We start from the raw sequence: 53,885 nt of genomic DNA, 5'->3' as shown, positions 1-53,885 counted from the left end.
TCGACCCCGAGCTCCCGGCATTCCACGGCCGTGGCCTCCAGCGGTTCGGCGCGCCGAGCCACCAGCAGCAGCCCGATCCCCGCTCGCGCTAGCTCTATCGCGAACGACCGCCCGACCCCCTCCGATCCCCCGGTGATGACCGCCCACGGCCCATAATGCTGCGGGTCCACACCGCTCATTGCGACTCCCTCGCCTGTGAGATCGAACTCGGTACCCTCCAGTTCTACAAACTTCCGCCCAGAAAAACTAGAGTGAATTCTAGTTATCGGACAGAAGGTGGTTCCATGCCGCGCATCCAGGACTCCCGCGCCCCCGGCCGCGTCTCGACGGCCCGGCAGCTGGAACGCCAGCGGGCCATCCTCCGCTCCGCCGCCCGCCTGGGCGCCGAGCACGGCTTGGAACGCGTCCAGATGTCCGAGGTAGCCCAGTCCGCCGGAGTAGCCCTCGGCACCCTGTACCGCTACTACCCCTCCAAACACCACCTCTTCGCAGGCGTCCTCGACGGCGCTGTCCGCGAACTACCCCACCCCACCCCGGTTCCCGGCGACCCGATCACGGGCTCGTCCGAATTCCTGGCCGCCGCGGTCGACGAACTCCTCCGCCATCCCCACCTGGCCCGCGCCATGATCGTCTCGATGAACGCGGTCCGCGCCGAAGGCCACGCACTGCGCGCCGAACCCCCCGCCGCGGCTTCCTCCGCAGCGGCAGCCGCCCTCGAAACCGACCACGTCATGCCCGAGCGCATCCTCTCCTCCGCCGGCATCACCACCCCCACCGACGAGGACCGCCGTCTGGCCCGCCTCCTCGAACAGTGCGTCTACGGCATCCTCACCTGGACCATCGCCGGCCGCCTGACCACCCCCCAAGCCGTCTCCGATGTCCACCGAGCCTGCACCCTCCTCCTGGCCCCTTGGCGCGAACCCCACTGACCCCCAACCGTTTCGCCCCGGAAACTCGAGGCACACCCAACGACTGAAATCCCCACGTTTCAGTCTTTCCGGACGGTAGCGTTCCCCAACCCCTCGCCCAGCGATCCAGGAGACGATGACCGTACATACCCGCCCCAGCCGCCGAATCGGCTGGGGCATAACAGGACTGGCCGCCACCACGGCTGTCGTCGCCATCGCTCCCACGGCGTCCGCCGATGTCCAGAGACTCTCGATCCACCCGGCCGATCAGACCATCGTCGCCGGCACCAGCTACCAGCTGCACGCATCGACCGGTTGGGGATCGCACTGGATCACCTTCTACGACAACGGCCAGTGCGTCGGAGGCACGAGAACGACGTTCAGTTCGGAAACCGAACTGGACCCCTACGCCTATGTGAGCTGGACCCCCTCGACAGCGGGCACCCACGTCATCACCGCCGATGACGGCACGGCCGCCAAAACGCTCTCCGTGACCGTCCAGCCGGCCCCCGCCGGAAGCACCCCCGCGCCCCGAGCGCCAAGCCCGCCGGCTGCAGCACGCTGGAGCGCCTCCTCGGCACAGGCAGCGCCGCGGCCGGAAACTGAGCGCCCCACCCGCCGGGCGCCCACTGCGCCCGGCTTTCCCCGCCCAGGTCGCGTTATGCCTGTCGGCGTGTCAGAGATCGTGGTTATCGTTCGCCTGAGTGCCGACCGAGCGCTCCGGAGGAACGGGGAAGAATGAGTTCGACACCATCGCCGAACTTTGGCGGCGACCAACTGCTCGTCTTCCAGTGCCCCCTGGAAAGCGACGCGTACTTCTCCCCAGCCGATCCCCGACTGCCGGAGCGATTCTGGGATAAACCACCCGCGAACCTGCATGCTTTTGGCGAATCCTGCTACAGCGCAACGGCGTCCCCACGCAAACCCCGGACCCCTTCCTTCGTCCGAGTCGCCTGACCTTGCACCGCCATGAAGATGTCGACCACCACAACGAGGATTCCCCCGCGTGCTGCCCTCGGCGACTCCATCGTTCGGCTGGGTCGCGACTTCGACAACGACCCGGCTCCGGCGGTCGTACGACGCTCTGCCCGTTGATCTTCGGCCCTGGCCGGTGCGGTCAGCGCGGCTGGGTTTGGTATCGGCCGTCGGCGGCCGCGGTGAGTCGGCCGGCCAGGGCGCGTACGGCGTCGTTGAGTGCGTCGGGGTGCTCGATGATGAACGGGCGGTTCAGGCCGGCGAGCAGGGCGGGAATCCAGTCGAGTTGTTCGGCGCGGATTCGGATCCGGACCCACGGGCTGGTGTCAGCGGGCTGCGAGTCGATCTCATGCACGGTCGCGATCGTCGCAGGGAGCAGCGGGCGGACCTGGGTGAGTGTGCCCTGGACTCGGACCGATACCTCGTACCGATAGGGCGCGTTGGCCAATGCGGACAGCAGATGAGCGGCTGGTTCGAATCCGGTAGGCGGAGCGAAGGTTCCGGGCTGTGTGGTCACCGCGGTGATGCGGTCCAGCCGGAACTGGCGTAGTTCGTCGCTGTCGCTGTCCATCCCTGTCAGATACCACCGGCCGGAGTGGTCGACGAGCCCGTAGGGGTGCACGGTCCGCTGGCTGGACCGCCCGTTTCGGTCGGTGTACCCGATTGCGACCGGTCGGTGCTCGCGGGTGGCCTCGGCGAGCCGGAGCAGGACGGCGGTCTCGGCAGCCACTTCCGGGCGCGCGCCGGCGGTGAATTCGACGGTGTCGATCAGTGCGTCCAGGCGGGCCGTCAGACGTGGGGGTAGGACGCGGCGGAGTTTGGCCGTCGCGCTGTCGGCTGCGCGGGCGGCCGCTGTCGGCCGGTCGGCTCCGCGGCTGGTGAGGAGCCCGAGCAACACGGCCACCGCCTCGTCGTCGGTCAGCATCAGCGGTGGCATTCGGTATCCGGGAGCGAGCCGGTATCCCCCGTAGCGGCCCCGCACCGATCGGACCGGGATATCCAGGTCGGTGAGATGTGTGACGTATCGCCTGACGGTGCGTTCATCGACGCCGAGCCGTCCGGCGAGTTCGCCGACGGTATGAGTACCGCCGGTCTGCAACAGCTCCAGCAGGGCCAGCACTCGGGCGGTGGGGCGCGTCATCGGGAAATTCTCGCATCCATACCGGGCGGAAACTGTCCGGTATCGGCTCTACCGTGGCGTGCGGCGGTGGAACCTCCGCCTCATTCGACAGCAGGAGCACACCATGAAGCTCGTCTCGATCCGTCTGATCACTGACGACATCCAGCGGCTGGCCAGTTTCTATCAGCACGTGACCGGCATCGAAGCGAACTGGGCTACACCGGATTTCGCCGAAATCGTCACACCGGCCGGCACCCTCGCGATCGGAAGCACCCGCACCGTGGCACTGTTCGCCGCGGGCAGCGCGCACCCAGCCGACAATCACACGGCGATCATCGAATTCCTGGTCCCCGACGTCGATGCCGATTACCGGCGGTTGCGAGATACGGTCGAGGATTTCGTCAACGAGCCCACGACGATGCCGTGGGGGAACCGGTCGTTGCTGTTTCGCGATCCCGACGGCAACCTGATCAACCTCTTCACCCCGGTCACCGCGCAGGCCGCCGCGAAGTTCGCCGGTTGATATCCGACGGCCCCGAGATGACCCGCCGTTGATCTTCAGCTAGCTGGCTCGGATCGCCGCGGATCGCGCGGGTTGCGGCCATTATGGTGCGCCTGGTGGCGGGAATCGCGCGATGTAGGCACGGGCGCGCGGCCGGGGTCGTGAGCGAACTCCGCTGGGCTGCGGTGCCGGTGACAAGCACAGAACTCGTCGAGATCCATGCGCACGAGCGGACGCTCCGATGCGGTCAGGCGGGCGCTGCGAGCAGACCCGCAACCAGGGTGCGCAGGCCCCGCTCGTAGGTGTCCCTGGCGGCGAGTGCGACGTAGCGTTCACCGAGCGCGGCCAGGCGCGGCAGGTCCTCGGGGTCGAGTTCTGGAATTCTCGCCACGCGGCACGGAGGTGCTCTCCGCCCACCAGCCCCTCGAAAACCGCTGGCGACCCGTAGCGCTCTGGACGCGGCGGGCGGCGGGAAGCCGGAGGGCATCGTGCTCCGCACACCGGACCGCTCGGTGATCACCAAGGCTCGCTTCGAGGATTACGACCGCACGCTGCGCCGCAAAGGCTGAATGCCGAGGGCAACCCCCGGCAATTCGGGGCAGACCCAGATACCGAAATCACCACGTTTCACTCATTGCGAACGGTAGCGTTCGGCGACCCCGGAGCTCGGGACCCGAACCAGGAGAACGATGACCACGCGTACCCGCCTCGGCCACAGAATCGGCTGGGCCACAACAGGACTGGCCGCCACCATGGCCGTCGTCGCAGTCGGCGCGCCCACCGCGTCCGCCGATGTCCACACCCTCGCTATCTATCCCACCGGTCAAACGTATTACGTCGGAGGCTCCTACCAACTGGTCTCCACGACCGCGCCGACGGAAGGGCCGCGATGGGTGACCTTGTCCGACAACGGCCAGTGCCTCGGCGGCATGTGGTCGAAGCCGGTCAACAATGTCGATTCCGTCAATATGGTCGCAAAACTGAACTGGGTCCCGGCGACGGTGGGCCACCACGTCCTCACCGCCGCCGACAGCCGGACCAGCAAGACGTTCGAGGTCGACGTCCTGGCCACACCCGTGGGAACCGTTCCCGCAACCCCCGCCCAACCCAGCGGTTGCAGTCCGCTGGAACGCTTCCTCAACTCCGGCAGCGGCTAAACCGCCGAACGAGCACGCCGCCCGGGCCCCATGCCAGGAGAACAATGACAACACAAACCAACTACGGCCGCCGAATCGGTTGGGGCACAGCCGGACTGGCCATGAGTCTGGCGGCTCTCACCTTCGGCGCCCCCACCGCGTCTGCCGATGTTGAGACATTCTGGGTCGGTACCGCGAATTACCCCCGCTATGCGGGTACCGATTACCTCCTGTACGCGACCACCGTGAAGGGGGCCGGAGCGCGCTGGGTGATCTTCTCCGACAACGGTGTGTGCATCGGAGGCACCCGCACGGACTCGGTGCCCGGCTACACCCCGATGGCGGGAATAACCTGGATCCCGACCACCGCGGGCCGCCACGTCCTGACCGCCGACGACGGCCAGACGACGAAGTCCATCACCGTGGACATGGAGCCCCCGCAAGCCGGCACCACACCGAAGACCCCGCCCACCCCGACCGGATGCGACAAGCTGTCGCAGTTGCTCACCACGGGCAGCGGCACCGGCAGCGCCGCCATCGGCCTCTGAGACACCGCGGGCCGGACACGACAGCGTGTCCGGCCCGCGGCTTGTCTCGGGTCAGAGCTCGAATTCGGCCCGGACCTGGTCTTCGGTGAGGCCGTAGTCGGCGAGGGAGTACTTGTGGACCGGCTTGCGGTCGCCGGACTTGCTCTCCTCGTCGAGCGTGGTCATGGAGGACCGCGCCGAGTCGGTGTAGTCCAACCCGAACTTCGAGTAGATCTTCTCGACGGTGGCGAACGGGTCCGCACGCAGTTCGTCGAATTCGATGTCCAGGAACTGATCCGGGTTGTAGCGAGCACGCGCGGCGTTGAACTCGCGCAGGCCGCGCGACCACAGCTCCAGCTGGGACGAACCGATCTTCTCGCCCACGAACGTGGTGGACCAGCCCGCGGTCGCCTGCTCGGACAGGCTGCACGACGAGCCCACGATGGTGACCGGGTCGCGGTGGGTCTGAATGATCAGCGCGTCCGGGTACACCTTCATCAGCGCGTCCAGCGCGAACAAGTGGCTGGGGTTCTTGAGAACCCAGCGCCGTTCGTCGCCGAGCCCGATCAGCTGCAGGTTCTGCTTGTGCCGGGTATAGGCGTCGGTCCAGTCCTGCTTGCGCAGCCACTCCGAATACGTCGGCAGGTAGGCCAGCGATTCGTAGGAGATGGATTTCACCGTCTGGCGCAGCAGCTGCCAGCACTCCTCCACCTCGGCGGCGGTCATGTAGTGCACGCCCATGAATTCCGGATTCTCGATCCGGTGCTGGGCGAAGCCCTTGTCGACGGCCTGGTAGACGGGGTTGTCGGCCCAGGTGTCGCGGGGCGGCCGCGGCTGCGGGAAGTCGGCGAGCCACATTTCCAGGGCCTGGTGCTGCGGGTCGGCGGCGAGCAGGCGGTGCAGGGCGGTGGTGCCGGTGCGGGGCAGGCCGGTGACGAAAATCGGCCGGGTGACCTTGGTTTCGGCGTACGCCGGGTTCGCCTTCCAGCTGGCTTCACTCAGCGCGCGGGCGACGAGCGCGCCGCGCAGGAAGTAGCGACTCATCTTGGAGCCGATCTCGGTGAGTCCCGCGTCGCGCTGGTAGGAGTCCAGCAGCACGCCGAGTGCCTCGTGGTGGTCGTCGGACCCGAAGTCGGTGAGCCCGCAGACCTTGGTGGCCGAGGCGTGCAGATCCTCGACGGTGCCGACGTTGGTACGTCCGGTCATGGTGATGAAACTCCTTGCTCAGACGTGGTATTCGCCGCAGTTGACGTCGATGGTCTGCCCGGTGACGGCGTTCGCGAACGGCGAGGTCAGGTAGACGATGGTCTGCGCGATCTCGTCGGGCAGCGGCAGCCGCTTCAGGTCGGACTTGGAGGCGGTCTGCTGGTAGACCTGCTCCTCGGTGATGCCGTACTTCTTGGCGATCTCCGCGAAGTACCACTTCAGCTGGTCGGTCCAGATGTAGCCGGGCAGCACGCTGTTGACGCGAATGCCCTTCTCCCCCAGCTCGGTCGCCAGGGTCTGGGACATGGCCAGCAGCGCCGCCTTCGCGATCTTGTAGCTGCCGTAGCGAGGTTCGCTGTGCCGCAGCACCATGGAGTTGACCATGACGATCGACCCCTTGGTCTCGGCCAGCCCGGGCGTGAACGCCTGCGTCATCCGCAGATTGCCGAGCACGGTCAGGTCCACGCTCTCGCGGATCTGCTCGAAGTCGGTGCGCGCCAGCGGCTTCATCGACGGCACCTTGAACGCGTTGTTCACCAGCGCGTCGACCCGGCCGAACGTCTCGATGGTCTGCTTGGCGAGGTTCTCGACGGTCGCCTCATCGGTGATATCGGTGGGCACGCACAGGGTTTCCGCGCCGCCCTCGGCCGCGATCTCGTCGGCGACCTCCTTCAACCGCGATTCGGTGCGCGCCGCCAGCACCACCTTGGCGCCGGCCGCGGCGGCCTCCAACGCGATGGAACGGCCCAGTCCGGGGCCGATTCCGCTGACCACGACGACCTTGCCGTCCAGCAGTCCGGTCTTCAGACGGCTCATCCCAGCATCCTTTCCGCGAAGGCGCGCTGGCGTGCGGCGATCCGCTCACGCCAGCCGGCCTCGTCGATTCGATTGAGTTCATGGTGCGGCAGGCTCTCCGCCACCTTGTCGAAGGGCACCAGTTCGATGGTCGGCCCGTCCTCGGGCGTCATCGTCCGCGAGACCCGCTGCCAGCGGAACTGGAGAATTCCCAGCTTGCGCCCGGTGGTCTCGATCCAGTTGGCGACGCCCGGATTCCGCGCCGACACGACCATGCGGATCATCCCGTCCGGATCCACCTGCGCCTGCCGGTGATTCAGCGAGGTCTGGTGGTTGACGTAGTCGAGGGAGATGTACCAGCGGCTGCCCAGCTGGAATCCTTGATACGGCGCATCGGATTTCGGCACGGTGATGATCAGCGCCTGATCGTCCTCGAGCTCGAAGTGCCCGACCGAGGAGTACTGGGTGCTCAGCCCGCCCGGCGTGAGTCGCGGTTCAGTCAGCGTGTTGACCGGCAGGTTCAGGTAGAACCACTTCGGGAAATTGAACCAGGTGTGCACCCGGGTCAGCAGCATGCGCCCGGCCGCCCGGTACCGCTTGCGCAGCTGTTCCACGCCCGCTTCGACCGGCGCGGTGCCGATGGTGTCCACCCGTTCGATGCGGATGGTGCCCTTGCGCTCGGCGTTCCAGTCGCCGTATACCTCGCGCACGGCCAGCATGGACGCGCCCTCGGCGAGCACGAAGTAGTTCGGCTCCGGGTTCTCCTTGGGCGGCCCGAAACGCAACTGGTAGCTGCCGTCCGCATTGATCTCGAGCCGCCGGTCGTCGAACGCGTCGTCGCCGTTGGGCACATCGGAGGCGGTGTAATCGCCCTTGAGTACCTGGAAACTCAGGTCGACGGTGCTGCCGCGCACGCCGGTGAGCAGGTATTCCGCACCCGGCTCGATATTGGCGCTGTAGTACAGCGTGTCCGGATTATCCAGGCCCATCTTGGTGTAGGGCCCGGTCGCGGTGACCAGGTACGGGTGCGAGGTGCCGTGCGCCCGGGACAATTGCAGCACCGCGGCGATACCGGCCTGCAAATAGTCGTATCCCTCGGCCAGGTCGTGCGGGTCACGGATGAAATCCGCACCGGCGATGAGCTTCTCGGCCTCCGCGACGGCCGCCAGGAACGGTTCCGTGAGCGGCGTGTCGGCCTTGTCGATGTCTGTCATCAGCTGTCAGCGATCCCTAGTGTCTCTCGAATTCGATGGGCGATCTCGGCCGGCGTCCCGTCCGAGGGGGTGATGGTGAGGTCGGCGAACTCCGGCCGCTCGTAGGGCGAGCTGACACCGGTGAATTCGGGCAGTTCCCCGGCGCGAGCCTTCCGGTACAGGCCCTTCGGGTCCCGCAGTTCGCATTCGTCCAGCGGAGTATCGACGAAGATCTCCCGGAACGGGAGGTTCTTGTCGTCGTGCAGTTTTCGAGCCTCGCGGCGTTCGGCCCGGAACGGGCTGATCAGCGAGACGATGGCGACCACGCCCGCGTCCGCGAACAACGCCGCCACCTCGGAGACGCGGCGGATGTTCTCGCGCCGGTCCTCGTCGGTGAAGCCCAGGTTCTTGTTCAGCCCGTGCCGCAGATTGTCGCCGTCAAGCAGATAGGCGGGCTGCCCGGACGCGATGAGCTGGCGCTCCAGTTCGACTGCGATGGTGGACTTCCCGGAGCCCGACAGCCCGGTCAGCCACACGGTCGCGCCGGTGCTGAGCCGCTGCCCGCGCTCCACCGCGGAGCTGTGCCACACCACGTTCGAGGCCTTGTGCCCGATCTTCGGCGCACCGGTGGAGCGTCCGGTGATCATGCCCGCGGCCACCGTCTGGTTGGTGGTCTCGTCGATGAGGATGAAGCTGCCGGTGGCGCGGTTCTCGCGGTAGGGGTCGAACAGCAACGCCTGCCGGCTCTTGAGGGTGAGCCGCCCGATGTCGTTGAGCCCCAGCGATTCCGCGTCGGTCTGCCGGTGCAGGGTGTTCACGTCGAGCCGGTAGTCGAGGTCGGTCACCTCCACCTTGGAGGTCTGGGTGGCGGTCCGGATCGAGTACGAGTTGCCCGCGCGCAGTTCGGTGTCGTCGGAGAACCAGCACACCATGGCGTCGAGTTCCCGATCGGTGTGCGGCTGGTTGCCGGGCCGGGCGAGCATATCGCCACGGCCGATGTCGATCTCGTCGTCGAGGGTGAGCGAGACCGCCATGCCGGTGAACGCCTCGTCCACCTTGCCGCCGCCCGGACCCCAGATCTGGTTGACGTGGCTGGTGCGTCCCGAGGGCAGCACCACGACCTCGTCGCCGGGCTTGAAGATGCCGCCCGCCACGGTGCCCGCGTAACTGCGCTGGGTCTCCCCGTGCGGCCGGATCACGTACTGCACCGGCAGCCGGTTGTCGATCAGGTTGCGGTCGGAGGCGACGTGCACTTCCTCCAGGTGCCGCAGCAGCGGCGGCCCCGGATACCAATCGGCGGTGTTGGCCGAGGAATCGACCACATTGTCGCCGTGCAGCGCCGACACCGGCACGAAACTCAGGTCGCCGACATCGAGTTTGGTGGCGAAATCCGCGAATTCCGAACGGATCTCCTCGAACCGCTCCTCGGACCAGTCGACCAGGTCCATCTTGTTCACGCACAACACCAGGTGCCCGACGCCCAGCAGCGAGGACAGGAAGGCGTGGCGGCGGGTCTGCTCGGAGACACCCTTGCGCGCGTCGACCAGGATCAGGGCCAGGTCCGCGGTGGACGCGCCGGTCACCATGTTCCGGGTGTACTGCACGTGCCCGGGAGTGTCGGCGATGATGAACTTGCGTCGCGGCGTGGTGAAGTAGCGGTAGGCGACGTCGATGGTGATGCCCTGCTCGCGTTCGGCGCGCAGGCCGTCGGTGACCAGCGACAGGTCGGGCCCGTCGCCGCCGCGCGAGAGGCTGGCGCGCTCGATGGCGTCGAGCTGATCGCTGAACAGGCTCTTGGAGTCGAACAGCAGCCGCCCGATGAGGGTCGACTTGCCGTCGTCCACACTGCCGGCGGTGGCGATCCGTAACAGGTTGCGGCGCATCAGAAGTAGCCCTCTCGCTTGCGATCTTCCATGCCGGACTCGGAGATCCGGTCGTCGGCGCGGGTGGCGCCGCGCTCGGTCAGGCGGGTGGTGGCGGTCTCGGCGATCACCTCGACCGGGTTGGACGCGCCGGATTCCACGCAGCCCGTGCAGTCGGCGTCGCCGAGGGTGCGGAACCGGACGGTCGCCTCGAATCGCCGCTCGTCCGCGCCGAATTCCAGGAATCGGTTCTCCGCCAGCAGCATTCCGTCGCGCTCCACCACGGTGCGGCGGTGGGCGTAGTACAGCGACGGCAGTTCCACCTCGGCCTGGTCGATGTACTCCCAGATGTCGAGCTCGGTCCAGTTGGACAGCGGGAACACACGAATGTGCTCGCCCTTCCGGTGCCGCCCGTTGTAGAGGTTCCACACCTCCGGCCGCTGCGCGCGCGGATCCCACGCGCCGTACTCGTCGCGGAAGCTGAACACCCGCTCCTTGGCGCGCGCCTTCTCCTCGTCGCGCCGCGCGCCGCCGAAGACCGCGTCGAAGCGGTGCTCGCGGATGCTGCGCAGCAGGGTGGCGGTCTGCAGCCGGTTGCGGGTCTCGCCCGGGCGCTCGGTGACCCGGCCCGCGTCGATATCGTCCTGCACCTTGCCGACCAGTAGCTGAGCGCCCAGTCGCGCCGCCGTGCGGTCCCGGAAGTCGATGACCTCGTCGAAGTTGCGCCCGGTGTCGATGTGCAGCAGGGCGAACGGCAGCGGCGCGGGCCAGAACGCCCGCCGCGCCAGTTCCAGCATGACCGCCGAGTCCTTGCCGCCGGAGAACAACAGCACCGGCCGCTCGAAGGTGGCCGCCACCTCCCGAATGATGTGCACCGATTCCGCCTCCAAGGCGTTCAGGTGCGACAGCTCATATCCCGTGCGCATCTCTCGTCCCATTCGCCGCGTCTGTCGAACCGGCCGGGTTCTTGCCAACCCTTGCGGTGTCGAATATTCGACGCTATTGTTCGATAATGTGACACCGACGATAAGTCGGTACCGGGCGACGGTCAATACCCACGCCCGAATTGGCGCGCACCGTCGTCGCCGGAATCGGCCGCCGCCCAGCCGGGATCGGCCCGCGACACCGCCTGGACCGGCCCGGTCAGGGTCACTCCGCCGTGAGTAACCGATACACCGACCGATACGATTTCCGAGCGCCCCTCCCGCATCGCGGGACCGACACCTGCAGGAATCGATTTGCCTGAATCCACCACCGCACCAGTGGCTTCCACCCCCGCGACGGTGACCGAACCCTGCGCGTCACCCCCGACCCACCGCGTCGTGCAGGCGATCGAGCTGCTGTCCCGGCATTCCGGTGAGCGCCTGTCCCTGGCCGCGATCGTGCGCGCCACCGGCATGTCCCGCGCCACCGCGCACGCCGTGCTCACCCAGCTGTGCGCCGACGCCTGGACGGTCCGCGATCCGGAGGGCAACTACAGCCTCGGCCTGGGTTTGGTCGCCGTGGCCCGCCGCGCCGACACCGCGTTCCCCGTCCGCAGCCTCGCCCTCGGCGCGATGCACACCCTCGCCGCCGACAGCGGCGTGCCGGTGTTCCTCGCCGAGCGGGAATTCCACAGCGGCTCGCGCGCCGCCGCGTCGGCAAAGCCCGGACCGGGCGACGCCACGCTGGACACGATCGTCATCACCGAGGTTCTCGGGACTCCCTCGGCCCCCTGGATCCGCCCGGCCCGCCGCATGCCCTTCGCCCCGCCGGTGTGCCGCGAATTCGTCGCCTGGGCACCGGAATCCGAGCGGGCCGCCTGGCTGGCCGCCGCCGACCCCGCCCACCGCGACCGCCTGGCCGCCGTCCTGAACGCCATCGCCTCCCGCGGCTACTCCGTCGAGCGCCTCGCCGACGACTCCGCCCCCATGCTGGAAGCCCTGGGCGCCCTACGCCACTCCCCCGTTACCGACCCCCTGCGCCACCGCCTCAGCGCGATGATCGCCGACCTGATCACCATCGACTACCTCCCCGACGAACTCGGCGACCAGAACGCCGTAGTCTCCGTGGCCGCCCCCATCTTCTCCCCCGACGGCCCCGTCATCGCCTCCATCGTCGCGTGCCCCGACACCAACCTCTCCGCCGCGGGCCTGCACGACCTGGCCGCCGCCACCATCGCCGCCGCCGACACCGTCACCACCTCCCTGCGCAGCTGAAAGGTCGGGCCGCGGATCTCCTTGCGCGATCGACACAGCGGCCCACACCGGGTCGGTGCGGGCCGTCGAGTCGGACTGCAGAAGTCAGCGATTCGCGAGTTCCGAGAGCTGGAAGGCCAGCTTGAAACGGAACGCAGGGATGCGGGCGAGGGTGCTGATCACCAGGTTTCGGACCATCCGGGCGGGGCGAGCGCGGAGGGTGGCCATGCGGGTGACCCGGTCGGTGAAGGCGACGACGCCGAGAGCGACTGGGCGGCGGGTCTTCTCGTAGTCGTCGAGGAGCGAGACGGGGGCGCCGGCGACCACGGCGGCCAGCAGGCGGCCGAGGACGACCGCGTCCTGGATGCCGGTGTTCATGCCCTGGCCGCCCGCCGGGCTGTGGACGTGAGCGGCGTCGCCCGCCAGCAGGATCCGGCCGGCGCGGTAGTGGTCGGCGACGCGGTGATGGACGCGGAAGCGCGAGCTCCAGATGATCTCCTCGACCTTCACGTGCGCGCCCGGGCGGCGGGCATCGACGAGGGCCTGCACGTAGGCGAGGTCCTGATGTTCGGGGGCCTCGGCGACGGTGGCGACGATGCGGAAGCGGTCGGGCCGCGCGTCCGGCAGCGGGGCAATGACGGTGACGCCCTCGGGCGAGAGTTGCAGACAGACCTCGTCACGCGGCTCCGGCCAGGTCATGCGGACGTCGGCGAGCACGAAGGATTCGGGGTAGGTGGCACCGGTGAAACCGATCCCGGCCGCCTCGCGCACCTTGCTGTGCATGCCGTCCGCGCCGATGACCCAGTCCGCGCGAACGGAATTCGCGACGCCGTCGGCATCGGTGAACTCGACGGTGACACCGTCCGCCTCCTGCGTGAGCCCGGTGACCTCGGCGTGCCGGACCACCTGCGCGCCCGCCTTCTCCAACCGCGCCAGCAGAATCGCCTCGGTCGATTCCTGACCGATCATCACGGTGTAGGGGTATTCGGTGGGCAGCCCCGCGAAGGAGACCCGGGCCAGCGCCCAGTCACCGTCGCGCATCACGAAGTTCGGCACCACGAGCCCCTGCTCCCGCAGCCGCGCGGTGACCCCGAACTCCTCGAGCACCTCCAGCGTGCGAGCGTGCACCACCACGGCGCGCGAGGTATTGGCCCCCTCGGCCAGCCGATCGAGCAGCACCACGTCCACGCCCGCGTCGGCGAGCACGATTCCAGCGGTCATACCGGCGGGACCGGCACCCACGATGACGACCTGAGCGGTAGCGGGCACTGCGTTCATGACATCTCCCGAATCTCTGCCAACACTTGTTGGCCAACGTCTGTTGAATTAGACGGTACGACCCGGTCAGCCCGATGTCAACACTTGTTGGCCAACGATTGTTGGCAAACATTCAGCGGTCGGTCGCCGCGGACAGGGAGTGGAAGATGGCCGCCGTGCGGCTGTGCGGGGTCGCGCAGTAGACGATCACCCGCTGATCGGTGTCGGAGATGTGCAGTACCTGGCATTGGAAGTCCAGCGGGCCCAGTTCCGGATGGCGGATGCGTTTGCGGTGGGTGCGGCGCACTTCCACGTCGTGTGCGCCCCACATGTCGGCGAAACGGGGTGAGGTGCCCAGCAATTCGGTGACCAGTGCGGCGAGTGCCGGATGTCCCGGGTACCGGGCGTAGGCGGCGCGCAGGTCGGCGATGAGGGCGCGGGCGAAGTCGCGGGTGTCGGCCTCGGCCCACTGCGGGTGGTCGGCGGCCTCGCGGAACATCCAGCGGATCATGTTGCGCTCGTGGCCGGGGACGGTGTCGAGGTCGCCGACGAAGGGGGTGGCGGCGCGGTTCCAGGCGAGCACGTCGTAGGTGGCGTCGACCACGTAGGCCGGGGTGGCGAGCGCGTCGAGGATGGTCCGGACGGCCTGTGGCACCGTCTTGTTCGGCCCCGCCGCCACCGGCGGCGCCTCCCCCGCGATCCGGAACAGGTATTCGCGTTCGTCGACGGTCAGCATGAGCGCACGGGACAGCGCGGCCAGCACCTGCCGGGACGGTTTCGCGCCGCGCGCCTGCTCCATCCGGATGTAGTAGTCCACCGAGATCCCGGCCAGTTGCGCCACCTCCTGGCGCCGCAGGCCGGGCGCGCGGCGGTGGAGGCCCAGAGGCAGTCCGACATCGGTGGGTGTGAGCCGGTTGCGCCGGGCCTTGAGAAAGGCCGCGAGCTCGCTACGGTCAGCCATGGCTCCAGTGTGGGCCGGTATTCCCGTCCAGGGTGGTACAAACCGGTCCTCCCTCGGAATCCGCTGCCGCGCGAAGCTTTTCGTATGAGCGAAACGGCATTCATCACCGGGGCCAACAAGGGCATCGGCTACGAGACCGCCCGGCAGCTGGCCGCGCGCGGCCTGACCGTCCTGATCGGCGCGCGCGGCCCCGGACTCGGGCAGGCCGCCACGGACAAGCTGCGGGCCGAGGGCGCGGACGCCCATTTCATCCAGATCGACGTTGCCGACGAGGATTCCGTCGCCCGCGCCGCCACCCGCATCGAATCCGAGTTCGGCAGGCTGGACGTGCTGGTCAACAACGCGGCCATCACCGGCGGCCTGGAAGGCGACGGCAAGGCGTCCTCGGGCACCCTGGCCACGCTGCGACACGTGTACGACACCAACGTCTTCGGCCTCATCTCGGTCACCAACGCGCTGCTGCCGCTGCTGCGGCGCGCGGAGGCCGCGCGAATCGTCAACGTGTCCAGCGAAGTCGGCTCCCTCACCGCGCGCACCGATCCGGACAGCCCGCTGTCACAGATGCCGTCGGCGATCCCCTACACCGCGTCCAAGACCACCGTGAACATGGTGACGGTCCTCTACGCGCAGGAACTGAAGGACACCCCGATCAAGGTGAACGCCGCCAACCCCGGCTACACCGCGACGGATCTCAACGGCCGCAGCGGTTTCCGCACCCCAGAGCAGGGCGCGGAACCCAGCGTGTATCTCGCGACCCTGCCCGCAGATGGGCCGACCGGTACCTTCTGGGGCCACGTGTGGGGTAGCGAGGAGTACGCGCGCCTGGATTGGTGAGCGCTACCGGCTGCCGGTGGACGGCGGGTCGCCGCGGTGCCACATATCGTTGCGGTCACGCATGCAGCGCGGCAGCCACCATTCGTGCTGTTGCTTGCAGTGGTGGATGAACCAGGCGTCGCCCTGGTCGCCGCCGCGGTCGCGGTCCGGGCCCTGGTCGGCGTGCCGGGTGGCGGCGGATGCCGCCACCGTAGTCGCCGCCGGCGCGGCCTGGGCCGCGGCCAGGGCCGTCACCAGTGGCGCCGTCACCAGCACGGCCGCCAGCGCGGCTGCGGGAGTTCTTCCGAACATAGGATCACTTCTTCGTATTACGGAGTGCACCAATACGATCCATGACCATTCCCCCAGCCCTTCCGGGCGTGGACCGCGACGACCATTGAACGCCACCCGCATCACGCCGCAAGGGCCACGGGTATCCACTTTCAGCGGATCTTCCGCTTTCGAACGTAATAAACCGTCTATCCGACTGGACGCCCGGTCGCCTTCTCGTGCAGCAGCAGAAGCGAATACGCGGCAACGGTCTGCGCATCCACGATCGCCCCCGCCCGGATCATGTCCTCGAACTCGTCGCGGGTGAACCACCCCGACTCCATGTCCATCTCCGACGGCTCCCGCTCGTGCGGCCCCTCGGTCAACTCGGTCGCCAGTACCACCGTCCCGTAATGCGTACTGGTACCCGGAGCCGGAGCCACCTTCCCCAGCACCGTCAACTCCCCCGCCCGCAACCCGGTCTCCTCCCGCAACTCCTGCCGAGCCACCGCGACCGGATCACTCTCCCCCGCCACCGCCCCGCCCGGGAACTCCCAGCACCGCCGCTGCAACGGATACCGGAACTGTTCCACCAGATGGAACCGCTCCCCATCCCACGGAATCACGATCGCGAAGTCCGCCTTCCGGATGAAGGCATAAATCGACTCCTGCCCATCGGCCTGCCGAACCACATCCTCGCGCAGCGTGATCCACCGATTCGAATACACCTCACGACCACTCACCGTCTCCATGCCCCCGATCCTGCCCCATCCGGACCGAGATCAGCGGCGTGCGGAAATCGCGCTACGATCCGGCCGTGCGTGTGGGAGGCAAGCGGGTGACAGAGGGTGCGGCAGTGGTCGCGGCGGCCGGCCTGGCGGCGGGGTTCACGGCGGTCTACTGGCGAGACCATCCGCTGATGGCGCTGTTCCCCTGGTACTTCTACGCCGCGCTGATGCTGGCCATCCTCGTGCACGAACTCGGGCACCTGCTGGTAGGGCGGCTTTTCGGCGCCTATCCCCTGGTTGTGAGTATCGGGAACCGCCGCCGCACCGGTGGTCTGCGATTCGGTTCGGTGACAGTGCGGCTGGGCTTCTATCCGGTCGGGCAGGTGCATTGGTCGGTGCAGCCGCGACCGCGGGGCCAGTGGCTGACCGTTGCCGCGGGTCCACTCGCGAACCTGATCTTCGCAGGGATATCCGCTGCGGTCTGGGCGTATTGGGCACTGCCCCTACTGGTGGGGTATTCGTTCACGGCGATGTCGGCACTGCTGGGGTTGGCGAACTTGGTGCCGTTCCGGACACGTGAGGGCAGCTACAGCGACGGCGCGCGCCTCTTCGGAGGTGACGGCGTGCGCCTCTTCGGAAACGTCCCGCCGGACAGCGTGCCGTCGCTGTCCGACCAGACTCGACTCGCCTTCGACAGCCCTCCGCTGCCCGATCCGCAACCGGCCGCCGACACCGCGGAGACCCTCCAGCGGGCTGCCGGCACGGTCCGGGCGCTGTGCGAGATCGCGCTCACCAAACCCGATCTCTCGGCGGCCGAGCTGGAGCTCACCGGCACCCGGATCGCCTGGCTGGCCGAGAACGCCCCGCGCACACCGCAGGTCGAGGCCGTGCTCGCGCTCTACGAGCGGCGCGTGGGCGCCGCGTCAGAGCTGGCGGGCGGGAGCCAGCGCGTCGCGAGCGTCCATCAGGGCGAAGCCGAGTAGGTTCTCGCCGCGCCACAAGGACGGGTCGGCAGCGTCGGGATTCTCCGCACCCAGCCCGATGCCCCAGATGGTGTCGCGCGGTGCGGCTTCCACCAGGACCTTCTCGGTGGTGGCGAGCAGGAAGTCACGCAGCGCGTCGTGCTGGCCGAATTTGGCGATGCTGCCGCGAAACACGACGTCGAAGCGATGTGCTTCCCAGGTGTCCTGATCGAAGCCGGAGATGGCGCGGCCCAGGCGTTTCGCGTCCGCCGGGGTGTCGCTGGCGAGGATGCGGGTGCGCATGGCCTCGTCGCCGAACAGACGGGCCTTCTCGGCCATCATGAAATGTTCGGCGCTGGAGTAGGTCTGGCCGTCCACGGTGAAGTCGACGGGCCACCACTGGCTGAGCACCCATTTGCCGACCTCGTGCCCGGGGGTGCGGGTGTGCCCCCAGAAGAAGAGGAACTCCGGTCTCGCTCCGGCCGCCATATCCGCTGTCAGCTGCGCCCTGTCCACGCCGCGACCCTAGCCGACCCAGATGACACAGTCGTGAAGAAATCCCGCCACACCGGCGACGCGCCGCGGCCGTGGCCGAGCGGAGCACCTTCGCGCCGACCTGTTCGTCGCCGGGACGGTGGTCCTGCCGCGTCCGTCGCGCCCCGCGCGAATCAGCGGGCCAGCCCGCGCAGTTGGGTCATGACCTCGGCGGGCGGGTGGTCGTGGACGCGGAAGCGCGGCGGGTCGTACTCGTCGGCGAGTTCCAGTGGCACCAGCCCGGACACGTCGTCCCAGGCCACCCGGAAGACATCGCCTTCGCCGGTGACGAAGCAGATGAAGTCCGCGGCGGGCAGCAGATTCGTGGTGCCGTCGGTCCAGGAGGTCATGGTGTACTCGCTGCCGTCGGGCGCGCGCACGTGCAGCAGTTCCATGATCGCGCCCTCGCGGTCGTCCTCGGCGCGCAGCTTCTCGGTCTGTGACCGGTACGCGCCGACCGCGAGTTGCGCCTGCGCGTGCCGGATCTCCGCGTACGCCGGATGGTCCTCGTCCACCCGCAGCGGCATCAGATCGCCGTTGTCGTCCACGGTGTAGGGCACCGCCGACAGCGGGCGCAGCGCGGCCTCGTGCCGTTCGGCGGCCAGCGCCAGCAGCTGCGGCAGCGCCTCGGGCGTCGCCCCCAGCACCACCAGCATGCCCAGATGGCCGGGCAGGAAGAACAGTGGCGTGCCGCCGGTTCGGGTCCGCACCCCCGCCAGCCAGCCCCCCACCAGGGGCAGGGAGCCGACGTAGTTCTCACCGGCGTCGTCGGCGAAGTCCAGCACCCGCACACCCTGCCCCGGATCGAAGGCGGTCAGCGTGCTCATGGCCAGCTCGGTGAGATTGGCGTGCGCGACCGCGTACACCTGCTCGTCGTCCACGCCCCAGCGCGAAAGATCCTGCCGGGTCACGAATTGCACGGTGCTGGGCAGATCGATCACCACCAGCTCCGACAGGTACGGCAGCGCGGGCCGGGTGAGCACCAGATCGCGGCCGTTCACCCCCGCGACCTGCACCGCCCCGTAGCCGGCCCGCCGTAGCACCGGCCGCAGCTTGGGCGACACCTCGTCCCATCCCTCGGGGGCGTCGGGCGGCAGCAGCAGGGTATCGACGGCCTCGAACAGTTCGGCGCTGATCTTCCCGTCGAACCGCCGATACAGCGTGTCCAGATTCAGCTTCGCCGCGTACCCGTTGGTCAGCCGGTAGGCGATCTCGAACGCCTCCACGTCGAACTGCGCGAATTCCACCGCGTCGTACCCCCGCACCTGCTCCAAGATCTTCTTGCCGAACCGATTTCGCGGCGACCCGAAAACCCCACGCAGGAAACTCATGGGCCGGACTCTACGCGCGAGCGCAATTCGCGCGGTTGTGGTTAGCTGTAGCGCCATGAGCACGCCCGTCTCCACCCACCCCGACGAGTTTCTGCCCCGCGACACCGCGGATGTGGTTCGGACCGTTCGGGATTCACGTCGTTCGACGAAACCGCTGATCATCCGGGGTGGGGAACGTCCGGACGAGGAGTTCGGACTGCCGGTGCAGGGCACCACCCTGAGCATGCGGAAGATGAACCGCGTGCAGGTGGTCGACGCCGATGCCAGGACTGTGCGGGTGCAGGCGGGGGCACGGCTGTCCGACATCGATCGCACCCTGGGCGCGCACGGGCTCGGGCTGCCCATCGTGGGTGACCATCGCGACATCACGGCGGGCGGGTTCGCGGCGGTGGGCGGGCTGTCGGCGGCGTCGCATCGCTTCGGCATGTTCTCCGACAATGTCGCCGAGCTCGAATACGTCGATCAGGACGGGCGTTTCGGCACCTGCGGGCGCACCCACCACACGGAGCGCTTCCGCAAGATCCTGGGCGGCGGCGGGCGCACCGGCATCATCACCGCGCTCACCCTCGAGGTGACCGGCGTGGACAAGGACCGCACCTGGCTCACCACCGACGCGCACCGCTTCCTGGACTTCGACACCTGGGTGGAGCACTCCTACCGCGAGATCCAGTCCCCGGGCGACTCCATGCTGCAGGTGGGCCGCTGGATCGACACCGCGCCGCTGAAGGTCGCGCGTCCGGTGGGCACCGGCACCGTGCAGCTGGGCACGGTCCGCTTCGGCCAGTGGTCGAGCCTGCACCCCACCACCCCCAATTTGTCGCTGCGCGCCCGGCGTGAGGTGGGTGCGCGCGCCCGGAAGTCGCTGGGCGCCATCGCCGCCTCGGCGGGCGGCCGCGCCGGCATGCCGGTCCGCAATGCCGCGGCGGGCGCGCTCATGTTCGCTCCGAAGGTGCTGACCCTGCGCGACGCGGAGTACCTGGCCGACACCGTGATCAGCTCCTCGGAGCGCGGACCGGCCTACCGCATCTCGCTTTTCGCGCCCATGTCCAACTACGCGCGGGTCTTCCACGGCCTGCACGACCTGTTCTCCGGGCATCGCGAGCGCACCGGCTGCTTCACCGTGATCTCGGCCATGACCTACGGCGTGCGCTCCCGCTACCTGCGCGAACTCGACGACGAGGACCACGGCTTCATCACCTTCACCTGCCGGTTGCGCCCGGCGGCGCTGCCCTCGGAACTGTTGCGGGACATCGTGTCCGGAATCGACGAGATCTGTGTGGCCGAACGCGCCCGACGTTATGACCCGACCGAATAGAATGTGTTCCGCCGCACTGCCAGCTATCGGTTAGCAGCCGGGAGACGCGGCGGTATCGGCACTGTCGGCGGGGTGCCGGTGCATGGTTCATGCTCAATCCTCAGATGAAGGTTGCCTGTCCCATGATCGAATTCCGCGCTGCCCGCCGCCCCCGTACCGCCGGTGACCCCGAGGGCGAACGCCCGCTCGAGGGCAAACGCGTGGTCATCACCGACGCCACCTCCGAGATCGGCCGAGAAACGGCCCGACTACTCGGTTTTCACGGCGCCGAGGTCATCCTGGTCGCCCGCACCGGCGCCCAGCTGGTCGAAGACTGCGCCACCATCATCGAATCCGGGGGCCGCGCCCACTGGTACCGCTGCGACATCGCCGCCCTCGGCGATGTCGACCAGCTGGTCGAGTGGCTGCTCACCGAATTCGACACCGTCGACGTGCTGGTCAACAACACCGGCCGCCCCGCCCGCCGCCCGGTCCTGCAATCCCTGGACCGCTTCCGCGACTACCAGCGCATGATGGCCACCTATTATTTCGGCCCGCTGCGCCTGACCCTGGGCCTGCTGCCCGCCATGCTCGCGGGCGGCTCCGGCCACGTCGTGAACGTCGGACCGTGGAGCCCGGAGACCGGGGCCGCGCCGAACTTCGCCTCCTACGCGTCCGCCCAGGCCGCCTGGACCACCTTCGGCCAGTGCGCCGACGCCGAGCTCTCCCCGCGCGGCATCCACGTCTCCACGGTCCAGTACCCGAGCTTCAGTGGCGCCACCAGCGCTCGCGTGCACGCCGAATACGGGGCCATCGATCCGGCCGAGGCCGCCCGCTGGATCGAGACCGCCATCCGCACCCGCCCGGCCCAGCTGCCACCGCGGTTCCCGCGCGCCCTGCTGGGCCTGGCGTCCATGTCGCCGCGCACCACCCGCCTCAAGCACGCGCTCGGCATCTGAATACCCCGTACAGCTCCCCCGAACAGCGAAGCGCCCCATCCGGATTCGGATGGGGCGCTTCGAGTCGTGCTCCGGATCAGTGCTTTTCCGGGCCCAGGTGGTACTCGAAGACCAGACCGGCGACCGCGCCCAGGACGCAGACGACGCCGATGCCGATCAGCCAGAACTGGAAGAACGCCAGGCCCAGCGCGGTGACCGAACCCGCGGCGGCCAGCAGGATGGGCCAGAACGAACCGGGCGAGAAGAAGCCCAGGTCGCCGGCGCCGTCCACGATCTCGGCCTCCTCGTAGTCCTCGGGACGCAGGTCCAGACGACGGGCGACGAAGCGGAAGTAGGTGGCCACGATCAGGGCCAGACCACCGGTCAGCACGATGGCGGTGGTGCCCGCCCACTCGACGCCGGTGCGGGACTGGCCCGTGAAGTAGCCGTAGATCACGGCCACGATCACGAAGAAGACCGTGAGCAGTTCGAAGATGCGAGCTTCGACCTTCATGTCAGTTCATCCTCACTTGGCGTCGGCGAGCTCGTTGCCGCGCGCCTTGCGGTCGGTGTTGAACGGCTTGGTGGAGGTCGCCACCGGCGACTGACCGATCGCGGAGAGCGCCTCGCCGTTGGTCTTGTGGTCCTTGATCCGCGCGTCCATGTACTTCTTGAAGTCGTCGGGCGAGACGACCCGGATCTCGAAGTTCATCATCGAGTGGAAGGTGCCGCACATCTCGGCGCAGCGGCCGACGAACGCGCCTTCCTTCTCGATCTTGGTGATCTGGAAGACGTTATCCGAGTTGTTCTGCTTCGGGTTCGGCATCACGTCGCGCTTGAACAGGAACTCCGGCACCCAGAACGAGTGGATGACGTCGGCCGCGGCCAGCTGGAACTCGATGTTCTTGCCCGAGGGCAGCACCAGGACCGGGATCTCGTTGGAGGTACCAACGGTCTCGACCTTGTCGTAGTGCAGGTAGGAGATGTCGTTCGCGGGCAGGCCGTTGTTCGGGCCCGGCTGCGGGTGGCCATCCTTGGTCGCTTCCTTGTAGCGATCCTTGATGTCCTCGTTCATGTCCTGACGCTCGGCGTCGACACCGTCGTAGACGGGCGAGCCGTCCTTCAGGTCGACCTTCTGGTAGCCGAACTTCCAGTTCCACTGGAACGCCGTCACGTCGACCACGACGTCCGGGTTCTCGACCTTCTCGTGCACGTAGTTCTGCACGACGACGGTGAAGTAGAACAGCACGGCGATGATCACGAACGGGATCGCCGTGTAGCTCAGCTCCAGCGGCACGTTGTAACCGGTCTGCCGCGGGAACTCCGGGGAGTTCGCCTTCTTGCGGTGGAACGCGATGGTCCAGAAGGTCAGACCCCAGACCAGCACACCCATCGCCAGCGCGGCGAGCACGGACCAGGTCCACAGCTCGCGCATCCTGGTGGCCTGCGGCGTGATGCCCGAGGGCCAGCCGAATCGAAGCCAAACGTTGTCGATCGAGCAGCCGGAGACGAGCATCGCGGTCATCCCCAAGGACACCGCCAGCCCGGCCCGCCGAAGGATGCGGCCCCGCCGACCCTGGGCGGGTCGTGCCCCTATCGCCTCGCTCGCCTTGTGCGCCACGCTCAACGCCTTCCTGGTCGTCATTCCGACACCGCGCCGCCCGGGCTCCCTTCCGCCGGACGACACATAATCAGCACAGTTCGGGAGCTCGGGGAAGGGTGCACGCGAACGCGCAACCGACCCTGAGAGTTTCCCAAGTACTACGCAGCGTAGACCAACAATGGCCCCCCGTTGCGACGGGGTCCTGTCCGACACGCTGCACCCCATTCGCCTCCGCTCCGCGTCGGCTGTTCGCAGCCCTGTCACCTCGGTCTTCCCTCCTCCGCTCCTCCGCTTCGCTCCCGTTTCCGCTCCCAGCGCGGGGAGGTGGAGCGCGGTCCGGACCGAGGCGGGCTGCGAACTTCGAAGTGTTGGATAGGGTCTGAGCGTGATCGGGCCGAGTCAGGCATACTCGGGCAGTAGGTTTCGCGTGCAGCGTGCCCGTGCGGGTACGCCCCAATCCTTATGACTCCGGAAAGAGGTTCTCGGCGCAGTGTGTGGTCTGCTCGGATTTCTGACAGCTGGCACGGCTACTACTCCGGACGGGCGGACGGTCGAGACCACCGCTGCACAGGTGTACGAGGCGCTGCACTGCCAGCGCCACCGCGGCCCGGACGAGCGCGGCACCTGGAACGACGAGCGCATGATCTTCGGCTTCAACCGCCTGTCGATCATCGATATCGAGCACTCGCACCAGCCGCTGCGCTGGGGTCCGCCGGAGAACCCCGAGCGCTACGCCATGACCTTCAACGGCGAGATCTACAACTATCTGGAGCTGCGCGCCGAGCTGAAGGAAGCCCACGAGGCCGAGTTCGGCGACCAGCCGATGTTCCGCACCGAAGGTGACGGCGAGGCCATCGTGGCCGCCTTCCACTACTGGGGCGCCAAGGCCGCGAGCCGGCTGCGCGGCATGTTCGCCTTCGCCATCTGGGACACCGAGCTGAACAAGCTGTTCCTGGCCCGCGACCCGTTCGGCATCAAGCCGCTGTTCATCGCCACCGGCGCGGGCGGCACGGCCTTCTCCAGCGAGAAGAAGAGCCTGCTGGGCCTGCTCGCCGAGCTGGAGCTGACCGACGCCCTGGACCCGCGCGCGCTCGAGCACTACACGGTGCTGCAGTACGTGCCCGAGGCCGAGACCCTGCACAAGGACATCCGCCGCCTGGAGTCGGGCTGCTACGCCTGGGTCGAGCCCGGCCGCGCCCCGCAGGTGACCCGCTACTTCAACCCGCAGTTCCGGGTGCAGAAGTTCGCGGCGGGCTCGGAGGCCAAGCGCTACAAGGAGATCGCCGAGGCGCTCGAGGACTCCGTCGCCAAGCACATGCGCGCAGACGTCACCGTCGGCGCGTTCCTGTCCGGCGGCATCGACTCCACCGCCATCGCCGCGCTGGCCATCCGCCACAACCCGAACCTGCTGACCTTCACCTCGGCGTTCGAGCGGCAGGGCTACTCGGAGGCCGACGTGGCCGCCGAGACCGCCGAGGCCATCGGCGCCAAGCACTACATCCGCATGGTCTCCCCCGAGGAGTACGCGGCCGCCATTCCCGAAATCGTCTGGTACCTCGACGAACCCGTCGCGGATCCGGCGCTGGTGCCGCTGTACTTCGTGGCCAAGGAGGCCCGTAAACACGTCAAGGTGGTGCTCTCCGGCGAGGGCTCCGACGAGCTGTTCGGCGGCTACACCATCTACCGGGAACCGCTGTCGCTCAAGCCCTTCGACTACCTGCCCAAGCCGCTGCGCAAGCTGGCGGGCAAGGTGTCGGACCGGATTCCGGAGGGCACCCGCGGCAAGAGCCTGCTGCACCGCGGCTCGCTCACCCTGGAAGAGCGCTACTACGGCAACGCGCGCAGCTTCAACGACGCCCAGCTGCGGTCGGTACTGCGCGAGTTCCGGCCCGAGTGGACGCACCAGGACGTCACCGCCCCGATCTACGCCATGCAGGGCTACCACTGGGATCCGGTGGCGCGCATGCAGCACCTGGACCTGTTCACCTGGCTGCGCGGCGACATCCTGGTCAAGGCCGACAAGATGACCATGGCCAACTCGCTGGAACTGCGCGTCCCGTTCCTGGACCCCGAGGTGTTCAAGGTCGCCGAGAAGATCCCGGTCGACCAGAAGATCACCAAGGAGACCACCAAGTACGCGCTGCGCCGGGCGCTCACCGACATCGTGCCGCCGCACGTGCTCAATCGGGCCAAGCTGGGCTTCCCGGTGCCGCTGCGGCACTGGCTGCGCGGCCCGGAGCTCTACGATTGGGCGCGCGCCCAGATCACCGAGTCGGGCACCGACCACTTGCTCAACAAGCAGGCCATCCTGGCCATGCTGGAGGCGCACCGCACCGGTCCGGTCGACCACAGCCGCCGTCTGTGGACGCTGATCGTGTTCATGATCTGGCACGGCATCTTCGTGGAGAACCGGATCAAGCCCGAGATCCAGGAGCCGACCTACCCGGTCAACCTCTGACCTCATGCGACACACCGGAGCGCCACGCCCGTGAGGGACGCTCCGGGCCGCGTCGTCGCAGTACGGTGCTGGCCATGAGCTACCCGTTTGCACCTCGCTCGCGTCGCCAGATGCTCGCACTGGGCGCCCGGACGCTCGGCGTGGGCGCCGCGGCCGCCCTCGGACTCGCCGCCTGCGGCACCTCGGACAACAGATCCGACGCCACCGAAACCACCCCGGCCTCCAACGACGCCAAGGACATCGCCGCCGACGCCTACGTGTTCGGCTACCCGCTGGTCCTCATGGACGTCACCCGCGAAACCGGGGGCCCGGCAAACCAATTCGTGCACCAGAACCCGCCCTCCCCCGAGGTGAGGCAGGTGGTGCGGCTCAACCTCGACACCCTGTACTCGCAGGCCTGGCTGGATCTGCGGCCGGAACCGATGGTGTTGCAGGTGCCCGCGATCGAGACCGGCCGGTATTGGCTCATGCAGTTCCTCGACGCCTGGTCCAATACGGTGCACGATCCCGCCAGCACCAATCCGCGCGTCAAGAACGCGCCGCAGCAGCCGCCCTACACCTATCTCGTCACCGGACCCGGCTGGAAGGGAACCGTGCCCGAGGGCATGACCCAGCTGGCCATGCCGACCGGCACCACCTGGCTGCTCGGCCGCATCGAATACCAGGGCGAGGCCGACATCGAGCATGTGCGGGCAATCCAGCACCGGTTGAAGCTGGCCCCGCTCAGCGTCTGGAATTCCGATGGGGTGCAGGGCGGTCCGGGCGCCTTGGCCGCCAGCAGCAGCGCACCCGCCCAGATGGTGGGGGCCATGGACGGGCCCACGTTCTTCGCGCGCATGTGCGCCGTCATGGCGGCCAATCCGGCCCACGAGGACGACGTCGACGCCATGAAGCGCTTCGCCACCATCGGCATCACCCCGGGCGGGGCGGCCACCGTGCCCGCGGACGTGCTCAACGCGGGCCTCGCCGACGGCCGGCGCGCGCTCACCGAGTACCGGGATCCCAAGTCGCAGTACCAGAACGGGTGGCTCTTCAATCTGGAGGTCGGCGCGTACGGCACCGACTATCCGCTGCGCGCGCAGGTGGCCGCGCTGGGCCTCGGCGCGAATCTGCCCCGGGACGCGGTGTATCCCACGATCGACGGGAATGCGGACGGAGACAGCCGGTTCCGGGTCACCTTCGCCCAGGATCAGCTACCGCCGGTGGGGGCGTTCTGGTCACTCACCGCCTACGACAGCGAGTCCTACCTGGTGCAGAATTCCGCGCGCATCTACTCGGTCGGTCATCTGGTCCCGCTCTCCCCGGCCGAGGACGGCACCATCACGATCGCGGTGCAGAACGCTGAACCCGGCCCGGAGGTTCCGGCCGGGCACTGGCTGCCGATCCCGGAGTCCGGGTGGTTCTCCCTCACGCTGCGGCTGTACGCGCCGAAGGACAGCGTGCTGAACGGGAAGTGGGAGGTCCCGAAGCTGGAGAAGCTGTCCTGACCCGGACGCGCCCGTCGTCAGTCGGCGGGCGCGTGGTGGGCGCGGGCGAGGCGGGCGCGCGCACCCGCGATGATGGTGATGATCATGACCGTCATGACCTGGAGCGCGGTCAGGCTGACCGCCGGTTGCGGCGGCGCCGGCGCGACGAATTCGAGCGGGGGCGGAGGCGGCGGGATCGGTGCGGGCGCGGGCGGAACCGCCTCGGGCAGGGGGCCACGACGGGCGCGGCGGCGGGGACCACCGCGGGCGCGGCCGGCGGGATCAGCAGGGGAATACCGGGTTCCGGCGCCATCGGGACGGGCAGCAGCAGCATGCAGGTCAGCAGGGCGCTGCCGGTGGCGGCGCTGCCGACCACCACGCTGCCGGCTCCGGCCGAACCCGGACCGACCAGTCCACTGGAGCCGGGGATGAAGCCGGGGCCGATCAGGCCCGAACTTATACCGCTGCCGGTGAGGATGCCCAGCCCCAGTGCGGCACTGCCGACCACGGCACTGCCCGCGCAGGCGGTGAGGACGCTGCCGGAGTCGAGGCCCAGCAGGCCGCCGAGGGTGTTGGGGATGGCGATCGGGGTCGCGGGTGTCTCGGGCGCGGGTGGCACGAGATCCGGTGCCCCCGCAGTTGTTTCGCGTGGGATGTCCGGGCTGCTGCTACCGAGATCCAATGCGGTCATCGGATTCCGGACCGCGGGGTTGCCGGTGTCAACCAGGCCGCCCGGCTGGGCCTGATTGCCGGAATGGCTGCTCCAGGTGCCCAGCCCGAGCGCGCTGCCGGTGGGTGCGTCGATCGGCGCGGCGGTGTCACCGGGAGACGGCGCTCCCCCGCCCGCGCTGCCGCTGATGATCTCCCCGATCGACGGCGGCCCCGGGTCGGCGGCGGCGATATCGGGATGGAGGGCGAGCAGGGCCGCGGCCACCGGGACCGCCGTCACCGCCGCGAATCCTCGTGCTGTTCTGCGGTTTCCGTTCACGGGTGCCTCCGAGAAGCCGAGCGGGGTTACGCGGTCGCGACGGTCAGCGGGGACTGCCGCCGCTGGACGGCGTTTCCGCGGCGATGTGCTGGAAGCGCGCGAGGGCGAGTTCGTAGGCGTCCTTGGCGACGTGATTGCCGCCGGAGAAGGGCCGATCCAACTGATAGACGGCCACGATGACCGCGCCGATCACCAGACCGAACAGACCGGTCATCAGGATGCTGCGCTTGGTGACGACGACACCGGAGAACACGGTGCCGAACAGCAGCATGCCGGTCGCGAACCACAGGGCCACATAAAGGAATCCGGGCAGTCGGTACCCCGCGTCCAAACCGCGGTCGTAGCGGGCGTCGGTGATCGCCTCGACCGCGGTGGCCGCCTTGTCCTGGGTGGCCTTGGCAGCCGGGTCGGTGGCGGGCACGGCGTCCACGGCCTCGCGCAGATCGTCCAGGGTGGACTGCGCGGCCGGGCTCAGGCGGCGCTGCTCGTCCATCACCTTCCACTCGTCGCCGATCACCTGCTTGGCGTAGGCGGTCGCCAGGGCCTGAATCTGCTTGCGGTCCTGTTCGGGCATGCCGTTGGCGGTCTCGTAGACAGTGACCAGCGCCTTGCCCTCGGCCACCGTGTGCGCGTGCGAGGTGTCGTACTGCTGCCACAGGATCACCACCACGAAGGCCACGATCGCGGCGAAGAACATGTTGACCATGTCCAAGGTCATGGAGCCCGCGGCGGAATCGTCGCTGTGCCGCCAGGACCTCGGGCGCACCCGGTCCCCCAGCACCAGGATCCCCACCGCGATGCCCGCGAAGAGTGCCAATATCCCCAGCTGCAACAGAATTCCGAGCATTTCGCGACTCCGTTTCCGGCCGGGTGCATGCGATCAGAAGGTATTCGCCGCCACGGGTCGGCCGGATTGTGAACAGAGGACGAACTGTTATACGAGTGTCCGAATCCCAACCCCGCCAAGGCCGGAACGCGTTGTTCGGCCCACGCTCAGCGACCTAACGACAACACCGCCGCGGCCAGGGTGACACTCAATTCCAGTGCGGCACCGAGCACATCGCCGTTCAACCCCCCGAACCGCCGCACACAATGCCGCACCAGCACCATGGCCCCCACCAGCCCCAGCACCACCGCCACCGGCCCCTGCCAGTGATCGCCGGTCGCGAACGCCGCTGCGACACAGGCGATCACACCCCACCCATACCCTGTCACCGGCGATTGCGTCCCCGCCACCAACGCCCCGAACCCGGCCCCCGGCGCCGCCTCGATCCCCCTCCGACACGCCAGCACCACCGCGACCCGCCCGACGGCGACGGCCACGACAACCTCCGCCCACCGCCCCTGCTCGGCCAGCGCCCCGAGCGAAACCGCCTGAATGGCAACAGCGAACACCAACGCCGCCACCCCGAACGGCCCCGCCCCGCCACTCTTCATGATCTCGCGAGCCCGCTCCGGCGGACCGTAGCTCCCGAGCCCATCCATGGTGTCGGCCAGCCCGTCGACGTGCATCCCGCGCGTGATCAACGCGAGCCCGGCCACCACGACAAACCCGGCCAACAGCCCCGAGGCCCCGAGTTCGCCGAGCCCCCAAAGCAATCCGGCCGCCCCGCCGCCGAGCAACACCCCGACTACCGGAGCCCACCCGATCGCCCCAGCAGCAACCGACCGGTCGACTTCATCCGGCCCTCGAACCGGCAGCACCGTCAGCCAGGACACCGCCAGCCGAAGCCCGTTCACAGATCAGGCCTCAGCGGCTTCCGCGTCGGCGTCGGCGGTGCTGACTCCGGCTTCGGCGAAGGTGGCCATCTCGCCGAGGGTGGCGACGGCGGCACGCAGCAGCGGGAGGGCGGCGACCGCGCCGGAGCCCTCGCCCAGGCGCATCGTCATGTCGACGAGCGGCTCGAGGTCGAGGCGCTTGAGGGCGATGGTGTGGGAGGGCTCGCTGGAGCGGTGGCCCGCCACCCACCAGGCGCGGGCGCCGGGGGCGAGCTGGTCGGCGACCAGGGCGGCGGCGGTCACCACGACTCCGTCGAGGATGACCGGGGTGCGACGGGCCGCGGCGCGGGCCAGGAAGCCCGCCATGGCGGTCAGGTCCGCGCCGGAGGCGGTGCGCAGCAGGGCGACCGGGTCCTTGAGGACGGGACGGGCGCGCCACATGGCGTCGCGGATGGCGGCGGTCTTGCGGATCCAGCCCGCGTCGTCGACGCCGGTGCCGCGGCCGACCGCCACCACCGGCTCGGTGTCGGTGATGGCCGCGATCAGCACGGTGGCGGGCGTGGTGTTGCCGATGCCCATGTCGCCGGCGATGAGAAGGTCAGCGCCGGAATCGATTTCCTCGTCGGCGATGCTCGCGCCGGCCGCCAGCGCCGCCTGCACCTCGGCCTCGGTCAGCGCGTCCTCGCGGTCGATGGAGCCGCTGGAGCGCCGCACCTTGTGCCGCGAGATCTCCGGCGCGGTGTCGCCGTCCACGGAGATGTCGGCCACCCGCACGGTGGCATCGGCCAAGCGCGCCATCACATTCACGGCCGCGCCGCCGTGCACGAAGTTGGCGACCATCTGCCCGGTCACCTCGCTCGGGTACGCCGACACACCGTGCTGCGCCACGCCGTGGTCCCCGGCGAACACCACCACGCGGGCCCGCTCGAACTGCTTGGGCGGGCACACGCCCTGGCACGCCGCGACCCAGTTGGCCAGCTGCTCCAGCCGGCCCAATGCCCCTGCGGGCTTGGTCAATTGCGCCTGCCGCTCCTCGGCGGCGGCCCACACCAGCGGATCGGGTCCGGTCACGGGTCCGAACGAGATGCGGGCGGGCTTGGTCAGCACCGGCGCGCTCTGGGCTCCGTCGTCCACCGGGCCCGCGACCGCCGAGTCACCGGTCTCGCCGTCAGCGGACGCGGCGCCCGGGGTGGCGGCCGCAGCAGCGACGGCGGCAGTCCCGGCAGCCGGAGACGCTGCGCTCGCCGAGCCGAGTTCCGCACCGCCGGTTCCACTTTCGACAGCTTCTTCCCGTCGGACGGACCCACCGTCAGCGGCGGCCGAACCGACGACGTTCGCCGAAACGGGCTCCACCGCAACCGGATCCGTTCCGCTGATCGATGAAGTCGCCACGGCGAGTGATGAATCCGTTCCGGCGGCATCCGACAGCGCGGCGGCGGAGACCACCGCGCGGTCGGGCTTGACCCGCACCGGCTGCCCGGCGACCACGAGGAAGACCTCGTCGCACACCTCGGCGAGGCGCTGGTTCAGGGTCCCGATCTCGTCACGGAACAGGCGCCCGGAGGCGGTGGCGGGAATGACGCCGAGCCCCACCTCGGGGCTGACGATGATCAACCGCTGCCCATAGCCGGAGACAGCGGCGACGAGCGCGTCGATGTCCGGGGCGACGGTGCCGCGCGGCGATTCCCAGGCGGCGCGGGCATCGATGCGCCCGGTCAGCCAGGTGCCGAGGTCGTCGACGAGGGTGGCGGAGGCGGGCTCGCCCAGCGCGGCGATCGGATCGCCCTCCACGATGGTCCAGGTCGCGGGCCGCCGGGCCCGGTGCGCCGCAATGCGTTCGGCGAAGTCGGCGTCGGCGGGGTCGACCGCGGCGGTGGCGACGTACCGCACCGCCTCCGACGCGACGAGCTGTTCCGCGAAGGCCGACTTGCCGGACCGGGCGCCACCGAGCACCAGGGTCCGCAGCGGCCGATCGGTTGTCTGAGCACTGTGCGACACGTCAGCACGGTATCAACTGTGCCGGTGCTCCGGCCGAGTAGGCACGGCCATCCCGTGTGCGGGCGTCAGTAGTTCTTCTCGTTGTGCACGCACTGCACCTTCAGGTCCTCGGCCGTGTACGACCAATCGGTCCCCTGCGGGCAGTCCGAGCCGTGCGCCACGCTGGCGATGATCTTGCCGTCGTGCTGCGTGGAGCAGGCCACCACCGTGTCGTGGTTACCCGTCGAACCGCCGACGATGCACTCCCCCACCGCGGTGCGCGGATCCGTGCATCCCGCCGTCGCCGACACAGCCAGCACCACCAGCGGCACCGCCGCGATCATCACTGCCCACCGCATGAGTGCGCATCGTAACGGCCCGGGCCCGCTCAGGAGACCCTGGCGCCGAACCGCCGCCGATACTCCACCGGAGCGATCCCCACCAACCGCTGGAAGTGATGCCGCAGCAGCGCCCCCGACCCGAATCCGCAACGGTGGGACAGCGATTCGAGGTCCAGGTCGGTGTCTTCCAGGAGCTGTTTGGCCAGCAGCACCCGCTGCCCGGTCAGCCACTTCACCGGCGTGGTCCCGGTCTCGGCGGCGAAGCGCCGCGCGAAGGTGCGCGTCGACATGGAACTGCGTGCCGCCAGCGATTCCACCGAGTGCGGCAGGTCCAGGTGCTCGCCCATCCAGTGCAGGGTCTCGCTGAGACCCTCGGATTCGCAGGCCACGACCGGCCGCTCGATGAACTGCCGTTGTCCGCCGTCACGCTGCGGCGGGACCACCATGCGCCGGGCGATGGCATTGGCGACGCTGCTGCCCAGTTCGCGGCGCACCAGGTGCAGGCAGGCGTCGATGCCCGCGGCGGTGCCCGCGCTGGTGATGAGATTGCCCTCGTCGACGAACAGCACGTCCGGGTCGACGGTGGCGAGCGGGAACTGTTCGGCCAGCAGGTCGACGTAATGCCAGTGGGTGGTGCATGTGCGCCCGTCGAGCAGTCCGGCCGCGCCCGCCAGGAACGCCCCCGAGCACACGGTCAGCACGGTGGCCCCGGCCGCGGCGGCGTCGCGCACGGCGTCGATGACCCGGGCGTCGATCTTCGCCGCGCCGTCGCGGATCGGAAAGGCCGGAATGGCAACCAGATCCGCGTCGCGCAGTTCCTCGAGCCCGTAGTCGGGGGTGACGTGGATGCCCGGTGAACTGGACTTCAGCGGTTTCCCGGGTTCGAGCCCGCAGACCCGGAAGTCGAAGGCGGGCAGGCCCTGCGCGGTCCGGTCGAGCCCGAAAACCTCACAGACCACGCCGAATTCGAACATGGCGAGATTGTCGTTGAGTACGACGGCGACCTTGGAGAGCATGTCGCGATCCCATCTGGCCGGATTTTTGCGAACTATGTCAGAACAGCCACTGTTGGCCGAAAGTTCCCTACAGGAAACTTACTGCCATGGATGCACTGTCCGCAATCGTCGCAGCCGGAACCGCGATCACCGCGCTCGGCACCCTGACCTTCGGCCTCATGGCCGCAGACACCACCGCACACCTCGACGAGGAAGAGGCCCACGCATGACCGCCATCACCTACGGACACGGCCATTACCGCTCCGCGACCGCCACCGCCCGCGTCGGCCTCGCCGTCCGCCGGATCACCGCCCTGCTCGCCGCGGCCGGCCGCGCCGTCCCGCTGCACCGCGAGAACACCTGGGAATTCGCGGGCTCGACGAACGTGGTCGATCGCGACCACGCCCGCGTCGCCCAGGAATTGCGCGCGCTCTCGGCCCACCGAGAGCACAACTGATCGCTAGACCGCGTCGCCCGGGTTCACCTGCGGCTTCGGCGCGCGCATGCGCCGCACCTGCGAGGCGCGCACGAAGGCGTACCAACCCAGCGAGAACGAGGAATCGGTGCTGTCCGGGAAACGCTCCCGGACCCGGTTGCTCACGATCCGACCGAGCACCACGCCCTCGATGATCATGAACAGCATCATCACCAGCATGGCCAACGTCACGATCGCCTGCAGCGCGGGCGAGAGGATCATGCTCAGGATCAGCACCAGCGCCAGCGGCATGAACAGGCCGAGCAGGTTGCGGCGGGCGTCGACGATGTCGCGCACGTACTTCTTGACCGGGCCCTTGTCGCGCGGGAGCAGGTACTGCTCGTCACCGGCGAGCATGCGGGCGCGGCGGTTGTTGACGTCGGCGCGACGCTCGGCCGAGGACGCCTTGCGCTCCTCCTTGGTGCCGCGCAGCGCCTTGCGGCGGGCCCGGGCCTCCTTGGCGGTCTTGGGCGCGGGCGCGACCGGACCGCGGCGGCGACCCTGCGCCTCGCGGCGCGTCGGGGTCGGACGCCCTTTACCCAGGGTGACGGTCGTGTCCGCCACCGCGGCACCGGCGTCGGTGCTGGTGCTGTCGGAGGTGGGGGTGGACTCGCCACGGCGCAGGAACTTCACGCCGACCAGGCTAACAATCCCGCCTTCCCGAGTCTTCAGCGCCCAGCTGAGAGCCGTTTTCCGGCATGCATGCGGGCCGGCGGTCGAGAGCCGACCCGATTCTGGACATCCCCGGCGAGTTGCCCTCGCCACCCGAAATCAGTTGTCACCTCGGCACACCCCGGAGCTATTTGTCAGCGACGACGCAGCCTGACCGTTCCGGCGAATAAGCGCCGCGTACGATAGGGAATAGTCGCCCGCCGACGGGTGTTGACAGGCTTCGAGCCATACCCTCACGGGCTGGCCCACACGCCACCACAAATGGGTCCCTTAGGAGAGTTCATGACTGTTGAGAACGAGACCACCACCCATGGTGCGACTCTGACCGAGGCCGCCGCCCTCAAGGCGAAGGCGCTGCTGGACCAGGAAGGCCGCGACGACCTCGCCCTTCGCATCGCGGTTCAGCCCGGTGGCTGCGCGGGCCTGCGCTACCAGCTCTTCTTCGACGACCGCACCCTCGACGGCGACCTGGTCGTGGAGTTCAACGGTGTGAAGCTCGCGGTCGACCGCATGAGCGCTCCCTACATCCAGGGCGCCTCGATCGACTTCGTCGACACCATCGAGAAGCAGGGCTTCACCATCGACAACCCGAACGCCACCGGCTCCTGTGCCTGCGGCGACAGCTTCAACTGAGCTAGCTCCCGAGTTAGCACCGCGCAGCGCGGAACATCTCCCGGGATGTTCCGCGCTGTCGCGTGTCCGGTTATTTTCATAGGTGCGGACCATTTTCGGGACGCCTCCCCCACTCGAAGGATTCACCCGTGACCATCGCCGTGTCCGCGTCCATCGCGACCGATCACCTCATGCGCTTTCCGGGCAAGTTCTCCGATGTGCTGCTGGCAGATCAGCTGCAGCACGTGTCGCTCAGCTTCCTCGTCGATGATCTGATGATCCGCAAGGGCGGCGTCGCGGGCAACATCAGCTACGCCATGGGCGTGCTGGGCCGCACCCCGCTGCTGGTGGGCGCGGTCGGCCAGGACTGGGGCGACTACCGGAAGTGGCTGGAGGACAACGGCGTCGACTGCTCCGCGGTCCGCGTGTCCACGACCGCGCACACCGCGCGCTTCGTCTGCACCACCGACGAGACCATGGCGCAGATCGCGTCGTTCTACCCCGGCGCGATGGCCGAGGCCCGCGAGATCGACATCACCGAGCTGGCCGCCGGCCGCGAACTGGAGCTGGTGCTGATCGGCGCCGACGACCCGGAAGCCATGCTGGCCCACACCGACCAGTGCCGCGCCGCCGGAATCCCGTTCGCCGCCGACCCCTCCCAGCAGCTGGCCTTCCTCGACGGCGAGACCATCCTGCGCCTGATCGACGGCGCGGACTACCTGTTCACCAACGAGTACGAGTGGGGCATCCTGCTCCAGAAGACCGGCCTGTCCGAGGCCGAAGTCGCTGAGCGCGTGGGCATCCGCGTCACCACCCTGGGCGCGAAGGGCGCCAAGATCGTCGACCGCGACGGCTCCGAGCTGTTCGTGGACGTGGTCCCCGACATGGCCAAGGAGGACCCGACCGGCGTCGGCGACGGCTTCCGCGCGGGCTTCCTGACCGGCCGCTCCGCGGGCCTGTCCCTGGAGCGCTCGGCCCAGCTGGGTTCGCTGGTCGCGGTGCATGTGCTGGAAACCGTTGGGCCGCAGGACTGGACCCTGGACCACGATGTGGCGATGAAGCGCCTGCGCGAGGCGTACGGCGCCGAGGCCGCGAACGAGATCGAGCCCATTCTGCGCTGACGGCCACCGCGCCGCCGAACACCGACAGCCGCACGCTGATCCGATCAGCGTGCGGCTTTCCGCGCTATCGGCCGCCGTTCCGGATCGCCGCGGTCCCGTTGCCGGTCCGGGTTCGGACCAACGCGTCGCCCGCAATACGCTGTGAGGCATGTCCTCCGACGACCGTCTGTACTTCCGCCAGTTGCTCTCCGGCCGCGACTGGGCCGTGGGCGACCCGATCGCCACCCAGATGCGCAACTTCGCCTACCTGATCGGGGATCGGGATACCGGCGAATGCGTGGTCGTCGACCCCGCCTACGAGGCGGCCCAGCTGGTGGAGATCGCCGAGGCGGACGACATGCGCCTGACCGGAGTCCTGGCCACCCACCACCACCCCGACCACGTCGGCGGCTCGATGATGGGCTTCACCCTGCGCGGCGTGAAGGAACTGCTGGAGAAGACCGAGGTGGCCGTCCACGTCAATGCCGAGGAATTGCCCTGGGTGGCCAATGTCACCGGCATCGCCCCCTCCGAGCTCACCGGCCACTCCCACGGCGACAAGGTCGCGGTCGGCGGCTTCGAGATCGAACTGCTGCACACCCCCGGCCACACCCCCGGCAGCCAGTGCTTCCTCTTCGAGGACCGCCTCATCGCCGGCGACACCCTCTTCGTCGACGGCTGCGGCCGCACCGACTTCCCCGGCGGCGACTCCGACGCCATGTTCCGCAGCCTCCGCTACCTCGCGGACCTGAAATCCAACCCGACGGTCTTCCCGGGCCACTGGTACTCGGAGGAACCCAGCGCCTCGCTGTCGCACATCCGCGACCACAACTACGTGATGCGCCCCCAGACTCTGGAGCAGTGGCACATGTTCATGCCCAGCTGAACCTCATGCACCACGCCCGCCCCGAAACTCTTTCGGGGCGGGCGTGTTTCGTCCGTTCGGGCAGCGCCCGAGCTATGCCATGGTGCGCAGCCAGCCGTGGCTGTCGGCGAAGGTGCCGCGCTGGATGCCGGTGAGGGTGTCGCGCAGGGCCATGGTGACCTCGCCGGGTTCGCCGGTGCCGATGGTGAATTCGCCCTCGGCGGAGCGGACCGAACCGACCGGGATGACGACGGCCGCGGTGCCGCAGCCGAAAACCTCGGTGATCTCACCGGATTCGACGCCCTCGCGCCATTCCTCGACGGAGATCTTGCGCTCCTCCACCTTGTAGCCGGAGTCGGCGGCCAGGGTGATCAGCGAGTCGCGGGTGATACCGGGTAGCAGGGAGCCGGACAGTTCCGGGGTCACCAGCCGCGCGTCGGAGCCGCTGCCGAAGACGAAGAACAGGTTGTTGGTGCCCATCTCCTCGACGTAGCGGTGCTCACACGCGTCCAGCCACACCACCTGGTCGCAGCCCTTCTCCGAGGCCTGCCGCTGGGCGAGCAGGGAGGCGGCGTAGTTGCCCGCCACCTTGGCCTCGCCGGTGCCGCCGGGAGCGGCGCGCACGAACTCGGTGGACAGCCACACCTTGACCGGCTTCAGCCCGCGCGGGAAGTACGCGCCGGCCGGGCCGCCGAGCAGCAGGTACTTGTAGGCGGAGGCGGGCTTCACGCCCAGGCCGACCTCGGTGGAGAACATGAACGGCCGCAGGTACAGCGCGTCCTCGCCGCCCGCGGCGGGCACCCAGTCGCCGTCCACCTCGAGCAGCTGGCGGATCGATTCGACGAACAGCTCCTCGGGCAGCTCCGCCATCGCCATGCGGGCCGCCGACCGGCGGAAACGCGCGGCATTGGCGTCGACGCGGAAGGTCGCGATGGAGCCGTCGGCCTGCCGGTACGCCTTGAGACCCTCGAAGATCGCCTGGCCGTAGTGGAACACCATGGTGGCCGGGTCCATCGCCATCGGCCCGTAGGGCTCGACGCGACCGTTGGTCCACTGTCCGTCCACATAATCCAGCGACACCATGTGATCGGTGAAGTACCGCCCGAACCCGGGCTCCGCGAGAATCTCCTGGCGCCGCTGCGCCGAAACGGGCGCGGGATGCGGGACACGGGTGAACTGCGCGGCAAGTGTCATGACCGGGAGTCTAATTCGCCGCCCTCGACACGCCGGTGCGGGCCCTTACGGACCGTTCACCCTCCCGCCGTCGCCCCGGCCGCTGGCTAGGGTGGGCGGCGTGTATCCGGAGCCTCCGCTGACGCAGCCGCCCCGTTCGAACCGCCCCCTGGTGATCGCGTTGATCGCCGTCAGCGTGCTGGGCCTGGTCGCCATCCTCGCCGTCGCGGCCCTCACCCCCGCCCACACCGTCCCCGGAACCGCCCTGCCCGCCGACGACTACGGCCCCCAGGACACCGCCACCCACACCACCGCGCCGACGACCACCACCACGACCGGCGCCGCCAAACCCCAGATCGCGTCCCTGACCCCCGGCTGGCAGACCGCCTACTCCGTCAACCGCAACGCCGGCTACGACACACCCCAGAACTGGACGGTCCCGAGCCCGGACACCATCGTCGGCTACGAGGGCGGCGGCGGCCGCGTGGTCATGAGCGGCGCGGCGGAATGGCAACCCAAGTCCTGCGACGGCCATCACACCAAGGCCCTCGCGGGCGTGACCGGCTCCAAACTGGGCGACACCGCCGCCGCGGCCAAGGACATCGCGACCAGCTGGGCCAAGGTCGTGGCCTCCAACGACGACCGCCCCAACTCCACCTACACCCTCTCCCCCGCCGAAACCCTCACCGTCCAGGGCAAACCAGCCGCCCACGTCACCGCCACCCTGGCCAATCCGGGCCCGAACGACTGCTCCCACCCCGCAGCTTCAGTCGTCGACACCATCGCTGTCCCCGGCAACAAGGGCCAATCCGTGGTGATGGTCATCTACGCCGACCAGAACGTCGACGGCGCGGTCACCGACGACACCCTTCGGCAGATGTACAACACGCTCCGTCCGGCCGGACTGGCCGTCGCGGACTGCAAGCAGGACAACGAGGTCGTCGGCACCTGGTGCGGGTGAGTTCACCCGGACGCCGAACGATGAACGCCGCAGCCGGTTGTCTCGACTGCGGCGTTCATCGTTACGAGCGAAGCTCCTTCAGGCAGTGCGGGTTTCGACGAACGGCGGGCGGATGACCTCGCAGCGCAGGCGACGGCCGCGGACGTCGACCTCGACCTGGTCGCCGGGCTCGAGGCCCGCGGCGGTGTCGAGCAGGGCCAGGGCGATGCCGACCTTGAGGGTGGGCGAGAAGGTGCCGGAGGTGGTTTCGCCGACCTGCTCGTCGCCGCGCATCACGGCCTGGCCCTGACGCAGCACGCCCTTGTCGATGGCCTTGAGTCCCAGCAGGGTTCGGCGCGGACCGGCGGCCTTCTCGGCGTCGAGCGCCTCTTTGCCCCAGAATTCCGGCTTCTTCCAGCCGACCGCCCAGCCGGTGCGGGCCTGCAGCGGCGAAATGTCCACGGACAGTTCGTGTCCGTGCAGCGGGTAACCCATCTCGGTGCGCAGCGTGTCGCGCGCGCCCAGCCCGGCGGGCTGGCCGCCGGCGGCCTGCACCTCGCTGGTCAGCGCCCGGAACACGGCCTCGGCGTCCTCCCAGCGGGGCAGCAGCTCGTAGCCGTGCTCGCCGGTGTAGCCGGTGCGGCACACCCGGATCGGGCGGCCGTCCCACTCGGCGTCGGCGTAGGCCATGTACTCCATGTCGGTGGGCAGCCCCAGCTTGGCCAGCACCTCGGCCGACCGCGGCCCCTGCACCGCGAACACGGCGTACCCTCGGTGCTCGTCGGTGATGGTGAGCCCCTCCGGCGCGACCTTCTGCATCTCGGCCACCACCGCGGCGGTGTTCGCCGCGTTCGGCACGAGGAAGATCTCGTCGTCGCTCACGTAGTAGGCGATGAGGTCGTCGATGACCCCGCCTTCGGGCGTGCAGCACAGGGTGTACTGCGCCTTGCCGGGCCGAATCCGGTTCAGGTCATTGGTGAGCGCCGAGTTCACGAACGCCGCGGCCCCCGCGCCCTTGACCGTCGCCTTCCCGAGGTGGCTGACGTCGAACAGCCCCACGGTGGTGCGCACGGCGGTGTGCTCGCCGACTGTCCCCGCGTACGAAACCGGCATCTCCCACCCCCCGAACGGAGCGAAGGTAGCGCCCAGCTCGACATGGACGGCGTGGATGGGTCCCTGCAGCAGCTTCTCGTCGGTCACCGGGGCAGTTTATCCGTCCGGCTTATCCGTCCGCCGATAGCCGGGTGACATCGGAACCGACCGCCTGCAACGCCGGATCGCCACCGGTCAGCGACTCTGATGCGATCGCGGCTGTTGCCGGGGGTTCGGAGATTGCCGCGGCTGCCGGGCCGGACCGTGCGCCGAGGCTCGCGACGAACACCGCCTCATCCATCACCTCGATTCGCTGCCCGCGTATCCGCAATTCGGCGACCCGCCGGGCCTTGCTCGTGGTGAACGCGGCGGCGTCGCCACCACGGAAGCCGTCACCGATCACGAGCCCGGTCGTGCGCCGGGTGACGTTGCGGGCGGGGGTCGCCCCGCACGCGGCGATGGCGTCCCACGCCTGCTGGCGGGTCATGGCCGCGAGATCGCCGGTGAACACGATGACCTCGCCGTACAGCGGGTGGGACGGGTCGGTGCCGGTGACCGTCGGCAGCACCAATTCCTCACGCGCGAACCAGGATCGACGGGGCGCGCGCTCGGCGCCGATGGGCTCGGTCCGCAATGGCCGAGGTGTCCGTTCCGTTCGCAGCGGCCGATCGACGATCATGCGTTCGAGGGCCGCGAGGGAGTCGGTACCCACCCGGTTGGCCAGGGCGATCACGATGTCGGCGGCCGCGGCGGCGTCGGCGGCCGCGTCGTGGTGGTTGGTGAAGTCGATGCCCAGGGCGTCCGCGACATGCGGCAGGCGGTAGCTGTCGAGGGCGAGGTGGCGGCGGGCCAGCGCGAGGCTACAGCTGTAGGTCCACGTGGGCGGGTGAATCCCACTGCGGGCGCAGGCTTCCCGGATCGCGCCGCTGTCGAAGCCCGCATTGTGGGCGATGACGGGAAGGTCGCCGATGAGGCCCACCACTTCGGGCCACCGGTGCGCGAACTCCGGCTTGTCGGCGACCATCGCCGCCGAGATCCCGTGCACGCGAATGTTGTGCCAGTTGAAGAAGTCGAGCCCCGCGGGCGGCCGGCACAGCCACGACGCCTCCTCGGCACGACGACCGTCCCGCACGACGGTGACCCCGACCGCACAGATACTGCCCCGGGAGGAGTTGGCGGTCTCGACATCGATGGCGGCGAACGAAAGTCCCGCCATGCTCACCGCACCGCGAGCGGCAGCGGCCGCGCCTCGGGCCCACCGAGCTCGACCAGGAACGACCGAGCCAACCGCAACGACTCGAATGCCGCCCAGGCATCGGCCAATTCCGCGACTTCGCGCGCCAACGTCAGCACCGGCCGAATATGGTCGTCCACCACATCGACCTGGTACCGCGTCAACGGCACCCCACCGGCCTCCGCGATCACCGGCCACTGCGGCCGCGTCAGCTTTCCGCCCGCGTCCTGGTGCTCGGTGAACCGCGCATCCGCGGATTCGACTGCCGCGCGGATGGTTTCAACTGTCGCGTCGATGTCGACAATCCGCGCACTCGTGGCATCCGCTGCGCCGCCCTTTGCCACCACGACGGGATATCCAGCCGTGAGACTCTCGATCTCCGCCACACACGACCGATCCAGCACCCAAGCGCCCGATAGCCGCGACTCCCCCACCGCCGCGCCCACATTCACATGCCAGATGACCATCCGTTCCCCGGCCGCGCCGAGCACCGCGAGGGAATGAAGGTCGGAGGAGGAAGCCATAACGCTCCACGGTCGTGGCGAACAGGTCCCGCGCTACGTTAGAGCATCCCGCCGACAGATTTCCGTGAACCCCCACGCGAATCATCAACGGAGCCAAACAGTTCCGACCGACCGGTGTTCCACTACGCAACTCGCCGCGCGCCCGACCCCACCTCCCAGGTGAATCAGCTTGCGTGGACCGCGGCCCCCGATCGCAGAAGGATCAATGCCCGACTCGCCGCCAGCCGACCGAGCACGGCCGCGCCCTGCGGCCGTGCCTCGATGAGCCGTTCCGCCAACTCCAGCCCGAGGTCAAACCAGTTCGGGAACCCGCAAATGAGCCAAGGCCAGCTCGAATTCGCGAACGTCGACAGCCTCGACGCGCGCCTGCCGGGCGGCATCCACCCGCAACGCGGCCGACGCCATCCGATTGCGTTCCATCGCCTCGGCACTGTCGTACACACTGCACGAGACGGCACGCCCCGACGCCCTGTTCACCATCAGGCTCGCACTGCAAAATCCATCGAGCTGTTGCTCCATACCGGGCAACGTATGCCCCCGATACACGTCGATCGCACTGTCGATCCTGCTGGGATCAGTCTTCACCCAGGTGACTCGCGCACACGCACCCTCCGGCGTCATATGCGCCCGATGCATGGCCGCGATCTCCCATTCCTCGACGACCGGACTCCCACCGAATATCTCCGCCGCACGATTGCGAATCGGATTCACCCGCGCAGCGCTCGCCCGCAACGCCTCCTCGGATTCCCACGAGCTGGTCACGATGCACCGCCCGGTGTGCCGATCAACCAGCAACGAAAGCCCGACACACCCGGGAATCCCCTGAAGCCCCGGCATGACCTCGTCCCGCACATGCGCGATCCCGGATTCCAAAGCAGATAATTGCGCCTGAAGCGTGGTAGACCGTGCGTACACGACCCACCTCCTTTCTGCACAGAGGCAGCGCCCGGCGGCGCCACCGGCACATTTCACAGTCCTCCCTCCCGATCACCAGGGCAATAGCCGATGGCTATTCCCCAGCAATCGACCAGCCACACGAGCCATGACCCGACCGGCATTTCCGCCGCGAACCAAAGCGCCGCCAAGACCTCAAACGACGGATCGAGCATCGACAAGGCCCTTGACCTGCCGATCGAATTCGTCGCCACCGTCGCCGACACAACCGCGCATGGGCCGCGACCGACATCGCCGCGGAGTTGGACGCGCTGAGCGCCGTCATCGGTCGCCGCACCATCGACCACCTGCAGCGAACTTCCGCCAACGTTTGCGGTGCGAAGCGGGACCTGTCGTCAGGTGGCCGAAGTCGAACACGCGACTTTGAACGTCCCGGACAACATCGCGGCCAGATAGGACACGAGTCTGCCTTCGTGACAGTCGAATTCGCGAAGGCCGTCGAGGAGAAACAGGCCGCCACGCGGTTCCCAGGTGGTCCGGTTCCCAGCCTTATGGATAGGGTTGCGGGACTGCAACAACGTACGAGCAGGGCTGCAACGGGGGTACGAGTGAGAAGCAACGCTGAATTGGCCGACCGCGCCGAGAGAATCGATGCGGAGATCGCGAAGGTCCGGGGGCGCGCCCAAACCACCGACGGGTCGGTCATCCTCGAAACCAACCCCTACGGTTCCATCACCAATCTGCATCTTTCCTCGCACGTGACCAGCGTGGAGCCCAGTCGGCTCGCCGCGGTCATCACCGAACTGCATCGCCGGGCTTACGAGGAAGCCAAAGCCCTTGGCGCGGATGTCTTCCTGGCAATACGTGATCGAGCGACGCCCACGCCCGCCGGCGTGCCGCCGTCACCGAGCGATCAGTGGGAAGACGTAACGCCCATCCGCTACACGTCGAGCATCTGAGTCATGGTCGAGTTCGAGACCGGGCTGATGCGCGCGATGGCCAACGAGCATCGCGGCCACGCCGACGCTGTCGAGGCACTCACGCCTTTCGGTGGCGAGGAGGTCAAGCTCGCGCGGCCCAGAATGCAGAAGTCGGTATTCGCGGTCCGGATCGAGGAAACGCTGCAGGCAATGGACAACGTTACCGATCTGCATGCCAAACGACTGCGTTCCTTCGCGGACCTCACCGATGCGGCAGCGACGGCTGCGGATCAGATGGACGATGACAATGCCGTGAAGTTCGGGGGGTGACGTGGCCGACGGCGAGGAGAACCTCACTATCTCGATGGTCCTCGGGTGGGATCTGGCAGTGCCTGGCAAGGTTGCCGAGCACGTCGACGAGTCCGCCAAGAAGCTGAAACAGGAGCTGTTCGACGCCGACGACCAGGTTCAGAAGTCGGAGCCGTGGTTCGGGGAGCAGGCCGGTCTGAGTGCCCGAACCATATCCAAGGGGTATCGGACCGATGGGGAAACGACCGCCGGCGTGTACGCGGCCATGTCGAAGGCAATCCAAGAGGGCTGCGAATCGATTGGGAAGAAGATCCAGACGGTGCGCGATCTGATTTCTGATGTCGAGAATTCCGACTACGACCTGTTTTACGAGGAGAACGGCGCGGTCAAGTCACGTGAGTCGAACTGGGAGACCGCCGCTCCACCCTGGGGGATCGTTTCCCTCTACCTGAAGCAAGGCGAAATAAACAAGCTGGACCTGAAGTTGAAGACGGCCCTCTGGGAGGTCGCGCAAGAGGACGAGCGGGTTGCGGAGCGCGTATCCCAGTGCATCGAGAAGCTGGCCGATTCGGTCAAAACCGAGATGGCCGGTGACTACACCGACCAAGGGCTACTGGACATTCTCAGGAAATACCAGACCAAGGACTCGACCAAGGATGGGGTGATGTGGCCCAATGCCACTCAGCTCGAGTATGTCCGAAAGTATTACGACCCGACTTTTCAACCCAAGTTCGTGACGGCAGAGGAAGCAGCGGTCCTGAACGAGCTCAGCCTTGTCGAGCAAGTGAAGTTCTTGACGATACAAAAAGACGCCAAGGCGTTCGGACAGTCCAACAAATATACGGACCAAGACGAAGACGCCGAGCAAGACGGGCACGGAGACGCCGCTCGCCATATGTACTGGAATGCGCGGATGACACAGGAGTTCGGGGAAGATTGGGCCGAGCGGTACACGACCGCACACGAGAAGTCCGGCGGCAACGTCGCCGCGCGTGAAGCAATGGACCTGTACAACAACAAACTCGGCCGCGCGATCGGGCTCGACAAGACGGCGGACGACGCCACCATCCGGGCACGCGTGCTGGATGAGATAGATAACGGCAAGGCTGTCGTCATCGTTTCCGGCGCCGACGGCAAAACCCCTCAACTTGCCTGGAGTAAGGACACGTCCGTCCACAGCACAATCACGGGTCCCGGGGTCGGCATTCCCCTCCCTGGAACGATGTAGGGTGACACCATGATGAAGGCCACCGGGCGCGCCGCACTACTCGCTATTGTGACATCGTTCATCACGTCATGCGGAATTCTCGCACCAATGGACAAGCCCGCGGATCAGAAGCGGGAACCGGAGGATTGCAGCCGTGGCACCTTCAGCTTCGACTTCGAAACCTCGGAAACTGTTCAGCCGCTGGGATCAAGCAAGCTGTTGTTTCAGGAGATGACAAAGGCCAGCAAGAACAAGCAGCCGGTGCCGCTACTGGATATCACACGTGCGGCAGGCTGGTCAGATGGCTGGGATATCCTGGTCGAGGTCGGAGAGCATACAAAGCAAGCCGATCTGAACACGCGAGCCCAAACCCCCGGCTATTGCTGGCGGAATCTGCCCGAATCATCGGCAATGTCCGACCGGCCATCGGATAAGTTCTATCTCTTCACAAAGGACAACCGGCCGGTACAGTTCATCCAGTTCCGTCCCTACGAGCAACCAATTCAGTTCAAGAAGGGCGCGGCGGCGACCAAGGAAACGGTACTGCTCTCCACTGGCACCTACCTCACGCCCGAGTAGACGGCCAGACCGAGCAAAGAACTCACCCGACCGCTGACTCCAGGATGAGGCGCGGGACTGGCCTCGGAGATGATCCGGACGCGGGCGGGCTCGAGCTGATCCGGGCGGTAGGCGGCGAGGACGACGCCCCAGCTTTCCAGCAGTGCGCGGTTGATCGGTGAGCACCGGTCGAATCCGGTGGGCCAGCGCCGGAAGGCATAGTCGCCGAGAATAATTCGTGCGTGGTGCATGCCACGTTCGAAGGCAGCGAACCAGGATTCGAGTTGGGTGTCGGGCACCTGTCGCGGGTCGTCGAGAAGTTCGGCGGTCGCGTCGAGGAGATTCTCGAGGGAGCCGTACGACTCGTACTCCTGGAGGTCCGGCAGCCGGTAGAAGGCCAGGAAGCGTAGGACCGCCTCGCGGTCGTTCATTCGGACGTGATCGCGCAGCACCCCGGCGGTGGCCTCGTGGAAGGCAGCGGAGGCTGCGCACCGTTTGAGCAGTTCTCGGCTGCGGGCGCTGCTCATACAGTGCCGGATCTCCATGGCGTTCAACGGTTCGCCACCGGTGTTGATGCGCTTGAAGATGTCGTACTTGACGCGATTGGGTGTGGAGGGCTCGATGACGTGGACGACGATCTGCGCGTTCTGCAGCCGGCGGCGCAGCGGGGTCTCGAGGTCGGCGAAGGTCTTCCCGTGCTCGGCGTCGAGGTATTCGAGCTCGTCGAGCGCCAATCGTCCCAGCGGTGGGGATTCCGCTCCGATGACCTTCGCTTCTGGGCAGGGTCAGGGCGAAAGCGCAGAATCTATGTGTCGCACGAATTGATTCTTGCGCCCTCATCGCCATCGCCACCTGAACAGCGAAGGCTTATCGGGCCGCATGAGTGAAAGGCGTCGGTATGAAGGTCCGAAGTGATTCATTCGACGATAACGCGCGCATTCCGGGCGCGTTCGCCTACGGCGTGCCGGATACCGCGCACCATGTCCGGGCGGGCACCAATCGCAACCCGCATCTGGCGTGGGACGAGGTGCCGGCGGGAACCCGATCGTTCGCGGTCATGTGCTGCGACCCCGACGTACCCCACACCGGCTCGGATGTGAACATCGAGGGACGAACGGTGCCGGAGGAGTTGCCGCGCAACGACTTCTACCATTTGGTGCTTTTCGATATCCCAGCCGGCGTGCGGCAGATCGCCGCAGGCAGCCTCGAGACCACACGCGGTCCGGCTGCGCCCCATAACGCGCGGTACGGCCGCAACGACTTCAGCAGTGCGGGAAACGATCATTACGGCTACGACGGCCCGTGTCCGCCCTGGAACGACCAGCGCATCCATCACTACGTGTTCACCGTCAGCGCCCTGGATGTCGAACGGCTGCCGCTGCGAGGGGCAGTGACCGGGAAGGGGCTAAGCCAAGCGATGATCGGCCACGTCCTGGGGCAAGCCGAGCTCGTCGGCACCTACACGCTCAACTCCGGCCTGAGCACGAGCTGAGCCACCCGATCTCATGGCACGCCGAAGCGACCGCCGTTCGGCTGGACCGCCAGGCGTTGTGATGGCCGATCAGGGCAGCTGAATCTTATGCTCGTGGTTCGCGACGGCTTCCTGGAGTCGGACCCGCGACAGTGTGCGCGGCCCACATTCGCAGGACGCCGGCAACGCGTCGTCGACAAAGCCATCACCGGCGAGCAGATCCGCAAACCTCGTGCCATGCCCGTGAGCGCTGTGCGCGGCATCGACGAAATCACGCGACCCGTGCGCGTGCGGCCCGGTCGCCGACTGATACACCGCGCCGGCCGGTGTATCGAACACCGCCGCCACCCGGTGACCACAACCGCACCGTACCTGCGTCAACGTATGCCCCGCCCGGTCCGTCAGCGAGTCCAGCGTGTGCTGGGCCAGCCGGCGTCGTTCCGGTGCGGTCAGATTCGAAACACTTGTCATCAATCCACGATCACCTTCGCAGGTCTCAGCAGCAAGACCCAAATGGCCGAGAGAAGGGGCCATCGGCCCGCTTCGACTCGTTCGATGGTTTCGGGGCCGACGCCGGCGATGCGTCCGCCGACCCATCGCCGGTACAGGCGGTGGGCGGCAGTGGTGTGACCCGCTCAAAAGTACTGCGGATCTCGGCAGTAGCGGGAAGACCCGAGTCCGATGGCATGCGAAGTACGGTTCACGTGCGCTCGTCCACCACGTGCTCACCCGGTCACGCAGATGATCGTCTACGTGACGCCGAATATCGACGAATCTGTGAATCTCGTTGCTGACTAGGAGCGTCACTCCATAGTCCACGCCGATTTAGCCCACGGCTTCGCCATCTTGGACCGCCTGCGTGCGCGATACCCACACACCGAATCCGTCCTCATGGACCGGACCATACTGCTGGCTCACGAAGGACGATGGGTATCCGAATCGGTACCTATCTCGACGCCCCTGGATCATCTGACCGACGCGGAGTCACACCTCTACCACGACCTGGCCCAGGACACCTTCGGCCCCGCGGTTCGACTCGAACAGGAGCGGATTCGCTACCACACGGTGATAGCCTCATTGAACGGATGAAAGGCGCATCCGGTCGGCCATCCCGTCGAAAGAACCGGATCGTCGGAACCCCAGCCCAGCAAGCGACTGCGCCAGACCCCCACGCGGTCGAAAGACGGTGTGCTGGAAAGCATCCAGACGTAGCAGGCGAACTTCACGACAACGATGGGCCCGGCACCGGGACCGGGTGGCGGGCTGCTAGGGCGCGCGCCTGGGGTTCGTCCATCATGGAACTCCTCACGTCGTTCAGAGGAATTCAAGCCGCCGTAATCCTCGCGATTTGCTCACGTGCCTGTTCGGCCATCGACATAGAAGATCTTGCCGTCTCGAGATGCGACCTTTTCACCAACGATGTCGGCCGGTCCCCTCCGCGCCCGCGGGCCACAATGTGCGCAATCTTCCCGACGCCGCGAGGAAGTCTAGAGCGAGGTGCGACGCTGTCGGTGTGCTGAATGGCCACCGCGGCCGTAGACCCGATGCCACTGCGGTGGAACCGCTCTCGATGACCCGATTGGAGAGGATCCGATGCCCAACAACGCCGACGAGCATGAGGAGCACCGCACACTGCAACGGAGGCTGGAACGCCTCGAGGCCGAGAACGACAGGCTGCGGGCGGAACTGGGTCTCGAGCTGGACGACGACGGTGACGAGTTGTCGCATGAAGAGACCGCGCTCTTCTACGAGGAGGAAGCCGCGGCCGGAGACCCGGACGAGCGGGCACAGAATCTTAATGAAGCGGCGTCATCTTAATGAAGCGGCGTCTTACTGGGCGCTCGCCGGGGACTTCGAGCAGGCCCGGCGGCGATACCTGGACGCGATCGCCGATGGCGGCGAGGTCGCCGGGGACGCGCGGGTCTGGTACGCGGTGCTGCTGCTCGGACACGGCGACACGCAGGAGGCCCGAAATCTGCTGGACGTCGTATTCGCCGAAGGGCCCGATGACTACCTCGTGTATGAGGCCGCCGGAGAAGCGTTCGAAGGTCGGGGAGATTGGGCCGAGGCGCTCCGCTGGTTCGACGCCGGGCTCGAACGATCACGGATATCGGCCGGCGACGACGCACGCGAAACGTTGGGTCGGTACCGGCTCGGATCCGGACGTGCCCGAGTCCGGCAGCAGCTGGGGTGGCCCGAAGACCACATCGACCTGGGTGTGGACCGGGAACGCCACCGCTGGCTGGCTATGCTCGAACGACTCGGACGGCCCGAACGGGATCTGCCCGCCCGCGCCGCGATCCTCTGCTTTCCGGAAGACGAATTCGCCCAGGTCATCAGACGCTGGCCCGCGCTCCACGAGTACTACGGCACTTTCGACGAACACCGTCGAACCGTCGAACACGCCCTTCGCTCCGCTGACCACGGCATGCCGGCCGCCATCGTCGCAGGCACCGCGGACGGCCTCGCCGAATACGCCGCCGACCCCGAAAATCCCTCGACCCGCGCGGCATTCGCAGCACATCTCGCCGGCAGCGGAGCAGCCATAACGTGGCCGCCCGGCCGCAACGAACCCTGCTGGTGCGGATCCGGACGCAAATACAAGAAGTGCTGCGGCAGGCCCGGCTGACAGCGCCCGCCGGGTTCGCGAGAGCGACCGAACCTCGGCGTCCACACCCGCCCGTGGGCTGCCCGAATACGGCCCATGCCGCAACCAGATGAGCGGATCGGTATATGGATACGCTGGCAGGGATGTCGCCGGACGAGCTCCGAGCGACGTTGGCGTCGGTTCCTCCGTTGCGAGACAGCGCGGGCGACGACCGGGAAGGTGAGGGGACCAGCTAGTCCGGGGGCATGTGGTATTCCACCTGGTGGTCGGCGATTTGGATGCCGTGGCGGCGGAGGTTGTCGAGGAGTTGGCGGGTGAATCGGCGGGGTGGGCGGTAGTGGGTGCTGTGGTCGGAGATCAGGTTGAGGTGGCCGTACTCGGCGGAGAGTTCACCGGCTGCGGCTACCGGGGCGCCGGCCAGGAAGCTGGAGTGGTGGAAGCGGCCGAGGATGTGATGGGGGGACGAGTAGATGTCGCCGTTCGCGTCCATGACGAAGATGGCTCGGCCGCCGCGCGGGGTCCAGAGGGTGCTAGATGTGGTGGTGTCGTAGGGGGTGCCTTGGCTGTCGAGTAGCAGGCCATTGGTGATGGTCAGTTTGTAGGGGGCGCGTTCGGTGGGGGTGAGGTAGTGGACGTGGGTGCCGTTCCAGCAGGTGTTGCCGGGGAGGTGTTCGCCTGCGAATTCTGGTCGGAGAGGGGTTGTTTCGTAGGGGGCGGGCGGCGTTGGGGCGGTGGGCAGGAGAGTTACGTCCGTGGGGTTGATGGGTGCGGAGGTCAGCAGTTCCTGGAGGATGGCCGGGGCATCGGGGTTGGGGGTGCGGGAGACCAGGGCGGTTACGGAGTCGGTTGGCCAGCCGGGACAGATGAAGGCTATTTCGGCGCCGGACTTCAGGCGGAGGAGCAGGAGTTCGCGGTTGTAGCCGGGGGGCTTGCGGAACATCTTGCCGAGTAGCGGCTGGAGGTCGGTCCACGGCAAAGAGATTCGGGCTATCGGGGTGGGGTTGACGAACTCTGGCCATCGTTCGAGAGGGATCTCGTGGTACGGGCGGTCGGGCCAGGGCCGCATGGTCTCGAGTTCGTCGACCACTCGGGTGAAGAAGGTTCGCTTCTCTACCTCTGAGAAGGGGGCCTGCACGACGGTGTCGAGGGCGGCTCCAGAGTCCAGGGCGTCGAGTAGGGCGCGGTGTTGTTCCTCGACGGTGAGTTCCCACAGTGGTTTGCGGACAAGCCATTCGGCCGTGCGGTGGGCCTCGGCGTTGTCGAGGGCCGGGGCGAACTGGGACTTGTACAGGATGGCGGTGGCTACGGCTCGCCAAGGCTCGGTCATGTCGGATCCTCTCGTGCTACTTCGGGGCTCGCAGGTCGATCTGGGCGGGATCGATGTGGAGGCCTTCGCTGCGGAGTTGGTCTATGACCTGGTTCGAGAACTTTTGGGCGGGGCGGTAGTGGCCGCTGGAGTCTGAGATGAAGCGGAGTTCGCCGTTGGTTACCTGGATCTCGCCGGCGCCTGCTACCGGAGCTCCGGATAAGAAGCTGGAGTGGTGGAATTCGCCCGGGGCGTGGTACTTCGACGCGTAGAGGGCGCCGTTCTCGTCCATGACGAAGATTGCCCTTCCGTCGTTGAAGTGGGTGGCCGAGCTTGTGGTGTCGAAGAGGTTGCCGTGGGCGTCGTAGAGCTTGCCGTCTCGGATGAACAGTTGGAAGCTCTGGCGTTCTTCGGGGGTCAGGTAGCGGACCGACTGGCCTGGCCAGATTGTGTTTCCTGGAAGACTCTCGCCCCTGTAGTGGGGGTTCATCGGGGTTGTCTTCAGTTTAGGGACGGAGCCGGTGCGGCGGCCGAAGATCGCGAGTCTGGCGGAGGCTGCTTGGACCCACTGGGCGACCCTGGTGGCGAGGGCGCGGACCCGTTCGGCGAGGGTGACGACCAGTCGCGCGGATTCTCTCGCCTTCGTGGCCAAACCGGCGACGATCGAGGCGATACGGGCCGCTTTGACGGCTATGCGGGCTGCCCAGGCGGAGTTGCCGATGTACTCGGAGAGGCCCGCGGTGACGGGGGCCAGGAGGGCGAGGCCGAGTTCTACCGCGGCGGTCTCGAGGCCGAGGTCCTTCAGTTCCTCGAGGATTTGGTGGTGGGCCTCGTCGAGGTGGTGGGCGTAGTCGCCGCAGGCGGTGGAGAGGGCGGTGCTGATGGTGGCGAGGTCGGTGAGGTCGGATTGGCGGGCTCGGGCGGCTTCGATCGCGGCGGGGATTTCCTCGGACTGCTGGTTGCCGAGGAGGTCGATCGCCTTCGGGATCGTGTCGGCCAGGGTGTGGAAATTGGTGGCGGTGGTGGACCAGGCGGACTGGGCGGCAAGGAGTTCGGACTGGTGGCCGTTGGGCCACATCGCGCCCACGGCGTCCTGGATGATCGACCAGCCGACGGGTTCGGGGATGCCGTCGCCGGCCGCGGAAGGAGCCTCTTCGGGGAGACAGGATGGCGGGGTCAGGGCGGGCGGTGGAGGGGGCTCGACCCCGTTGTGGTCTGCTGCGGACTCCCCTGCCTGGTGGTTGTAGGCGCCGACCACGAGCAGGTCGCGGACTTGGGCTGCGGCGGTGGCCAGCTGGGCGGAGGCTTGCAGGGCCGAGGTCGCGGCCTGGTCGTAGGCGGCGGACCATTCTTGGCCGATGGTGTCGCTGCCGGCCATGCCGGCGTTTGCGCGGAGGACTCCGAGCAAGCCGGAGTGGGTATCGATGGCGTCGGTGTTGAGGGTGCCGAAAACCTCGCCGGCGGAGCTGTATTCGCCTGCTCGGCAGACAATCAGCGGGACCGTGGGAGGGCTCATGGCCACATGGACGCGTTGGTGGATCCCACCGTTCCGTAGGCGGTGTGGGCTGCGGAGAGCTTTTCGCGCAGGGCTCGCAACGCCTCACCCATGAGGGCGGCCGCGGCTACTCGGTCGTCGTGGGCGGCTCGGTGGGCCGTGGCGGCTTCGCCGGACCAGTCCATGTGCAGCTCGGCGACGCACTTTTCGATCGCGACTATCCGGGCCTCGAGAGAGGACTCGAGTTTGGCTGTGCCGTCGATCAGTTGTTGCAGACCGCCCAGGTCGACCCGGTAGTCCGGCACTAGACCACCTCGGGCAGGTCAAGCCCCGAGCCGGCTTGGGTGACCGTCTGTGCCCGGTGGTGGTCGGTTCGGGTGTGTTCCGCAGCCACCTGGCGGAGCAGGGTTGCGTCGGTGGCGAAGGAGGTGAGAATCCGGTGGGCGCCGGATTCCCAATCGGTCCACGGGGTCTCGTGTGAGGCCGCGGCGTCACCTTGCCAGTCGCCGCCCAGGAACAAGCGGACCAGCCGCATGTGTGCGGTCAGGTCGTCCACGAGATCCTGGGCTGCGCGGTCCAGCCAATCCGCGGCCGCGCGCATCGCGACCGGGTCGATCTTCAGTATCCCCACCATCCGTACGAAGGTAGTGACGGAAGAGATTGGTGGAGGGTGAGATTCGAACTTCGCGCACTCGGGGTGTGGCTAGCCCGCGTGCATCCACTCGGAGGTGAAGCGGGGGCGCGGGCGGTGGTAGGAGAGGATCGAGGTGGGGGTGACGTGGCGGCGGATGATGACCTCGAGGGCCTGAGGGAAGGTGGGGCCCACGAGGTCGAGGGCAAGGACGCCGTCGGAGACGATACGGCCGTCGTCGAGCATCAGGAGGAAGGTGGTGCCGGCGGTGTTGGCGGCCAAGGGGGTCATGCGGTGGCCAAGGGCTCGTTCGAATTCGGCGTAGCGATCGTACATGCCGTTGGCTACGTCGATGGGGTCGAAGAACAGGGGGTCCGCGGACCAGAGGGCGCCGGGGAGATCCGGAGGCTGGAGGGTCAGGTTGCCGAAGCCTTGGAGGATGCTCGCAGCGGGGCGCGAGACGTGGAAGCCTTCGGCTTCCAGTTGGTCGGTCCAGTCGGTGATGTCGATACGACGGGACGGGGTCCAGCCCGCTGCGGTGAGGGCTCGGCACGTTACTGGATTCGGCCAGAAGTAGCGCATAGTGGATATTCGGCGCCGGAAGGTCCTGGGCACGTATCGATTTGATCGAGAAACGCCAAAGGCCCCCAGCAGATTGCTGGGGGCCTTCGCGAAGGATGTTCCGGCGGTGTCCTACTCTCCCACACCCTGTCGAGTGCAGTACCATCGGCGCAGGTGGCCTTAGCTTCCGGGTTCGGAATGG

The 53,885-nt window shown here is 67.9% G+C and carries 62 protein-coding genes (1 of these 62 running past the window's edge); 27 read left to right on the top strand and 35 right to left on the bottom strand.

The annotated features are described in order from the left end of the window. On the bottom strand, positions 1-179 hold the 5' end (the start) of the coding sequence (locus ABZ412_RS29580; protein WP_357286549.1) for an SDR family NAD(P)-dependent oxidoreductase. 634 nt of this gene lie to the left of the window's left edge; 179 of the gene's 813 nt are visible here — the first part of the coding sequence; it begins with the start codon at positions 177-179; the stop codon falls past the left edge of the window. Positions 180-284: 105 nt separating this feature from the next. On the opposite strand from ABZ412_RS29580, the gene ABZ412_RS29575 reads away from it, so the two are divergent. Beyond that, complete coding sequence (locus tag ABZ412_RS29575) at positions 285-929, top strand: TetR family transcriptional regulator (protein ID WP_357286547.1); 645 nt, start codon at positions 285-287, stop codon at positions 927-929. 115 nt (positions 930-1,044) lie between these two features. After that, positions 1,045-1,650 (top strand): hypothetical protein, encoded by a 606-nt coding sequence (locus ABZ412_RS29570; RefSeq protein ID WP_357286545.1) that lies wholly within the window; start codon positions 1,045-1,047, stop codon positions 1,648-1,650. A 375-nt stretch (positions 1,651-2,025) separates the two neighbouring features. Here ABZ412_RS29570 and ABZ412_RS29565 read toward each other — a convergent pair whose 3' ends face one another. Next, entirely contained in the window at positions 2,026-3,024 is a 999-nt protein-coding gene (locus ABZ412_RS29565) for a YafY family protein (RefSeq protein ID WP_357286543.1), read from the bottom strand. Positions 3,025-3,127: 103 nt separating this feature from the next. Here ABZ412_RS29565 and ABZ412_RS29560 point away from each other — a divergent pair, with 103 nt between their 5' ends. Next, positions 3,128-3,526 carry a VOC family protein gene (locus tag ABZ412_RS29560; protein WP_357286541.1) on the top strand — a complete coding sequence of 133 codons (399 nt, stop codon included), beginning with the start codon at positions 3,128-3,130 and terminating at the stop codon, positions 3,524-3,526. A 226-nt stretch (positions 3,527-3,752) separates the two neighbouring features. Here ABZ412_RS29560 and ABZ412_RS29555 read toward each other — a convergent pair whose 3' ends face one another. Next, positions 3,753-3,896: a hypothetical protein gene (locus tag ABZ412_RS29555; protein ID WP_357286539.1), complete on the bottom strand. Its 144-nt coding sequence runs from the start codon at positions 3,894-3,896 to the stop codon at positions 3,753-3,755. Between the two features lie 298 nt (positions 3,897-4,194). Between ABZ412_RS29555 and ABZ412_RS29550 the strand changes: the two genes are divergently transcribed. Both ABZ412_RS29550 and ABZ412_RS29545 read left to right on the top strand, forming a co-directional pair. Continuing rightward, positions 4,195-4,662, top strand: a complete 468-nt coding sequence (locus tag ABZ412_RS29550; protein WP_357286536.1) for a hypothetical protein — start codon at positions 4,195-4,197, stop codon at positions 4,660-4,662. A gap of 44 nt (positions 4,663-4,706) precedes the next feature. Further along, positions 4,707-5,189: a hypothetical protein gene (locus tag ABZ412_RS29545; RefSeq protein ID WP_357286533.1), complete on the top strand. Its 483-nt coding sequence runs from the start codon at positions 4,707-4,709 to the stop codon at positions 5,187-5,189. 51 nt (positions 5,190-5,240) lie between these two features. On the opposite strand, the gene ABZ412_RS29540 is transcribed toward ABZ412_RS29545, so the two are convergent. Genes ABZ412_RS29540 through cysD form a run of 5 tightly spaced genes read right to left on the bottom strand, consistent with a single transcriptional unit; the run spans position 5,241 to position 11,150 of the window. Beyond that, positions 5,241-6,380 (bottom strand): sulfotransferase, encoded by a 1,140-nt coding sequence (locus ABZ412_RS29540; RefSeq protein WP_357286712.1) that lies wholly within the window; start codon positions 6,378-6,380, stop codon positions 5,241-5,243. Between the two features lie 12 nt (positions 6,381-6,392). Further along, the gene (locus tag ABZ412_RS29535; RefSeq protein WP_357286530.1) at positions 6,393-7,190 is read right to left on the bottom strand and encodes an SDR family oxidoreductase; all 798 of its coding nucleotides are present in this window, start codon (positions 7,188-7,190) and stop codon (positions 6,393-6,395) included. Further along, complete coding sequence (locus ABZ412_RS29530; protein WP_357286527.1) at positions 7,187-8,383, bottom strand: hypothetical protein; 1,197 nt, start codon at positions 8,381-8,383, stop codon at positions 7,187-7,189. Before ABZ412_RS29530 ends, ABZ412_RS29535 begins: the two co-directional genes overlap by 4 nt. Continuing rightward, positions 8,383-10,245: an adenylyl-sulfate kinase gene (cysC, locus tag ABZ412_RS29525; RefSeq protein ID WP_357286524.1), complete on the bottom strand. Its 1,863-nt coding sequence runs from the start codon at positions 10,243-10,245 to the stop codon at positions 8,383-8,385. The genes ABZ412_RS29530 and cysC overlap by 1 nt, the downstream gene beginning before the upstream one ends. Continuing rightward, positions 10,245-11,150 (bottom strand): sulfate adenylyltransferase subunit CysD, encoded by a 906-nt coding sequence (cysD, locus tag ABZ412_RS29520; RefSeq protein WP_357094822.1) that lies wholly within the window; start codon positions 11,148-11,150, stop codon positions 10,245-10,247. The genes cysC and cysD overlap by 1 nt, the downstream gene beginning before the upstream one ends. Positions 11,151-11,486: 336 nt before the next feature. Between cysD and ABZ412_RS29515 the strand changes: the two genes are divergently transcribed. Then, the gene (locus ABZ412_RS29515; RefSeq protein ID WP_357286521.1) at positions 11,487-12,422 is read left to right on the top strand and encodes a helix-turn-helix domain-containing protein; all 936 of its coding nucleotides are present in this window, start codon (positions 11,487-11,489) and stop codon (positions 12,420-12,422) included. Between the two features lie 84 nt (positions 12,423-12,506). On the opposite strand, the gene ABZ412_RS29510 is transcribed toward ABZ412_RS29515, so the two are convergent. Continuing rightward, complete coding sequence (locus tag ABZ412_RS29510) at positions 12,507-13,679, bottom strand: FAD-dependent monooxygenase (RefSeq protein WP_357286519.1); 1,173 nt, start codon at positions 13,677-13,679, stop codon at positions 12,507-12,509. 112 nt (positions 13,680-13,791) lie between these two features. Next, positions 13,792-14,619, bottom strand: a complete 828-nt coding sequence (locus ABZ412_RS29505; protein ID WP_357286516.1) for a helix-turn-helix transcriptional regulator — start codon at positions 14,617-14,619, stop codon at positions 13,792-13,794. 84 nt (positions 14,620-14,703) lie between these two features. On the opposite strand from ABZ412_RS29505, the gene ABZ412_RS29500 reads away from it, so the two are divergent. Further along, positions 14,704-15,453: an SDR family oxidoreductase gene (locus tag ABZ412_RS29500; protein ID WP_357286513.1), complete on the top strand. Its 750-nt coding sequence runs from the start codon at positions 14,704-14,706 to the stop codon at positions 15,451-15,453. A 3-nt stretch (positions 15,454-15,456) separates the two neighbouring features. Here ABZ412_RS29500 and ABZ412_RS29495 read toward each other — a convergent pair whose 3' ends face one another. Further along, the gene (locus ABZ412_RS29495; protein ID WP_357286510.1) at positions 15,457-15,744 is read right to left on the bottom strand and encodes a hypothetical protein; all 288 of its coding nucleotides are present in this window, start codon (positions 15,742-15,744) and stop codon (positions 15,457-15,459) included. A 167-nt stretch (positions 15,745-15,911) separates the two neighbouring features. Then, complete coding sequence (locus tag ABZ412_RS29490) at positions 15,912-16,454, bottom strand: NUDIX hydrolase (protein WP_357286508.1); 543 nt, start codon at positions 16,452-16,454, stop codon at positions 15,912-15,914. 65 nt (positions 16,455-16,519) lie between these two features. Here ABZ412_RS29490 and ABZ412_RS29485 point away from each other — a divergent pair, with 65 nt between their 5' ends. After that, positions 16,520-17,413, top strand: a complete 894-nt coding sequence (locus ABZ412_RS29485) for a site-2 protease family protein (protein ID WP_357286505.1) — start codon at positions 16,520-16,522, stop codon at positions 17,411-17,413. Here ABZ412_RS29485 and ABZ412_RS29480 read toward each other — a convergent pair. Together ABZ412_RS29480 and ABZ412_RS29475 are read right to left on the bottom strand one after the other, a co-directional pair. After that, positions 17,354-17,908 (bottom strand): NADAR family protein, encoded by a 555-nt coding sequence (locus tag ABZ412_RS29480; RefSeq protein WP_357286501.1) that lies wholly within the window; start codon positions 17,906-17,908, stop codon positions 17,354-17,356. The two genes, ABZ412_RS29485 and ABZ412_RS29480, sit on opposite strands and share 60 nt — an antisense overlap. Positions 17,909-18,060: 152 nt before the next feature. Then, positions 18,061-19,257 (bottom strand): hypothetical protein, encoded by a 1,197-nt coding sequence (locus tag ABZ412_RS29475; RefSeq protein WP_357286498.1) that lies wholly within the window; start codon positions 19,255-19,257, stop codon positions 18,061-18,063. A gap of 55 nt (positions 19,258-19,312) precedes the next feature. Between ABZ412_RS29475 and ABZ412_RS29470 the strand changes: the two genes are divergently transcribed. Then, positions 19,313-20,572 carry an FAD-dependent oxidoreductase gene (locus ABZ412_RS29470; RefSeq protein WP_357286495.1) on the top strand — a complete coding sequence of 420 codons (1,260 nt, stop codon included), beginning with the start codon at positions 19,313-19,315 and terminating at the stop codon, positions 20,570-20,572. A 122-nt stretch (positions 20,573-20,694) separates the two neighbouring features. Further along, on the top strand, positions 20,695-21,510 hold the full coding sequence (locus ABZ412_RS29465; RefSeq protein ID WP_357286492.1) for an SDR family NAD(P)-dependent oxidoreductase: 816 nt from the start codon (positions 20,695-20,697) through the stop codon (positions 21,508-21,510). Positions 21,511-21,586: 76 nt separating this feature from the next. On the opposite strand, the gene ABZ412_RS29460 is transcribed toward ABZ412_RS29465, so the two are convergent. After that, positions 21,587-22,003: a cytochrome c oxidase subunit 4 gene (locus ABZ412_RS29460; protein ID WP_357286489.1), complete on the bottom strand. Its 417-nt coding sequence runs from the start codon at positions 22,001-22,003 to the stop codon at positions 21,587-21,589. Between the two features lie 12 nt (positions 22,004-22,015). Next, positions 22,016-23,014, bottom strand: a complete 999-nt coding sequence (locus ABZ412_RS29455) for a cytochrome c oxidase subunit II (protein WP_357286709.1) — start codon at positions 23,012-23,014, stop codon at positions 22,016-22,018. A 568-nt stretch (positions 23,015-23,582) separates the two neighbouring features. On the opposite strand from ABZ412_RS29455, the gene asnB reads away from it, so the two are divergent. Together asnB and ABZ412_RS29445 are read left to right on the top strand one after the other, a co-directional pair. Beyond that, positions 23,583-25,550, top strand: coding sequence for an asparagine synthase (glutamine-hydrolyzing) (gene asnB, locus ABZ412_RS29450; protein WP_357286487.1), 1,968 nt, complete (start codon positions 23,583-23,585; stop codon positions 25,548-25,550). Between the two features lie 74 nt (positions 25,551-25,624). Continuing rightward, on the top strand, positions 25,625-27,037 hold the full coding sequence (locus tag ABZ412_RS29445; protein ID WP_357286484.1) for a DUF1254 domain-containing protein: 1,413 nt from the start codon (positions 25,625-25,627) through the stop codon (positions 27,035-27,037). A 109-nt stretch (positions 27,038-27,146) separates the two neighbouring features. Here ABZ412_RS29445 and ABZ412_RS29440 read toward each other — a convergent pair whose 3' ends face one another. From ABZ412_RS29440 to ABZ412_RS29415, 6 genes are all read right to left on the bottom strand, one after another. Next, a complete protein-coding gene (locus tag ABZ412_RS29440; RefSeq protein ID WP_357286481.1) occupies positions 27,147-27,965 on the bottom strand; it encodes a hypothetical protein in 819 nt (272 codons plus the stop codon). A gap of 82 nt (positions 27,966-28,047) precedes the next feature. After that, positions 28,048-28,851: a DUF4239 domain-containing protein gene (locus tag ABZ412_RS29435; protein ID WP_357286478.1), complete on the bottom strand. Its 804-nt coding sequence runs from the start codon at positions 28,849-28,851 to the stop codon at positions 28,048-28,050. Positions 28,852-28,997: 146 nt separating this feature from the next. Further along, positions 28,998-29,744 carry an adenosylcobinamide-GDP ribazoletransferase gene (locus tag ABZ412_RS29430; RefSeq protein WP_357286476.1) on the bottom strand — a complete coding sequence of 249 codons (747 nt, stop codon included), beginning with the start codon at positions 29,742-29,744 and terminating at the stop codon, positions 28,998-29,000. Between the two features lie 3 nt (positions 29,745-29,747). Further along, positions 29,748-31,721: a nicotinate-nucleotide--dimethylbenzimidazole phosphoribosyltransferase gene (cobT, locus tag ABZ412_RS29425; RefSeq protein WP_357286473.1), complete on the bottom strand. Its 1,974-nt coding sequence runs from the start codon at positions 31,719-31,721 to the stop codon at positions 29,748-29,750. A 65-nt stretch (positions 31,722-31,786) separates the two neighbouring features. Next, positions 31,787-32,059 (bottom strand): hypothetical protein, encoded by a 273-nt coding sequence (locus ABZ412_RS29420; RefSeq protein ID WP_357286470.1) that lies wholly within the window; start codon positions 32,057-32,059, stop codon positions 31,787-31,789. 29 nt (positions 32,060-32,088) lie between these two features. Then, the gene (locus ABZ412_RS29415; protein ID WP_357286467.1) at positions 32,089-33,057 is read right to left on the bottom strand and encodes a helix-turn-helix domain-containing protein; all 969 of its coding nucleotides are present in this window, start codon (positions 33,055-33,057) and stop codon (positions 32,089-32,091) included. A gap of 86 nt (positions 33,058-33,143) precedes the next feature. Between ABZ412_RS29415 and ABZ412_RS29410 the strand changes: the two genes are divergently transcribed. Both ABZ412_RS29410 and ABZ412_RS29405 read left to right on the top strand, forming a co-directional pair. Continuing rightward, positions 33,144-33,266 (top strand): hypothetical protein, encoded by a 123-nt coding sequence (locus ABZ412_RS29410; protein WP_357286464.1) that lies wholly within the window; start codon positions 33,144-33,146, stop codon positions 33,264-33,266. Continuing rightward, a complete protein-coding gene (locus ABZ412_RS29405) occupies positions 33,263-33,493 on the top strand; it encodes a hypothetical protein (protein WP_357286461.1) in 231 nt (76 codons plus the stop codon). The genes ABZ412_RS29410 and ABZ412_RS29405 overlap by 4 nt, the downstream gene beginning before the upstream one ends. Positions 33,494-33,496: 3 nt before the next feature. Here ABZ412_RS29405 and ABZ412_RS29400 read toward each other — a convergent pair whose 3' ends face one another. Next, entirely contained in the window at positions 33,497-34,144 is a 648-nt protein-coding gene (locus tag ABZ412_RS29400; protein ID WP_357286458.1) for a DUF3043 domain-containing protein, read from the bottom strand. A gap of 321 nt (positions 34,145-34,465) precedes the next feature. Here ABZ412_RS29400 and ABZ412_RS29395 point away from each other — a divergent pair, with 321 nt between their 5' ends. The 3 genes from ABZ412_RS29395 to ABZ412_RS29385 all read left to right on the top strand — a co-directional run bounded on the left by ABZ412_RS29395 (position 34,466) and on the right by ABZ412_RS29385 (position 36,781). Beyond that, a complete protein-coding gene (locus tag ABZ412_RS29395) occupies positions 34,466-34,816 on the top strand; it encodes an iron-sulfur cluster assembly accessory protein (RefSeq protein ID WP_040815950.1) in 351 nt (116 codons plus the stop codon). 128 nt (positions 34,817-34,944) lie between these two features. Further along, positions 34,945-35,916, top strand: coding sequence for a carbohydrate kinase family protein (locus tag ABZ412_RS29390; RefSeq protein WP_357286456.1), 972 nt, complete (start codon positions 34,945-34,947; stop codon positions 35,914-35,916). Positions 35,917-36,064: 148 nt separating this feature from the next. Next, on the top strand, positions 36,065-36,781 hold the full coding sequence (locus ABZ412_RS29385; protein WP_357286453.1) for an MBL fold metallo-hydrolase: 717 nt from the start codon (positions 36,065-36,067) through the stop codon (positions 36,779-36,781). Between the two features lie 72 nt (positions 36,782-36,853). Here the strand turns inward: ABZ412_RS29385 and ABZ412_RS29380 are convergent, their stop codons facing one another. Further along, the gene (locus tag ABZ412_RS29380) at positions 36,854-37,954 is read right to left on the bottom strand and encodes a branched-chain amino acid aminotransferase (RefSeq protein ID WP_357286450.1); all 1,101 of its coding nucleotides are present in this window, start codon (positions 37,952-37,954) and stop codon (positions 36,854-36,856) included. Between the two features lie 100 nt (positions 37,955-38,054). Here ABZ412_RS29380 and ABZ412_RS29375 point away from each other — a divergent pair, with 100 nt between their 5' ends. Further along, the gene (locus tag ABZ412_RS29375; protein WP_357286448.1) at positions 38,055-38,894 is read left to right on the top strand and encodes a hypothetical protein; all 840 of its coding nucleotides are present in this window, start codon (positions 38,055-38,057) and stop codon (positions 38,892-38,894) included. 78 nt (positions 38,895-38,972) lie between these two features. Here the strand turns inward: ABZ412_RS29375 and gcvT are convergent, their stop codons facing one another. The 4 genes from gcvT to ABZ412_RS29355 form a co-directional block, all read right to left on the bottom strand. Further along, entirely contained in the window at positions 38,973-40,073 is a 1,101-nt protein-coding gene (gene gcvT / locus ABZ412_RS29370; RefSeq protein ID WP_357286445.1) for a glycine cleavage system aminomethyltransferase GcvT, read from the bottom strand. Between the two features lie 22 nt (positions 40,074-40,095). Next, on the bottom strand, positions 40,096-41,181 hold the full coding sequence (locus ABZ412_RS29365; protein WP_357286442.1) for an exonuclease domain-containing protein: 1,086 nt from the start codon (positions 41,179-41,181) through the stop codon (positions 40,096-40,098). Positions 41,182-41,183: 2 nt separating this feature from the next. Beyond that, positions 41,184-41,723, bottom strand: a complete 540-nt coding sequence (locus ABZ412_RS29360; protein WP_357286439.1) for a hypothetical protein — start codon at positions 41,721-41,723, stop codon at positions 41,184-41,186. A gap of 291 nt (positions 41,724-42,014) precedes the next feature. Further along, a complete protein-coding gene (locus tag ABZ412_RS29355; RefSeq protein ID WP_357286437.1) occupies positions 42,015-42,638 on the bottom strand; it encodes a hypothetical protein in 624 nt (207 codons plus the stop codon). 90 nt (positions 42,639-42,728) lie between these two features. Between ABZ412_RS29355 and ABZ412_RS29350 the strand changes: the two genes are divergently transcribed. From ABZ412_RS29350 to ABZ412_RS29330, 5 genes are all read left to right on the top strand, one after another. Continuing rightward, positions 42,729-42,932 carry a hypothetical protein gene (locus ABZ412_RS29350; RefSeq protein ID WP_357286434.1) on the top strand — a complete coding sequence of 68 codons (204 nt, stop codon included), beginning with the start codon at positions 42,729-42,731 and terminating at the stop codon, positions 42,930-42,932. A 158-nt stretch (positions 42,933-43,090) separates the two neighbouring features. After that, entirely contained in the window at positions 43,091-43,576 is a 486-nt protein-coding gene (locus ABZ412_RS29345) for a hypothetical protein (RefSeq protein ID WP_357286431.1), read from the top strand. Between the two features lie 3 nt (positions 43,577-43,579). Continuing rightward, positions 43,580-43,867, top strand: a complete 288-nt coding sequence (locus ABZ412_RS29340; protein ID WP_357286429.1) for a hypothetical protein — start codon at positions 43,580-43,582, stop codon at positions 43,865-43,867. Position 43,868: 1 nt separating this feature from the next. After that, positions 43,869-45,074: a hypothetical protein gene (locus ABZ412_RS29335; RefSeq protein WP_357286426.1), complete on the top strand. Its 1,206-nt coding sequence runs from the start codon at positions 43,869-43,871 to the stop codon at positions 45,072-45,074. 9 nt (positions 45,075-45,083) lie between these two features. Continuing rightward, positions 45,084-45,632 (top strand): hypothetical protein, encoded by a 549-nt coding sequence (locus ABZ412_RS29330; protein WP_357286423.1) that lies wholly within the window; start codon positions 45,084-45,086, stop codon positions 45,630-45,632. Here ABZ412_RS29330 and ABZ412_RS29325 read toward each other — a convergent pair. Beyond that, a complete protein-coding gene (locus ABZ412_RS29325) occupies positions 45,614-46,345 on the bottom strand; it encodes a hypothetical protein (protein ID WP_357286420.1) in 732 nt (243 codons plus the stop codon). The two genes, ABZ412_RS29330 and ABZ412_RS29325, sit on opposite strands and share 19 nt — an antisense overlap. 164 nt (positions 46,346-46,509) lie before the next feature. Here ABZ412_RS29325 and ABZ412_RS29320 point away from each other — a divergent pair, with 164 nt between their 5' ends. Beyond that, positions 46,510-47,103, top strand: coding sequence for a YbhB/YbcL family Raf kinase inhibitor-like protein (locus ABZ412_RS29320; protein ID WP_357286417.1), 594 nt, complete (start codon positions 46,510-46,512; stop codon positions 47,101-47,103). A gap of 69 nt (positions 47,104-47,172) precedes the next feature. On the opposite strand, the gene ABZ412_RS29315 is transcribed toward ABZ412_RS29320, so the two are convergent. Then, complete coding sequence (locus ABZ412_RS29315) at positions 47,173-47,553, bottom strand: hypothetical protein (protein ID WP_357286414.1); 381 nt, start codon at positions 47,551-47,553, stop codon at positions 47,173-47,175. A 339-nt stretch (positions 47,554-47,892) separates the two neighbouring features. Between ABZ412_RS29315 and ABZ412_RS29310 the strand changes: the two genes are divergently transcribed. The 3 genes from ABZ412_RS29310 to ABZ412_RS29300 all read left to right on the top strand — a co-directional run bounded on the left by ABZ412_RS29310 (position 47,893) and on the right by ABZ412_RS29300 (position 49,711). After that, a complete protein-coding gene (locus ABZ412_RS29310) occupies positions 47,893-48,171 on the top strand; it encodes a Wadjet anti-phage system protein JetD domain-containing protein (RefSeq protein WP_357286707.1) in 279 nt (92 codons plus the stop codon). A 504-nt stretch (positions 48,172-48,675) separates the two neighbouring features. After that, complete coding sequence (locus ABZ412_RS29305) at positions 48,676-48,900, top strand: hypothetical protein (protein WP_357286411.1); 225 nt, start codon at positions 48,676-48,678, stop codon at positions 48,898-48,900. Continuing rightward, positions 48,881-49,711, top strand: a complete 831-nt coding sequence (locus ABZ412_RS29300) for an SEC-C metal-binding domain-containing protein (RefSeq protein ID WP_357286408.1) — start codon at positions 48,881-48,883, stop codon at positions 49,709-49,711. The genes ABZ412_RS29305 and ABZ412_RS29300 overlap by 20 nt, the downstream gene beginning before the upstream one ends. Before the next feature lie 211 nt (positions 49,712-49,922). Here ABZ412_RS29300 and ABZ412_RS29295 read toward each other — a convergent pair whose 3' ends face one another. From ABZ412_RS29295 to ABZ412_RS29275, 5 genes are all read right to left on the bottom strand, one after another. After that, positions 49,923-51,017, bottom strand: a complete 1,095-nt coding sequence (locus ABZ412_RS29295; RefSeq protein ID WP_357286405.1) for a hypothetical protein — start codon at positions 51,015-51,017, stop codon at positions 49,923-49,925. Between the two features lie 16 nt (positions 51,018-51,033). Continuing rightward, positions 51,034-52,512 carry a hypothetical protein gene (locus tag ABZ412_RS29290; RefSeq protein ID WP_357286402.1) on the bottom strand — a complete coding sequence of 493 codons (1,479 nt, stop codon included), beginning with the start codon at positions 52,510-52,512 and terminating at the stop codon, positions 51,034-51,036. Continuing rightward, entirely contained in the window at positions 52,509-52,796 is a 288-nt protein-coding gene (locus ABZ412_RS29285; RefSeq protein ID WP_357286399.1) for a WXG100 family type VII secretion target, read from the bottom strand. Before ABZ412_RS29285 ends, ABZ412_RS29290 begins: the two co-directional genes overlap by 4 nt. Further along, positions 52,796-53,125, bottom strand: a complete 330-nt coding sequence (locus tag ABZ412_RS29280; RefSeq protein ID WP_357286396.1) for a WXG100 family type VII secretion target — start codon at positions 53,123-53,125, stop codon at positions 52,796-52,798. Before ABZ412_RS29280 ends, ABZ412_RS29285 begins: the two co-directional genes overlap by 1 nt. A 69-nt stretch (positions 53,126-53,194) precedes the next feature. Further along, positions 53,195-53,704: an SUKH-3 domain-containing protein gene (locus ABZ412_RS29275; RefSeq protein ID WP_357286393.1), complete on the bottom strand. Its 510-nt coding sequence runs from the start codon at positions 53,702-53,704 to the stop codon at positions 53,195-53,197. Positions 53,705-53,885: the final 181 nt, after the last annotated feature.

This window comes from Nocardia sp. NPDC005746, assembly GCF_040630785.1.
Classification (GTDB): domain Bacteria; phylum Actinomycetota; class Actinomycetes; order Mycobacteriales; family Mycobacteriaceae; genus Nocardia.
Note: the sequence above shows the minus strand (reverse complement) of the source record. Positions and strands in the feature narration are given on the sequence as shown.

Coding starts and splice junctions, on each gene's coding strand:
- ABZ412_RS29575 (WP_357286547.1), top strand. CDS start 285: ATGCCGCGCATCCAGGACTCCCGCGCCCCCGGCCGCGTCTCGACGGCC.
- ABZ412_RS29570 (WP_357286545.1), top strand. CDS start 1,045: ATGACCGTACATACCCGCCCCAGCCGCCGAATCGGCTGGGGCATAACA.
- ABZ412_RS29565 (WP_357286543.1), bottom strand. CDS start 3,024: ATGACGCGCCCCACCGCCCGAGTGCTGGCCCTGCTGGAGCTGTTGCAG.
- ABZ412_RS29560 (WP_357286541.1), top strand. CDS start 3,128: ATGAAGCTCGTCTCGATCCGTCTGATCACTGACGACATCCAGCGGCTG.
- ABZ412_RS29550 (WP_357286536.1), top strand. CDS start 4,195: ATGACCACGCGTACCCGCCTCGGCCACAGAATCGGCTGGGCCACAACA.
- ABZ412_RS29545 (WP_357286533.1), top strand. CDS start 4,707: ATGACAACACAAACCAACTACGGCCGCCGAATCGGTTGGGGCACAGCC.
- ABZ412_RS29535 (WP_357286530.1), bottom strand. CDS start 7,190: ATGAGCCGTCTGAAGACCGGACTGCTGGACGGCAAGGTCGTCGTGGTC.
- ABZ412_RS29530 (WP_357286527.1), bottom strand. CDS start 8,383: ATGACAGACATCGACAAGGCCGACACGCCGCTCACGGAACCGTTCCTG.
- cysC (WP_357286524.1), bottom strand. CDS start 10,245: ATGCGCCGCAACCTGTTACGGATCGCCACCGCCGGCAGTGTGGACGAC.
- cysD (WP_357094822.1), bottom strand. CDS start 11,150: ATGCGCACGGGATATGAGCTGTCGCACCTGAACGCCTTGGAGGCGGAA.
- ABZ412_RS29510 (WP_357286519.1), bottom strand. CDS start 13,679: ATGAACGCAGTGCCCGCTACCGCTCAGGTCGTCATCGTGGGTGCCGGT.
- ABZ412_RS29505 (WP_357286516.1), bottom strand. CDS start 14,619: ATGGCTGACCGTAGCGAGCTCGCGGCCTTTCTCAAGGCCCGGCGCAAC.
- ABZ412_RS29500 (WP_357286513.1), top strand. CDS start 14,704: ATGAGCGAAACGGCATTCATCACCGGGGCCAACAAGGGCATCGGCTAC.
- ABZ412_RS29495 (WP_357286510.1), bottom strand. CDS start 15,744: ATGTTCGGAAGAACTCCCGCAGCCGCGCTGGCGGCCGTGCTGGTGACG.
- ABZ412_RS29490 (WP_357286508.1), bottom strand. CDS start 16,454: ATGGAGACGGTGAGTGGTCGTGAGGTGTATTCGAATCGGTGGATCACG.
- ABZ412_RS29475 (WP_357286498.1), bottom strand. CDS start 19,257: ATGAGTTTCCTGCGTGGGGTTTTCGGGTCGCCGCGAAATCGGTTCGGC.
- ABZ412_RS29470 (WP_357286495.1), top strand. CDS start 19,313: ATGAGCACGCCCGTCTCCACCCACCCCGACGAGTTTCTGCCCCGCGAC.
- ABZ412_RS29465 (WP_357286492.1), top strand. CDS start 20,695: ATGATCGAATTCCGCGCTGCCCGCCGCCCCCGTACCGCCGGTGACCCC.
- ABZ412_RS29460 (WP_357286489.1), bottom strand. CDS start 22,003: ATGAAGGTCGAAGCTCGCATCTTCGAACTGCTCACGGTCTTCTTCGTG.
- ABZ412_RS29455 (WP_357286709.1), bottom strand. CDS start 23,014: ATGACCGCGATGCTCGTCTCCGGCTGCTCGATCGACAACGTTTGGCTT.
- ABZ412_RS29445 (WP_357286484.1), top strand. CDS start 25,625: ATGAGCTACCCGTTTGCACCTCGCTCGCGTCGCCAGATGCTCGCACTG.
- ABZ412_RS29435 (WP_357286478.1), bottom strand. CDS start 28,851: ATGCTCGGAATTCTGTTGCAGCTGGGGATATTGGCACTCTTCGCGGGC.
- ABZ412_RS29420 (WP_357286470.1), bottom strand. CDS start 32,059: ATGCGGTGGGCAGTGATGATCGCGGCGGTGCCGCTGGTGGTGCTGGCT.
- ABZ412_RS29415 (WP_357286467.1), bottom strand. CDS start 33,057: ATGCTCTCCAAGGTCGCCGTCGTACTCAACGACAATCTCGCCATGTTC.
- ABZ412_RS29410 (WP_357286464.1), top strand. CDS start 33,144: ATGGATGCACTGTCCGCAATCGTCGCAGCCGGAACCGCGATCACCGCG.
- ABZ412_RS29405 (WP_357286461.1), top strand. CDS start 33,263: ATGACCGCCATCACCTACGGACACGGCCATTACCGCTCCGCGACCGCC.
- ABZ412_RS29395 (WP_040815950.1), top strand. CDS start 34,466: ATGACTGTTGAGAACGAGACCACCACCCATGGTGCGACTCTGACCGAG.
- ABZ412_RS29385 (WP_357286453.1), top strand. CDS start 36,065: ATGTCCTCCGACGACCGTCTGTACTTCCGCCAGTTGCTCTCCGGCCGC.
- ABZ412_RS29380 (WP_357286450.1), bottom strand. CDS start 37,954: ATGACACTTGCCGCGCAGTTCACCCGTGTCCCGCATCCCGCGCCCGTT.
- ABZ412_RS29365 (WP_357286442.1), bottom strand. CDS start 41,181: ATGGCGGGACTTTCGTTCGCCGCCATCGATGTCGAGACCGCCAACTCC.
- ABZ412_RS29360 (WP_357286439.1), bottom strand. CDS start 41,723: ATGGCTTCCTCCTCCGACCTTCATTCCCTCGCGGTGCTCGGCGCGGCC.
- ABZ412_RS29350 (WP_357286434.1), top strand. CDS start 42,729: ATGGCTATTCCCCAGCAATCGACCAGCCACACGAGCCATGACCCGACC.
- ABZ412_RS29340 (WP_357286429.1), top strand. CDS start 43,580: ATGGTCGAGTTCGAGACCGGGCTGATGCGCGCGATGGCCAACGAGCAT.
- ABZ412_RS29330 (WP_357286423.1), top strand. CDS start 45,084: ATGATGAAGGCCACCGGGCGCGCCGCACTACTCGCTATTGTGACATCG.
- ABZ412_RS29320 (WP_357286417.1), top strand. CDS start 46,510: ATGAAGGTCCGAAGTGATTCATTCGACGATAACGCGCGCATTCCGGGC.
- ABZ412_RS29315 (WP_357286414.1), bottom strand. CDS start 47,553: ATGACAAGTGTTTCGAATCTGACCGCACCGGAACGACGCCGGCTGGCC.
- ABZ412_RS29305 (WP_357286411.1), top strand. CDS start 48,676: ATGCCCAACAACGCCGACGAGCATGAGGAGCACCGCACACTGCAACGG.
- ABZ412_RS29300 (WP_357286408.1), top strand. CDS start 48,881: ATGAAGCGGCGTCATCTTAATGAAGCGGCGTCTTACTGGGCGCTCGCC.
- ABZ412_RS29295 (WP_357286405.1), bottom strand. CDS start 51,017: ATGACCGAGCCTTGGCGAGCCGTAGCCACCGCCATCCTGTACAAGTCC.
- ABZ412_RS29290 (WP_357286402.1), bottom strand. CDS start 52,512: ATGAGCCCTCCCACGGTCCCGCTGATTGTCTGCCGAGCAGGCGAATAC.
- ABZ412_RS29280 (WP_357286396.1), bottom strand. CDS start 53,125: ATGGTGGGGATACTGAAGATCGACCCGGTCGCGATGCGCGCGGCCGCG.
- ABZ412_RS29275 (WP_357286393.1), bottom strand. CDS start 53,704: ATGCGCTACTTCTGGCCGAATCCAGTAACGTGCCGAGCCCTCACCGCA.